44 protein-coding genes are annotated in these 46,941 nt (G+C 50.5%); 6 read left to right on the top strand and 38 right to left on the bottom strand.

Annotated elements, in window-relative coordinates; translation table 11 throughout:
- Window positions 1-10: 10 nt before the first annotated feature.
- The 5 genes from AC6F7T_RS01455 to AC6F7T_RS01435 form a co-directional block, all read right to left on the bottom strand.
- Window positions 11-1,381 (bottom strand): sigma 54-interacting transcriptional regulator, encoded by a 1,371-nt coding sequence (locus tag AC6F7T_RS01455; RefSeq protein ID WP_500716189.1) that lies wholly within the window; start codon window positions 1,379-1,381, stop codon window positions 11-13.
- Window positions 1,382-1,481: 100 nt separating this feature from the next.
- The gene (locus AC6F7T_RS01450; RefSeq protein ID WP_500716188.1) at window positions 1,482-4,019 is read right to left on the bottom strand and encodes an ATP-binding protein; all 2,538 of its coding nucleotides are present in this window, start codon (window positions 4,017-4,019) and stop codon (window positions 1,482-1,484) included.
- Window positions 4,020-4,110: 91 nt separating this feature from the next.
- A complete protein-coding gene (locus AC6F7T_RS01445) occupies window positions 4,111-5,079 on the bottom strand; it encodes a polyprenyl synthetase family protein (RefSeq protein ID WP_500716187.1) in 969 nt (322 codons plus the stop codon).
- Between the two features lie 274 nt (window positions 5,080-5,353).
- On the bottom strand, window positions 5,354-6,325 hold the full coding sequence (locus tag AC6F7T_RS01440; RefSeq protein ID WP_500716186.1) for a helix-turn-helix domain-containing protein: 972 nt from the start codon (window positions 6,323-6,325) through the stop codon (window positions 5,354-5,356).
- 227 nt (window positions 6,326-6,552) lie between these two features.
- Entirely contained in the window at window positions 6,553-8,208 is a 1,656-nt protein-coding gene (locus AC6F7T_RS01435; RefSeq protein ID WP_500716185.1) for a putative manganese-dependent inorganic diphosphatase, read from the bottom strand.
- 297 nt (window positions 8,209-8,505) lie between these two features.
- Between AC6F7T_RS01435 and AC6F7T_RS01430 the strand changes: the two genes are divergently transcribed.
- Window positions 8,506-8,826: a metalloregulator ArsR/SmtB family transcription factor gene (locus AC6F7T_RS01430; protein ID WP_500716184.1), complete on the top strand. Its 321-nt coding sequence runs from the start codon at window positions 8,506-8,508 to the stop codon at window positions 8,824-8,826.
- Window positions 8,827-9,093: 267 nt separating this feature from the next.
- Here AC6F7T_RS01430 and AC6F7T_RS01425 read toward each other — a convergent pair whose 3' ends face one another.
- Complete coding sequence (locus AC6F7T_RS01425; protein ID WP_500716183.1) at window positions 9,094-9,291, bottom strand: 2-hydroxymuconate tautomerase family protein; 198 nt, start codon at window positions 9,289-9,291, stop codon at window positions 9,094-9,096.
- A gap of 202 nt (window positions 9,292-9,493) precedes the next feature.
- Here AC6F7T_RS01425 and AC6F7T_RS01420 point away from each other — a divergent pair, with 202 nt between their 5' ends.
- Window positions 9,494-9,853 carry a hypothetical protein gene (locus tag AC6F7T_RS01420; protein WP_500716182.1) on the top strand — a complete coding sequence of 120 codons (360 nt, stop codon included), beginning with the start codon at window positions 9,494-9,496 and terminating at the stop codon, window positions 9,851-9,853.
- 71 nt (window positions 9,854-9,924) lie between these two features.
- On the opposite strand, the gene AC6F7T_RS01415 is transcribed toward AC6F7T_RS01420, so the two are convergent.
- Window positions 9,925-10,659, bottom strand: coding sequence for a uracil-DNA glycosylase family protein (locus tag AC6F7T_RS01415; RefSeq protein WP_500716181.1), 735 nt, complete (start codon window positions 10,657-10,659; stop codon window positions 9,925-9,927).
- 228 nt (window positions 10,660-10,887) lie between these two features.
- Here AC6F7T_RS01415 and AC6F7T_RS01410 point away from each other — a divergent pair, with 228 nt between their 5' ends.
- A complete protein-coding gene (locus AC6F7T_RS01410; protein ID WP_500716180.1) occupies window positions 10,888-11,799 on the top strand; it encodes a zinc dependent phospholipase C family protein in 912 nt (303 codons plus the stop codon).
- On the opposite strand, the gene coaBC is transcribed toward AC6F7T_RS01410, so the two are convergent.
- The 31 genes from coaBC to rimI all read right to left on the bottom strand — a co-directional run bounded on the left by coaBC (window position 11,796) and on the right by rimI (window position 44,454).
- Window positions 11,796-13,001 carry a bifunctional phosphopantothenoylcysteine decarboxylase/phosphopantothenate--cysteine ligase CoaBC gene (gene coaBC / locus AC6F7T_RS01405; protein WP_500716178.1) on the bottom strand — a complete coding sequence of 402 codons (1,206 nt, stop codon included), beginning with the start codon at window positions 12,999-13,001 and terminating at the stop codon, window positions 11,796-11,798. The two genes, AC6F7T_RS01410 and coaBC, sit on opposite strands and share 4 nt — an antisense overlap.
- Window positions 13,002-13,011: 10 nt before the next feature.
- Window positions 13,012-13,632 carry an MBL fold metallo-hydrolase gene (locus tag AC6F7T_RS01400; RefSeq protein ID WP_500716176.1) on the bottom strand — a complete coding sequence of 207 codons (621 nt, stop codon included), beginning with the start codon at window positions 13,630-13,632 and terminating at the stop codon, window positions 13,012-13,014.
- The gene (locus AC6F7T_RS01395) at window positions 13,632-14,768 is read right to left on the bottom strand and encodes an HD domain-containing protein (RefSeq protein WP_500716175.1); all 1,137 of its coding nucleotides are present in this window, start codon (window positions 14,766-14,768) and stop codon (window positions 13,632-13,634) included. The genes AC6F7T_RS01400 and AC6F7T_RS01395 overlap by 1 nt, the downstream gene beginning before the upstream one ends.
- Window positions 14,765-16,360, bottom strand: a complete 1,596-nt coding sequence (locus AC6F7T_RS01390; RefSeq protein ID WP_500716174.1) for an FAD-dependent protein — start codon at window positions 16,358-16,360, stop codon at window positions 14,765-14,767. Before AC6F7T_RS01390 ends, AC6F7T_RS01395 begins: the two co-directional genes overlap by 4 nt.
- Window positions 16,361-16,602: 242 nt before the next feature.
- Window positions 16,603-17,052: a universal stress protein gene (locus AC6F7T_RS01385; RefSeq protein ID WP_500716172.1), complete on the bottom strand. Its 450-nt coding sequence runs from the start codon at window positions 17,050-17,052 to the stop codon at window positions 16,603-16,605.
- Window positions 17,053-17,342: 290 nt separating this feature from the next.
- Window positions 17,343-18,107, bottom strand: coding sequence for a tetratricopeptide repeat protein (locus AC6F7T_RS01380; RefSeq protein ID WP_500716171.1), 765 nt, complete (start codon window positions 18,105-18,107; stop codon window positions 17,343-17,345).
- 20 nt (window positions 18,108-18,127) lie between these two features.
- Window positions 18,128-18,619 (bottom strand): hypothetical protein, encoded by a 492-nt coding sequence (locus AC6F7T_RS01375; protein ID WP_500716169.1) that lies wholly within the window; start codon window positions 18,617-18,619, stop codon window positions 18,128-18,130.
- Between the two features lie 68 nt (window positions 18,620-18,687).
- Window positions 18,688-19,599 (bottom strand): PfkB family carbohydrate kinase, encoded by a 912-nt coding sequence (locus tag AC6F7T_RS01370; protein ID WP_500716167.1) that lies wholly within the window; start codon window positions 19,597-19,599, stop codon window positions 18,688-18,690.
- A gap of 18 nt (window positions 19,600-19,617) precedes the next feature.
- On the bottom strand, window positions 19,618-20,502 hold the full coding sequence (mtnP, locus tag AC6F7T_RS01365; protein ID WP_500716192.1) for an S-methyl-5'-thioadenosine phosphorylase: 885 nt from the start codon (window positions 20,500-20,502) through the stop codon (window positions 19,618-19,620).
- 19 nt (window positions 20,503-20,521) lie between these two features.
- Window positions 20,522-21,568 carry a dual-specificity RNA methyltransferase RlmN gene (rlmN, locus tag AC6F7T_RS01360; protein ID WP_500716165.1) on the bottom strand — a complete coding sequence of 349 codons (1,047 nt, stop codon included), beginning with the start codon at window positions 21,566-21,568 and terminating at the stop codon, window positions 20,522-20,524.
- A gap of 274 nt (window positions 21,569-21,842) precedes the next feature.
- The gene (gene ndk / locus AC6F7T_RS01355; RefSeq protein WP_500716164.1) at window positions 21,843-22,256 is read right to left on the bottom strand and encodes a nucleoside-diphosphate kinase; all 414 of its coding nucleotides are present in this window, start codon (window positions 22,254-22,256) and stop codon (window positions 21,843-21,845) included.
- Between the two features lie 63 nt (window positions 22,257-22,319).
- Window positions 22,320-22,919, bottom strand: a complete 600-nt coding sequence (locus tag AC6F7T_RS01350) for an XTP/dITP diphosphatase (RefSeq protein ID WP_500716163.1) — start codon at window positions 22,917-22,919, stop codon at window positions 22,320-22,322.
- Window positions 22,916-23,653 carry a ribonuclease PH gene (gene rph, locus AC6F7T_RS01345; protein ID WP_500716162.1) on the bottom strand — a complete coding sequence of 246 codons (738 nt, stop codon included), beginning with the start codon at window positions 23,651-23,653 and terminating at the stop codon, window positions 22,916-22,918. Before rph ends, AC6F7T_RS01350 begins: the two co-directional genes overlap by 4 nt.
- Window positions 23,650-24,708, bottom strand: a complete 1,059-nt coding sequence (locus AC6F7T_RS01340; protein WP_500716161.1) for an N-acetylmuramoyl-L-alanine amidase — start codon at window positions 24,706-24,708, stop codon at window positions 23,650-23,652. The genes rph and AC6F7T_RS01340 overlap by 4 nt, the downstream gene beginning before the upstream one ends.
- Before the next feature lie 48 nt (window positions 24,709-24,756).
- Entirely contained in the window at window positions 24,757-25,839 is a 1,083-nt protein-coding gene (locus tag AC6F7T_RS01335; protein ID WP_500716160.1) for a DHH family phosphoesterase, read from the bottom strand.
- Window positions 25,836-26,321, bottom strand: coding sequence for a TIGR00725 family protein (locus tag AC6F7T_RS01330; RefSeq protein WP_500716158.1), 486 nt, complete (start codon window positions 26,319-26,321; stop codon window positions 25,836-25,838). Before AC6F7T_RS01330 ends, AC6F7T_RS01335 begins: the two co-directional genes overlap by 4 nt.
- Window positions 26,318-28,543: a heavy metal translocating P-type ATPase gene (locus tag AC6F7T_RS01325; RefSeq protein ID WP_500716157.1), complete on the bottom strand. Its 2,226-nt coding sequence runs from the start codon at window positions 28,541-28,543 to the stop codon at window positions 26,318-26,320. Before AC6F7T_RS01325 ends, AC6F7T_RS01330 begins: the two co-directional genes overlap by 4 nt.
- A 117-nt stretch (window positions 28,544-28,660) precedes the next feature.
- Window positions 28,661-29,971, bottom strand: coding sequence for a DUF512 domain-containing protein (locus AC6F7T_RS01320; protein ID WP_500716156.1), 1,311 nt, complete (start codon window positions 29,969-29,971; stop codon window positions 28,661-28,663).
- Window positions 29,972-30,059: 88 nt separating this feature from the next.
- Window positions 30,060-30,293 carry an RNA chaperone Hfq gene (gene hfq, locus AC6F7T_RS01315; RefSeq protein WP_500716155.1) on the bottom strand — a complete coding sequence of 78 codons (234 nt, stop codon included), beginning with the start codon at window positions 30,291-30,293 and terminating at the stop codon, window positions 30,060-30,062.
- A 10-nt stretch (window positions 30,294-30,303) separates the two neighbouring features.
- Window positions 30,304-31,242, bottom strand: coding sequence for a tRNA (adenosine(37)-N6)-dimethylallyltransferase MiaA (gene miaA / locus AC6F7T_RS01310; protein WP_500716154.1), 939 nt, complete (start codon window positions 31,240-31,242; stop codon window positions 30,304-30,306).
- Window positions 31,239-33,086, bottom strand: coding sequence for a DNA mismatch repair endonuclease MutL (gene mutL, locus AC6F7T_RS01305; protein ID WP_500716153.1), 1,848 nt, complete (start codon window positions 33,084-33,086; stop codon window positions 31,239-31,241). The genes miaA and mutL overlap by 4 nt, the downstream gene beginning before the upstream one ends.
- 252 nt (window positions 33,087-33,338) lie before the next feature.
- On the bottom strand, window positions 33,339-34,241 hold the full coding sequence (locus AC6F7T_RS01300) for an AAA family ATPase (RefSeq protein ID WP_500716151.1): 903 nt from the start codon (window positions 34,239-34,241) through the stop codon (window positions 33,339-33,341).
- A gap of 38 nt (window positions 34,242-34,279) precedes the next feature.
- Complete coding sequence (locus AC6F7T_RS01295) at window positions 34,280-36,445, bottom strand: tetratricopeptide repeat protein (protein WP_500716150.1); 2,166 nt, start codon at window positions 36,443-36,445, stop codon at window positions 34,280-34,282.
- A 158-nt stretch (window positions 36,446-36,603) separates the two neighbouring features.
- Window positions 36,604-37,317, bottom strand: a complete 714-nt coding sequence (locus tag AC6F7T_RS01290) for a pseudouridine synthase (RefSeq protein ID WP_500716149.1) — start codon at window positions 37,315-37,317, stop codon at window positions 36,604-36,606.
- Between the two features lie 13 nt (window positions 37,318-37,330).
- Window positions 37,331-37,888 (bottom strand): SMC-Scp complex subunit ScpB, encoded by a 558-nt coding sequence (gene scpB / locus AC6F7T_RS01285; protein WP_500716148.1) that lies wholly within the window; start codon window positions 37,886-37,888, stop codon window positions 37,331-37,333.
- The gene (locus tag AC6F7T_RS01280) at window positions 37,881-38,648 is read right to left on the bottom strand and encodes a segregation/condensation protein A (protein ID WP_500716147.1); all 768 of its coding nucleotides are present in this window, start codon (window positions 38,646-38,648) and stop codon (window positions 37,881-37,883) included. Before AC6F7T_RS01280 ends, scpB begins: the two co-directional genes overlap by 8 nt.
- A gap of 10 nt (window positions 38,649-38,658) precedes the next feature.
- Window positions 38,659-39,345: a site-2 protease family protein gene (locus AC6F7T_RS01275; protein WP_500716146.1), complete on the bottom strand. Its 687-nt coding sequence runs from the start codon at window positions 39,343-39,345 to the stop codon at window positions 38,659-38,661.
- Window positions 39,346-39,416: 71 nt separating this feature from the next.
- Window positions 39,417-42,116 carry a CBS domain-containing protein gene (locus AC6F7T_RS01270; protein WP_500716145.1) on the bottom strand — a complete coding sequence of 900 codons (2,700 nt, stop codon included), beginning with the start codon at window positions 42,114-42,116 and terminating at the stop codon, window positions 39,417-39,419.
- Window positions 42,117-42,130: 14 nt separating this feature from the next.
- Window positions 42,131-43,048, bottom strand: coding sequence for a dihydroorotate dehydrogenase (locus tag AC6F7T_RS01265; RefSeq protein WP_500716191.1), 918 nt, complete (start codon window positions 43,046-43,048; stop codon window positions 42,131-42,133).
- 17 nt (window positions 43,049-43,065) lie between these two features.
- Window positions 43,066-43,941 (bottom strand): iron-sulfur cluster-binding protein, encoded by an 876-nt coding sequence (locus tag AC6F7T_RS01260; protein ID WP_500716144.1) that lies wholly within the window; start codon window positions 43,939-43,941, stop codon window positions 43,066-43,068.
- Window positions 43,942-44,007: 66 nt separating this feature from the next.
- Window positions 44,008-44,454, bottom strand: a complete 447-nt coding sequence (gene rimI, locus AC6F7T_RS01255; RefSeq protein ID WP_500716142.1) for a ribosomal protein S18-alanine N-acetyltransferase — start codon at window positions 44,452-44,454, stop codon at window positions 44,008-44,010.
- A gap of 288 nt (window positions 44,455-44,742) precedes the next feature.
- Between rimI and purM the strand changes: the two genes are divergently transcribed.
- From purM to rpmB, 3 genes are all read left to right on the top strand, one after another.
- The gene (purM, locus tag AC6F7T_RS01250) at window positions 44,743-45,786 is read left to right on the top strand and encodes a phosphoribosylformylglycinamidine cyclo-ligase (protein ID WP_500716140.1); all 1,044 of its coding nucleotides are present in this window, start codon (window positions 44,743-44,745) and stop codon (window positions 45,784-45,786) included.
- A gap of 15 nt (window positions 45,787-45,801) precedes the next feature.
- On the top strand, window positions 45,802-46,455 hold the full coding sequence (purN, locus tag AC6F7T_RS01245) for a phosphoribosylglycinamide formyltransferase (protein ID WP_500716139.1): 654 nt from the start codon (window positions 45,802-45,804) through the stop codon (window positions 46,453-46,455).
- A 391-nt stretch (window positions 46,456-46,846) separates the two neighbouring features.
- A partial coding sequence (rpmB, locus tag AC6F7T_RS01240) for a 50S ribosomal protein L28 (protein ID WP_500716190.1) occupies window positions 46,847-46,941 on the top strand: 95 nt, incomplete at its 3' end.

Here is a 46,941-nt window from a genome sequence, read left to right as displayed (position 1 = left end):
TGCCGTGCCCCTACTGGTCACCACCGAGTTGATACTTTTCCAGCTTGTAGCGCAAGGTGCCGCGCGGTACGTTGAGGATGCGCGCGGTTTTGGCAACATTCCCGCCTGAAATGGTAAACGCTTTTTCCACCAGTTCCTGTTCAAAGCGATCGATAACATCTTCGAGAAAAATTCCTTCCGGGGGAATATCGCAATGTACCGGTAGAGCGCTTTGTGGTGCCTCACCCCAGATTTCGCGGGGCAACTGCGCCGGCTGGATGACCTCGACATCATTCATGATACAGATGCGCTCAACCACGTTGCGTAGTTCACGCACATTGCCGGGCCAATGATAGCGCAGCATCAGTTCAAGGGCTTCACGACTGAAAGAACGCATCTTTTTCTTGAAATTGAGGCTGAAGTGTTGAAGAAAGTGCTCCAGCAAAATCGGGATATCTTCGCGTCGCTCACGTAATGGCGGAATATGAATGGGGAAAACATTTAACCGATAGTAAAGATCCTCACGAAATTCTCTGCGTTCAATAGCATTTTTCAAATCAGCGTTAGTCGCAGCAATAATACGGACATTGATATCAATGTTACGATTGCCACCTAAACGACGGATCTTTCTATCCTCGAGAACTCGCAACAGCTTAACCTGCAAGCCAAGGTCCATCTCACCGATCTCATCGAGAAAAATGGTTCCCCCGTCCGATTCTTCAAATAGTCCGATCTTACGGTTTTTCGCATCGGTAAAAGCACCTCGTTCATGACCAAAAAGTTCTGTTTCCAGCAGGTTAAAAGGGAGTGATCCACAATTGATTTCAATAAAAGGATGAGCGCAGCGGGGTGACAGATTATGAATTGCCTGGGCGACCAGCTCTTTGCCGGTGCCACTGTCACCGGTTAACAGCACCGTTGAGGTTTCATGCTTTGCTACCTCACGAATCTGCCGGAAAATCTGCATCAGTTGCGGACTGTTGCCAACCATATTGATACCATCAGCATCGCGTGACAAGCGCTTGACCTTACGGCGCAGGCTTTGTGTTTCCAGAGCCAGTTTGACAATCAGCTGGATGGCGTCGGCTTTGAATGGTTTTTTTATGTAGTCGTAGGCACCAAACTTGAGAGCTTCAACGGCACTTTCAACCGTACCGTAGCCGGTAATAATAATGACCAGCAATTCCGGATCGATATCGCGCAGCGAGCGTAGCACATCAAGCCCCCTGCTGCTGCCGAGATTCAGGTCGAGCAAAACCAGTCCGATTTCATCTTCAGTAACGATATTGATAGCCTCAGCGGCACTGCCGGTCGAACAGGTTCGATAGCCGTCATCGGATAATATCCGTTCCAGATTTTCACGAATAAACGCCTCATCATCAACTATCAGAATTTTTTCCATGCTGTTCCTCCACATTCATATTGTGGCGCAACAATATCCTTATTCCTGCCCTCTGTGCAAACCAAAATGGTGAATTTTCGCCAGTAAAAAAGAGGGGAAATCAAGTTGTTTCTTCGGCCAAAGGGATGGGGTCGGAGCTTAAGGGGATGATGATCTGAACGCGGGTACCCTGTAGCAGCTTACTATCGATCTGGATATCGCCGCCATGCTCGGTGATAATATTGTGACAAATCGACAGACCCAGTCCAGTGCCATGCCCTTTCGTCGTAAAAAAAGGTTCAAACACCAGGGGCAACTGGTCAGCAGAGATTCCTTCGCCATTATCGGCAATGGTGATCATGATATTGTCGTCATGGAGTTCAGCACGGATCGTCAGCACGCCCCCTCCGGGCATGGCATCCAGGGCATTGTTGACCAGATTGAGGATCACCTGCTTAATCCGGTCGGCATCTAACAACAGATCAGGCAAATTGCCGGCAATATGTTCATCAATTGTGACCTGCTGACGCTGACACTGGTTGCGTAGCAAAAAAATGGAATCACGCAACACCCCATCTATGCGCCCATCATGCAGTTTAGGGGGTTTGGCGGCAGAAAATCGCAGCATCTGTGACACCAGCGATTCGAGGCGCTCAATTTCTTCGAGAGCGCGACGGATCAGCAACTGATCGGCTTGCTGGCCAAGCAGGCGATCATGCAATTCGTCGAGCAGCAAACTGACGCCTGTCAGCGGATTACGCACCTCATGAGCAATGCCGGCTGACATCCGCCCCAGGGATGCCAAACGATCCATGCGCGCCATCTGATGGCGCATGTTCACCCGCTCCGTGAGATCCTCTATGGTCAACAGCCACCCATCTTCCTGGCGAAAGCTCAAAGGAAAAAGTGCCAGTCGATAAGTCAGCTTACGACCATGACGCTCAACCGGTACATAAAGCGGACGGGAGTTTATGCTGCTGCAATCACGGTTATTAAACCAGCCTTCAAGTACATGTTTAAATTCCGGCCAGTCACGCAACAGCTGTTGCCAGTGCGGTTCGCCGGTCGGTCGCGGCATATCGAGAATACGACAGGCCGGACCATTGGCTGATGTTACCCGCTCCTCTGAATCAAAGGTGATGAGGCCGGTTTCAATATTTTCAAACAAGGTGTTTTTAAAATTCCGTTCCGAGATGATTTCTTTACGGGAACGGCGCAAGGCTTGCATCGTGCGCAGAAGTCGTTCTCGCCGCCGACTTAATTCTTCTACCATCTGATTAAAGGAATTCGCCAATTCACCAACTTCATCATTGGATTTGACATCCACTTTTACCCGCAACTCCTTACCACTGGTCATTTTGCGTGTGCCATCGGTCAGTAATTTGATCGGACGGGCAATGTTATTGGAAAGGAGATAGGCAACAAAAGCGACAAACATGACGGTAACCGAAATAACCAGCCAGGACTGCATCAAGTAGTTATTGATTTCATTTTGAATCAGCAGGGCGGTCGAAGTGGCGGGCAAATGAAACAGATCGATTTCAGCACCGATAGTGACACCGCCGAACACACCAGATTGCTGATAAACACCGTTACGATAGAGGATCGGTGCGTAGGCCATGATCTTGTGTGACCCACCTACGTTGATGGTTGACAACACACCTGACTCGCCGCGTCGAACCAACTCGGCAACCTTGGGATAATTTGGATGGACAAAAGCGGCGGTCAGTAAATTGAAAGGAATTCTGCCGGCGTCAATGACGTCCTGAGGTGTATCGACAGTATAAGCGGATACCAGTTCACCAGTGACATCAAAGCCACGAAGATTCCAGAATTTAGGATGGGTAATCATCCACCCTTCATCATCAAACATGAATGCGTAATTTCCACTTTCATAGGACGGGAACACCGCATCCTGATCATCTATCGGGGAGATGTGCTGAGTGAAGGTCATCAGGTGACGATGATCAAGGGATAGAACTACTACCCCCTGCCATTCTCCCTGGCTGTAGACCGGAGTAGCAAAACGGATAACCCCAACGTATTTTTTGCCTTCTATCGCCTCAAGGGGATCAGCTGCACCCTGCAGTTGCTCATCGCGGGAAACATGCCAACCGGTAAGGTGGGTCGTCCAGATTTGACCAGGGAGAAGACGCGCTGCCTGCAGAAAATAATCTTCCCCAGGATATGTGGTTTGGTTACGATCGGTAATAACTCTTAATCGTTCACTGGGAAATCCGTTAACAATTCTGACCCGCTCCTGGCCAGTTGGATCGATAAAGGCCAGCTCACTGTAAAGTGGAATATTTTCACGAATTTCTATTGGATTACTGTTACTGCCACCACGATACCAGATCTCACGTTGGTGATTATTACCAAATTTCTGATAATTCTCCTGATCAGGGGTCAAGAGTGCCAGATCAAGAAGATTCCCTTCGATTTGCTGGAGAAAAACAGTTACCTGGTCGGCAACCATCTGGGTTCTTTTTTCCAGCGCTTTGGTCGCCTGCGTGTCGAGGGTTTCGGTGGTACGCTGACGTAGTAAATCTTCAACCAGGCGCAAGCTGTGGTGTGAATTGAATAAGAGCAATATCAGCGGCACCAGTGCTAATAGCAGCAGGGCACCCAGCACCTTGGAATGAAGTTTTATTTTTAGCATGTTGAGAATATAAACCAAAAATCAGACCGGCAGACAATTACCACGATCAGCTAAGCACGGACGCGATAGGAGGATGGCTGTGCAGCGACAGTTATTTGCAGCGGGAAACAACGTAATCAGCCAATTGAAACAGCGCCTGCCGGGTCTGTGAATCGGGAAATATTTCCAGCAAATCTTTGGCCCGTTCAATTCGTTGCAACGCTTTGTTGCGCGTATAGGCAATCCCCCCCTTTTCTTCGATCAGGCGGCAGACATAATCGAGATCAACAGGTGCCAGTTGTTCCGCCTCAACAATCCGTGAAATTTCCGAACGTTCCGTTGACAAACAACTGTTATAGGCATGGATCAAAGGCAGAGTCATTTTACCTTCAAACAGGTCATGTCCCCTCTCTTTGCCGAATTCTTGTTGATCTGCGACATAATCAAGGGCGTCATCCATGAGCTGAAATGCCGTACCAATTTCCAGCCCGAATTCACGCAAGGCGGCTTCCTTTTCAGGTTCAACCCCCGCAAGAACCGCTCCCACCTGACAGGATGCAGCAATCAGGATCGCCGTTTTGTCGCGTACGACCTGCAGATAGCGGGTCTCATCAACGTCGAGATCACAGGTGTTGATAAGCTGCAGAATTTCCCCTTCCGCCAGTTGCGTTGTGGTATCGGCAAGAAGCTTTAAAATACGCAGGCTGTTGGAGCCAACCATCACAGAAAAGGATTTTGCAAAGAGAAAATCACCAACCAGCACAGAAGCCTGATTGCCCCAGACGGAGTTTGCCGAACGGTTGCCTCGACGCAAGTTAGCGCTGTCGACGACATCATCATGAAGCAAGGTTGCGGTGTGAATAAACTCCACCACCCCGGCAAGATCAATGTGTTTATCTCCCTGATAGCCGCACAAACGGGCACTCAACAGCAGCAGCATCGGCCGCAATCGCTTGCCGCCACTCGACAAAACGTACTGTCCGACCTGGCCGATCAACTCAACATCAGAAGTCAGGTGGTTTTTGATCTGCTCTTCAACCGCCTGCATCTCATCTTTAATCAGGGCTATAACTGTATCCATAGTTTCTTGTCTTTCCGGAACCTAAGCTATGCCAGGCGGCACAAAAAAAAGAGGTCAGTTAAAACCTGATGCCCTCGCAAAAAGCATCAGGTTGGATGGCTAAGCTCAAAGCGCCAACTGCAAGGCGCGCGATTATTGAGCAATGAGACGTACTTACCTGCGTCGCAGCAGTGAGAAGATGGCGACTGTTTTTAGACTGGCGCAGCAGTTGGTGAGTTGTTGCGCCGCCGGCAAAACTTCGGCATTCTAAAAAGGACCCCTGACAAAGTCAAATTCATTTGTCCAGGGCAGGTTCCAGCAGCGGATCTTCTCCAGTTGCCATCGGAACAAAACGAAAACGAACATTATCCCAGCGATAAGAACCTGAATGCCAGATCTGCTCAACCAGATACCATTCATCATCGAGCTCTGATGTGGTTTCTGTCAACTCGGAAAAAATAAGAATCTCCATGTCATCGATCACATAGTTGGCGTTGGTATCGGCCCAGTGAAATGGTCTGATACGAGTATGTTGATCTGCTGTTACCGGCAAGACAGACTGCTTACCATCAGGGTTGGCAATCATTTCACCGCTGATGGTTATTTTCTTTTCTAATGATTCATCGTTCGGTACACCAAGGCGGTAGTAAAGGTGCAGAGGGGTTTGGGGATTGCGGAAAATCCATCTGGCAACGCCGCTCGCCGGATCGACACTGGAAGCCTCAGGTTCAGAAGAAATAAATTCCCAGCCTGGTGGAAACTCCTCTTTAAGAATCATACCCTTTAAGGGGGTATCAGCTGAAAGAACAACTTGAACCAGCAGTTCATGCCCTGGTGCTACATGAAGCGGGAGAAGTCTCTGGGCCTGCAGCTTAGGATCAAAGGGTGGACTTTGCGGCATAAAATATAACCAGGCAAGCAGCAGGATCGCAACAAGGATTAACCCAAGCGGCAAAAATTTGATGATTGTCATCCTGGTAGGTTGATGTTCTTGTTCCGGTTGATCCTGCACCTCTTTTTTGAGGATTTCCTCAAGGTCAACTTCAAGTGCCTCTGCCAGCTTCACGGCATTATCGCGTCTGATGGTGGGATAACGGTTGTTTTCCCAACGTGAAACAGTATCGGTGGTAACCCCGACTACCTTGGATACATACAATTGTGTCAGGCGTTTTTCTTCGCGGATACGTCGTAATGATGTACCGTCAACTGCGACCGATGATGAATCTAATAAATTCATAGCGTATTTAACCGCTTCCTTCTTGCTCAATCAGCGGAGTCTAACAGAATCCCAGTGTTACTATAACCCACTGAAGTCATTTGATTTACTACCTGAATATGATCACAACCAGGACTTAAATTATTTTACTATAATTATTTTTATTTTTTAGTTGAAATTAATTGTTTAACGTTTATAATAACAACCAGGAACAAATAAAAAACTGCTTAGCCCCGCGTTCCCCCTCCTGGCGCGGGGCATTTTTTGCCCAGTAGCACCTACAACCCCTTAAATACCTTCATTAAATGCGGAACAAGCTGTTTTTTCCGCGACATTACCCCCTTGAGGCGGTAAAGATTGTCTGCTTCCTGAGGATAGCCAATAACATAGGGCAATTCACTGGGGCCGCAAGTCAGCAGACAACTTGTCTCCATAACAATATCAGTAATCAGCAATGCAGCCAGTTCATATCCTTTTTCCGCACGAATAGCCGCCAACTCGCTGGCCAGCTCCTGCTGGCGTGCATAGAAGGTATGAAAATTGACCACTTCCACCTGTCCCAGACCAAGCAAATAATTGCCGGCGGCATATTCCTTGAAATCGGTAAAAATCAGTTTGCGCGCCGGAGCACCACTGGCCATCAAACTACCAGCGGCAAACAGTCTGGCACCAAAGTCGGTATGTTCAAGACCGGACAAGTTTTCAAGCCAGGGAACCAGTTGACGATCGACTTCTGTGGTGGTTGGCGATTTCAAAATCAGGGTGTCGGATAACAGACCGGCCAGAAGCAGACCGGCAATTGAAGGATCAGGGGTCAGACCCGCCTGCTGATAAAGGGTTGCTACCAGCGAACAGGTACTGCCAAGGGGCTGATTGATAAAGCGGATTGGTTGATCCGTATGGAAGTTCCCGAGGCGATGGTGATCTATTACTTCAAGAATGTCCACCTTGTCAGCGCCTGGCACAGCTTGTGACAATTCATTATGATCGACAAGGATTAATTTTACCGGTGAACTTTTAATCAGATGACTCTTGGTTGCGACACCAACGATCTTTTTATCACCGGCACAGACGATGGCACCTGACTGTTTGCCGTGCATCAGCTTAACTCGTAATTCATCAAGCAGATCATCGGGCCTGACCGTAATAAAATCGGGATCTGCCAACTCCTTAACTGGTGTCGCCATCCGCGTCAGCCAAACTGAGTTGGCCGTGTCATAATCACTGACCAGGATAGATACCTGATTGTCCCGGGCCAGCTCAATCAGTTCAGCATCAATCGCTCCTCCCCCGCTGACAATTAACAATCGCACGCCGGCCTCAATAGCCCGGCGTTGTATACCAGGACGATCAGCGGTTATCAACACCGCTCGTGATGGATCCATTTCCCTGACCCAGCAATCAAAACTGGATTCACGTCTGGCACCAACGTAGAGGTTAAGATCTTCAACCACATCAGCAGCGACAAGATTGACCTCAACAGCGCTGAGACAACGCTGAATGGAACGTAAAGAGACCTTGATCCTCCGCATTTTGTCTGGATCTGTCGGCACCAGAAAAAATTCTGTGGCACGCTTCAGGAGCAGCAACCCTTGTGCTGTGCCCGCGTCATCGATCACCGGCAACATACGAATATGATGTTGATGATAGAGTTCAATAGCTCGCGACATCGGTTCATCCTGGTGAATAGTAATAGCCTTTTCCGTCACCACGTCCTTGATACGGGGATGAACATCGGACAACAGAATCGGCACATCAATCGCCAGCTCATCCAGAACGAACTGTGTCTGCTGATTGATATTTCCGGCGCGCGCCGCCTGCACGCCTGAAATTCCCTGGCTACGTCGCAATTGAGCGTAAGCCAGGGCACTGCAGATGGAATCAGTATCAGGATTACGGTGACCAACGACATAAATAACTGAATTTGTTTTCATAAAAAATCCACACCATAAAAGGGCTCATTCGCTGCGCAATTCACCGTACAAGTCGCCAACCCCTGCTGATTTGTTGATATATCCCTGTTGTAGACGCACTTCACTATCAAAACCGGTAAAAACATCATTATTACGACTCGTAGCAAATCCATAAAACAAGAACAAAACGATGATCAACACGAAGTTTATTGTTATTTTTTCACCATGTAAAAATGAGATATCATTGAATTTATGACTATTGACCTGAGATGAATTAATCGTCTAATCTATATATATTCAAAACCATAGCGGAGAATAATGATGGCGCAAACACCTTCAAGTACCCCTTTTGAAAGCGAAATTGATTATGACCGAGAATCTGAGATCCTCAAGGTTCTCGGCCATCCAATACGCCTTAAAATTGTTGCCGGACTCATTTCCCAGGCCTGCAACGTTAAAAAAATATGGGAATGCCTGGGTTTGCCGCAGGCTACTGTTTCACAGCATCTGGCATTGCTAAAAAACAAAAATATCATCATCGGTCGGCGCGAAGGTGTCGAGGTTTATTACCAGGTTACCTCACCGGAAGCGATCCGCATCGTGACCGCACTGCTGCAACATTTGCCTACAGCCAAATAATCGAGCTTCATGCCGGCACAAAGAAAAAAACGGTCGTTCTGTAAAGACGACCGTTTTTTTTCTTTGTGCGCAAAAAAATCTATCTGCTGATCAACGTCGCTCCAGAAAAGACAAAAGCTCGTTTCACCATCCGTGCTTTACGCTCTCCAGAGCACATAGCGCGAAGATAAAACCAGGTTTTTCTGCATTCCTTTGTCCCCTCAACGGCTCAGCCAGGGGTTTTATGCCCGAACCAATAGCCTGAGTGAAGTGAATAGCCGGGAAAAACTATTTACCAGAACGGATAGCCGCAACGGTCTTGCCACGAATGCCCCAATTCTCCGGGGGTATCTCTTCGATGACTACATGAGTGGCTTCGGGATTTTTACCTAGCACTTCTTTCAAAACAAGGGTAATCCGATCCATGAGTTCTTCTTTTTTTTCTGCGCTGATTCCTTCAACTGTACGAACAGTAACAACCGGCATGTGCTTCTCCTTTCGTTAAACGGACGCTTAAACGGTGATTATAGCGCCTGCAGTGAAAGAATCAAGGACCAAATCTCTTCAGGAGCCAACAAAACAGTCTCAGGCAGGTGGGTATTTTTGCTCCTGCGCCAGCGCAGACTTTGGTTTTCACCCGTGTCATCAGGTATAATAAAAGTTAAACTTCTACCTGGTGGAGCTACCAATGCGAGTCATCATTCTACTGTTCCTCATCTTTTTGACTGGCTGTGCCAGTCGTGGCACTCTGGTCTGGCAACATTCCGAAGGCTATGGCGACCAGCAATTACAACAGGCACAAAAAGAGTGTCGCCAAATCGCTCAACGCGAGGCTCGCTACCCCTACCCCTACTATTATTACGGCGATTCCCTCTTCCCTTTCTATCGCCCTTTTTATTATCAGGATAGGCATTATTATGCTGAAGATTGGATCTGGCGCGATCACTTTACGCAAATGCGCTACCAGGAAGAGTTAAGCAGACTCTACCGCGTCTGCATGGAGGCTAAAGGGTGGCGGCTGGTCCGCCTCCCCCCTGCGGGAGCCTGATATTAATCTCTGCAACCCCATCCTGCACCCCCCACCGAACACCAGCAATTTTCTATTGCCTGGCGTCTTTATTAGTCTGCTTGCCGGATTTTTGCTGATTCCAGCCGTTTTTTTACCTCTTTCATATCCTCCCAGACCAGTTTTTTTTCTGCTGGTGACCGGAGCAGATATGCCGGATGAAAGGTCGGCATCAGCGCTGACCCGGCATAAGTATACCAATGACCACGCAAGCGACTGATCGGTGTCTCGACCCCTAACAGGGTCTGGCTGGCAAAGCGTCCCAACGCCACAATAACCTTGGGTTTCAGCAGTGCCGGCTGGCGCTTGAGATAGGGCTCACAAGCCGCGACTTCGTTAGTAAGGGGATCACGATTTACCGGGGGACGGCACTTGATCAGATTGCAGATATAGACATCTTCAGGTGACAACCCCATGGCAAACAGAATGCGTTTCAGCAATTGCCCTGCTTCACCAACAAAGGGCAAACCCTGTTGATCCTCTTCGTAACCAGGTGCTTCACCAACAAAAACCAGATCGGCTGACGGGTTACCGCGACCAAAAACCACTGTGTTACGTTGTTCGTGCAAGAGGCAAGCGCGGCACTGCTCAACCTCCGCTTGGAGCTCAGACAAGGACTCCATCATTGGTGTTGGTGGTTCAAAAGCCAAACCCGCAGGGACATTATCTGCACTGTGTGTAGCAACAGCAGGAACAATGGTGTTAAAACCCAGCTCCAGCAGGTCCTGCAAAAGACTACGTGCCTGGCAGACATGGGTGTAGCATTCGTGGTACAATTTACTTGTCATGAGCGTTTGAGTCACCTGTCTTGTTGATGAACTGAGATGGCGTCGCAAAAACTCACCGACTGCTGCGCCAGTCTAAAGAACAGTCGTCATCGTCTCACTGCTTCGAGGCAGGTAAGTACGCCTCATTGTTCAACCATGGCGCGCCTTGCAGGTGGGGCTTTGAGCTGAGCCATCCAACCTGATGCTTTTGGCGAAAGCATCAACTTAAATATGCATAAAGGGTCGTACATGTTCCCTTTTTTTATCCTGATCCTGCTGTTTGTTTTCGTCCCAGAACCTGTTTATGCCTGGGGTGCCGGAGTTCATCTGGGTACTTGTCTGCGCGTACTGGCGGCGCCGGAGATCTTGCCACAGACGCTGCAGGCCTTACTGGCCGCCTACCCCCTCGACTACCTGTACGGCTGCATCGCTGCCGACATTACCCTGGGAAAAAAACACACCCATCATCTGGAACATTGCCACAACTGGCGGATCGGGCGCAAAATCCTCGAACGCGGCAAGAATCACGGTCCTGAAGCAGAAGCATGTGCGTATGGATACCTATCTCATCTGGCTGCCGATACGGTAGCACACAACTATTTTGTCCCCTACAAACTCGCCATGACCTTCAACACCACTTTTCACAATCACGCCTATTGGGAAATCCGCGCCGATATAGGTGTTAAAAAGCAAACCTGGCAGATTGCCCAGCAACTGGCTAAACGCAACAATAGCAACCTCGACAAGGTCCTCAGCGGATCTATCGCCGATACGATTTTCTCTTTTGGAACCAACAAGCAGATCTTTAATTCGATGATGCTGATCAGTCGCTTAAATCGTTGGCAAAAGATGGTTGAGACCATCGCAGCCCATTCCCGCTGGCCCTTTGATCGTGCTGAGCACGATGAATATATGGCCCTCGGGCTGGAGGCCGTGTTTAGCATTCTCAGTGACGAAAAAAGTCCCTACTGGAACGCCGACCCGACCGGCGATCGTGCCCTGACAGCGTCTAACCTGATTCGCAAGAACATGAAGCTGCTATGGCTCGACGGCAAACTGGAACAGGAAGATTCTGATCTGATTCTGCAGGAATTGCGCACCCGCTTCAAGCTCGGCATCACTAATCCCGATGAGATTCTGCCGTTATTTACCGTCGTTTAACGTGCCTGATCTTTCTGCCAGGCGGCAGAAATACGATCCAGCAATTGCTCGGCCACATCGGCTTTGCTCATCAACTCAAGATCTTCCATGCGCCCATCAGGGTAGATAAAACGCACAATATTGGTTTCCACATCAAAACCGGCCCCCGGTGCTGACACATCGTTGGCAACGATCATATCAAGGTTTTTACTGACCAGTTTTTGCCTTGCATGTTCCAGCAGTTTTTCAGTTTCTGCGGCAAAACCGACAAGGAACTGCCTGTCTTTACGTCGACCCAGTTCAGCAAGAATATCCGGAGTTCTTTCCAGTTCGAGACTCATGTCAGCAAATTTTTTCTTCATTTTTTGTTGCCGTCGCAGCACCGGACGATAATCGGCAACCGCCGCTGCCTTGATGACCACATGAGCATCAGCAAAACGATCGATTATCACATCGTACATCTGCTGGGCAGAAACAACCGCAACCACCTCCACCCCGACAGGGGGTTTGAGCTGCCCCGGCCCCGCCACCAGGGTCACCTCGGCCCCACGCCGACGGGCAGCTGCTGCAATGGCGAACCCCATGCGGCCGGAAGAGTGATTGGTCAGGTAACGCACCGGATCGATCTCCTCACGGGTCGGACCGGCGCTGACGATGATTCGACAACCCGCCAGGTTCTTGGTGGTCAGGATATCTTCGGCAGCAACAACAATATCCTGCGGTTCAGGCATTTTTCCCTGCCCGGTCCAGCCACAGGCAAGTTCACCACATATCGGTTCAAGCAAATGATAACCGACATCACGCAGAATTTTTGCGTTACGCTGATACAGCGGATTTTCGTACATATTGGTGTTCATTGCCGGAACCACCAGCACCGGCGCCTTGGTTGCCATGACCGTGGTTGTCAACAGATCATCGGCCAGCCCCTGGGCAATTTTGCCGACAAGGTTGGCTGTTGCCGGTGCAAGGATAAACAGATCGGCGCGATCTGCCAGGGAAATATGGCCAATTTCCTGCTCCTGGTAAAGATTAAACAGTTCAGTATGAACCGGTTGCCCAGAGAGGGTTTGAAAGGTTAACGGCGTTACAAATTCGCAGGCCGAGCGGGTCATGACAACATGAACCCTGGCGCCGGCCTTGGTCAGCAGGCGCAACAGTTCAACCGCTTTGTAGACGGCAATGCCACCGCTGACGCCAAGTATAATGGTTTTGCCCTTTAGCATCTGTAAGCCTTTAGGTCAAAAAGGGATTATAGCGCTTTTCCTGACCGATCGTCGTCGCCGGACCATGGCCGGGATAAACTTTGGTTTTATCGGCCAGACACAAAAGTTTTTCTTTAATATTGTTAATCAGTTGTTGATGGTTGCCGCCCGGAAGATCAGTACGACCAATCGATCCGCTGAACAGGGTATCGCCAACAAACAGACAGTCACCAACATGCAGGCAAACACCACCGGGCGAATGTCCCGGGGTATGAATGACTCTGATCGACAAGTCTCCAAGTATGATCATTTCCCCATCCGTCAATAACCGAGTCGGTTTCGGCGAACTGCTGGTAGACAGGCCAAACAAAGCAGCATGCTCGGCAGCGCGCTCTAATAAGGGGGCATCATCCTGATGGATCAGCAGCTCGCAACCGGTTTTGTCAATCAGTGACCGATTAGCACCGATATGATCAAAGTGGCCATGGGTGTTGATCACCATGGTGAGGGTCAAATCATGCCGGCGCACGATCTCCAGGATGCTTTCAACATTGCCGCCGGGATCAACCACCGCAGCTTTGCCGGTATTTTCACTGCCGACAATATAGCAATTTACCTCGAGAGGACCGGTCGGCAGACTGGTCAATATCATCAATTTTCTCCTTTTTCATTCATCAGCGAAAACAGATCGAGATTCCGGTTTTTCAACTGTTCACCCAGGGTTGCGCCTAACGGGCGATCATGACGACGGTCACGCCGACTGTCGAGCCGCTCTTTTGTTGCTGATGGAGCAGGTGTTGCTCCTGGTTGCGGCAGTTCGGACGGCAGAACCGCCTCTTCGCTTTCGTACCCCATATAGAAATAACGATCAAAAAGCCGATGATAGGATGTCCACCCTTGGGACTGCTGTTCTTTTTCAACATGTAACTGTACAGCGTTGATTTTTGAGTCCAGATCATCAATAAAATTGAGGATAACCGCTTCGAGAAATTTTGGCCGTTTAGGCGAGCCAAAGTCATATTGGCCATGGTGTGATAACAACAAATGTTTGATCATCATTGACAGTTCGGTTGGAAAGCCGGGAATGGCGCGCACCTGGTCTTCAATCATCTGCACACCAATAACAATATGACCGAGCAATTTTCCCTCATCAGTGTAACCGAAGGAACGATCAAAGGATAATTCCATCACCTTGCCGACATCATGAAGCATGGCACCACTGATCAGCAGATCCCGATTAACCTGGGGGTAGCGTTTGGCGACATCAAGGGCAAGGGCCGCCACCGCCAGGGAATGTTCGAGCAGACCACCAATATAGGTATGGTGCATCGACTTTGCCGCTGGTGCCCGTGAATAGAGGCGGTAAAATTCCGGGTCGTCAAAAAAGGCGCGCAACAAATCCCTTATGTAGGGATTTTTCAGCGAACCAAGTAACTGGTCAAGCTCACCTCGCATTTCTTCGGCAGAACGACTGCTGACCGGAAGAAAGTCGCCGATATCGACAGATTCTTCAGCAATTTTTTCAAGTTGTTGTACAACCAGCTGCATTTTTCCCATATAAACACTGGCTTTGGCATCAACGCGAATAAAGTCGTCAGCAGCAAACAGGCTTGACAGTTCATCGATACGATCCCAGACCTTGGCTTCGACTTCGCCGGTTTTGTCCATTAATTTGAGGGTCATATAGGGTTTGCCGTTTTTTGCCATGGCGGTGATCTTGTCACGCACCAGAAAAATGCTGTTGACGCGATCTCGTTCTTTAATTTGATTGACGTATATTTCTTTCACCTGGTCCTCATCTGTGTCTGTGCTGAATGTAAAATATGAACTGCCGTATTCAGGCCATCAAGGGCAGCACTCATGATCCCTCCGGCATAGCCGGCGCCTTCTCCGGCAGGAAACAGGCCGCGATGGCTGAGTGATTCTCCTGTTGCATCACGCAGGATGCGTAAGGGAGCGGAAGTTCGCGTCTCGACGCCGATCAGGGTTGCCTCCTCACTGACAAAACCACGCATCTTGCGATTAAAGTATGGTAGCGCACGACGTAAGCCGTTGGCAACGTAAGGAGGCAAACAGTCATCAAGGTTCGCGTGAACAACGTTGGGACGACAACTTGAATGCAGACGCCCACCGCGGCCATGGAGAAATTCCAGCAGTGGTTGCGCCGGAGCACGCCAACCGGGTTCTCCTGCCTGCCAGGCTGCCCGTTCCCAGCGTCGCTGAAACTCCATCCCGGCCAACACATCATGATCATCGAAATCAGCGGGGGTTACGGTTACCACCAGCGCGCTATTAGATAAAGGGGCATCGCGGCGATAATCACTCATGCCGTTGACCACTACACCGCCGGCTTCAGAGGCAGCGTTGATAACCGTACCGCCAGGGCACATGCAGAAGGAATAGATACCACGACCGCTGTCAGGATCATTCCAGGTTAAACGATAGTCGGCCGCCGGCAGCAAAGGATGATCAGCCAAACCATATTGAATCTGATTAATCAATTCCCGGGGATGTTCAACCCTTACACCGATAGCAAAAGGTTTGGGTTCAAGTTTGACACCGGCAGTTGCCAGCATCTGATAGGTATCGCGGGCACTATGCCCCGGAGCCAAGACCAGCCGGTCACAAGACAGCTGCTCGTCATGGTTGACCACGGCCGCCACAACGCGTCCCTGACTCATGGTAAAATTGGTCAGTGTGCTTAAAAAGCGGACATGGACACCTAAATCCGTCAACTGCCGGCGAAAGTGGATAAGTACTTGCCGTAAACGATCACTACCAATGTGGGGTTTGGCCTGGTAGAGAATATCAGCCGGTGCACCCATAGCAACCAGGCTGGCCAAAATACGGCTGATACCTGGATGATTCAGCCTGGTGGTCAATTTGCCATCAGAAAATGTGCCTGCGCCACCTTCGCCAAATTGCACATTGCTGTTGTCATCCAGAATACCCTCAGCCCAGAAACGTCGCACATCCAGCAAGCGCTGCTCGACCGGTTTGCCACGCTCGAGCAATGTGACCTGACAGCCACTTTCCGCAAGCGTCAAAGCACAAAAAAGTCCGGCCGGCCCCATCCCAGCGACAACAACATGAAGCGGTTGTGCCGCCTTATCAATAATCAGCGGGACATCCTCAATCGACTGTTCGAGCTTTAGACAGGAACCAAATTCAGCTAAAAACCTTTCTTCATTCTTTACTTCAATCTCAACAGTATAAACTCTCAATATGCGTGATTTTTTGCGGGCATCAATACCTTTGCGTAGAATTTTCCAGTGCTGAATCTGATCCGCTTGACAGCCGAGCACAGTAGCGATTTTATTACCGAGATGCGCTTCCTCTTCGTTCAGTTCAAGGGTCAGATCCCGAATCCGCAATGCCATATCAGTCCTAAAACGCAACCAGAAGGTTAAAAGCAGGTGATTATTCAGCACCCACTTTGTACGGCATTGGGTCTATCATGACAAGGGTGTCTGTCGACATGGACGGCGACAGTCGAACGGCCCTGGATGGCGCAAAGTATCCCTTGGCGTGATAGACCCAGTCCCATGTTCAACAGATACAAAAAGAGCAGCCTTGCGGCTGCTCGGTTGAACGATATTTATAGAGCGCTAAGGTCGATCTGTCAATCATTCTGCAAACGCACGGTAAGAACAGGCAGTGGCGATTTGCGTACCACCTTTTCTGCGGTGCTGCCAAAGAGAACATGGTCGAGACCAGTACGTCCGTGGGTTCCCAGAACAATCAGGTCAGCCGCAAGTTCCTGTGCCTGATGGATAATCTTTTCATAGGGCAGTCCCGGCACAATAACCGTTTCATAATTCTCGTAGTTACCCAAATGCTGCCGGCAGAAGCTTTCCATCAGTTTTTTTGCCCCTTGCTCAATCTCTTCTTCGAGCTTTTCAAAAGATATATGCGGGACATAAAAACCGCGCAGATCGACCGGTTCGTTGATGACATGAAGCAGAATCAGCCGTGCTGAATATTTATTGGCCATATTCAATGCCAATTGAAAAGCGTTGTTGGAACTTTCAGAAAAATCGACGGCAACCAGAATGGCAGTAAAGTCTTTCATGCTGACCTCCTCGCTTAAAGATGACGCATTAACTGACAATCAGACACTTGAAATTGTAGCATTGAAACGCTGCCTGTCAAGGCACCTTTAGTAACCTTCGCCCGGAAATACCACCGAAATTACAAGTAGTTTTTTTTGCTGTTTCAGCACCAGAGACGGTGAATGCCGGCTTGGCAGCCATCACTATTTCTCAATCTTGCGCGCAGAATCGTTGCATGAATCCATGTGTCTGCATGCCGGCATTAAAGGCCAGGGAGCGAAGCATCACAAAAAACACTTGTTTCAGGCAGTTATTCTTGAGGAAGAGTTTTGATCAGCTCTGCAGCCATTCTGCCTTCGTCTGAATCGGGAACAAAATTGGTAATAATCTCTAGTTGTTGCCTTGCTCCTGAATAGTTGCCGTCACGCAGGAACAGTACCGCCAAACGATAACGGGCCTGCACCAGTTCCGGTGCCAGCTCGATAGTGCGACGCAAGGCTACTTTTTCCAGAGTTGTTTCTTCGGTCAAACGATATACTTCGGCCTGATAGTAATGGGCCGGGGCAAAGTTCGCCATCATCATGATCGCCTCGCGAAAAGCTTGCAGGGCCGAAGCATAGTCACCTTGTTGCAAAAAAGCGTACCCCTTACCGGTCATGGCAATGTGGGTACTGTCAAAAAGAAGGTTATTAGCAGCACGATCAAAATAGATAATTGCCTTATCCCACTCTTCCATGACCAGGTAAAGATTAGCCAGGTTGTTCTCATAACGTGGATCATTAGTGGAAAGCCTTATCGCCTCCAAGTAATGAGTTTCAGCCTCCCGATAGGCACGACGCTCCTGATAGGCCTGTGCCAGGGATGCGCGAATGGCGGCATTGGCAGCATCGAGCTCAACCGCCTGGAGCAGCTCACGCAGCGCCGCACTGGGATTATTTGCCTGCAAATGGGCCTCTGCCAGTTTGTGGTGCACATCGGCTTGATGACGGTTTTCAGCCATACGATTGGTCGTGCCGGCACATCCGGTAAGAACAAGCACAGCAACCAGTAGAAAACCAGGCAGATTTTTTGTCATAGAGAGGTACTCCAATGGGGTTACATTGAGGCCAGATAACGACCAAGGCTGGCCAGGCTTTTGTCACGTAAAAGCTGTAAATCTTCCTCTTTTTTGCTGAGGATAACACCCTCCTGTTTGATAACCAGTGCCTCGGGGGGTTGAGTAATAGGTATTTTACTCCAATAGTTCTGCTTGTCTGCAGGTGACAGCAGGTGAAAATCTGATTCTGTCAAAACAAAGCCCATCGATTCGACAAATTCGTTGCCTTCTTCGTAAATGGTTGTGGCCTCGGTGCAGGGCACCTCCCCTTTTTCCGGGACAAAAAATATCGAGGTATGCGATTCCAACAAATAAAAAGCAACCATCACCAGCGCTTTACCGCCAGCACCTAACTGCAACAGATACGCACGGCAGGGTTGGGGCGGATAACCGCTGAAGGCCAGCTGAATCGCCGACGGCGATGATTGCAGATAGGTGACCTTGGTGGCAGGAGCAGAAAGAAAATTTAGCTGTTTATGCTGAATAAACATTGGCTACCCCGAGATGATGGTGGCAATCAGTATCATCTGAAAAAACCTGGAACCAAAAAAAACCGTTACTAATCCAGACCAGCAAAATCGGTTAACAGCTTTATTCTCGTGAAACGATCGGAGATGTCCTGGTGGTTGATTTCCTTGAGACGTTCGAGGCTGAACTTTTCTACGGTAAATGACGCCATCACCGTGCCAAAGACAATCGCCTTGCGTAGATTCGCTTCGCTCAGGTTACGTGTGGCCGCCAGATAGCCGAAAAATCCGCCGGCAAAGGTATCACCCGCACCGGTCGGATCAAAAACCTCTTCCAGTGGAAAAGCCGGTGCTGCGAAGATCGATCCTTCACCAAACATCAGCACGCCGTATTCACCGCGCTTGACAACAAGGGTCTTGGGGCCATAACTGCGAACAATGGCGGCCGCCTTGACCAGATTGGGTTCTTGCGCCAGTTGCCGGACTTCCGCTTCATTGATAATCAGGATATCAACCAATGCCAGGGTACGCAGCAAAGCTTCTTTCTTGCCGTCGATCCAGAAGTTCATGGTATCACAGGCAACCACCCCGGGGGCCGCGACCTGGCTTAATGCTTCACGCTGGATATCAGGGTCAATGTTAGCCAGAAAAACATATTCAGCCTGGCGATAGTGTTCGGGCAATTGTGGTTTGAAGTTTTCAAAAACGTTGAGCTGGGTATCAAGGGTATGGGCTTCGTTGAGATCGTAGTCGTAACGTCCGCGCCAGCGGAAGGTTTTTCCCGGAACCCGCATCAAGCCGTCGAGGTTAACCTTTCGTGAACTCAAAAAATCAACATGTTCCTGGGGAAAATCTGCACCGATAACCGCCAGCAGACTAACGTCGGTAAAAAAACTGGCTGAAGCGGAAAAATAAGAGGCAGAACCCCCAAGGATCTCTTCAACCTGACCAAAAGGGGTAGCGATGGAATCAAGGGCAACACTGCCGACGACAAGGATACTCACGTGACCAATTCCTTCATATTAAAACGAAACATTCTGATTGATATATTTACCGATAATCGGTGCCAACGCTTGTCGAGTCTCGTCCGGAATCAGGCTTTTATCGGTCATGATGGCAAATTCCAGCGCTTTGTCACAGTTACAGCTTAGCTGCTGTTGGCGAAGCTGTCCAACCGCCGTTTTGATAATCGCGCGCGCGGTTGCCACATTATGTCGGATAATATTGAGAACCGCTTCAACCGATACATCATCGTGCCCATCGTGCCAGCAATCATAATCGGTTGCCAACGCCACGGTGGCGTAGCACATCTCTGCTTCGCGCGCCAGACGTGCCTCGGGGATATTGGTCATGCCGATAATATCAACCCCCCAACTGCGATAGATATGTGATTCCGCCCGGGTAGAAAAATTAGGTCCCTCAATACAGATATAGGTTCCGCCGGCATGCACGGTTGCGCCAACCGCACGCGCGGATTTTTCGAGGATTGCAGCCAGGTCGGCACAAATCGGGTCGGCAAACTGGATATGGCCGACGACTCCCTGGCCGAAAAAGGTTGATGCACGCTTGCCCTGGGTACGATCGAAAAACTGGTCGGGAATGACAATATGACCGGGGACAATCTCTTCTTTCATGCTGCCGACAGCTGACACCGAGATAATCTGAGTCACCCCAAGTTTTTTCATGCCGAAGATATTGGCACGATAGTTCACTTCTGACGGAAGAAAACGATGGCCACGACCATGGCGAGGCAGAAAAACCATCCCAATCCCGTCCAGGGTGCCCGTAATGAATAGATCTGATGGGGCGCCAAAAGGGGTTTCAAGAGCAACCTCCTTAACCTCCTGAAGCCCTTCAATCTCATAAAGCCCGCTACCACCTATCACCCCGACCACTGGTGTTTTCATCATCAAATCTCCTTGTTCGTCAGCAGCATCGTTCAACACTGGATTTGTCCATTTTCCCCTTCAGTTGACCACAGGCAGCGTCAATATCACGGCCCTTGCCGGCACGCAAGGTTGCGATCATGCCGCGATCCAGAAGATAGCTCTGAAACGCCCTGACGGTATTATCATCAGGTGATTCAAAATCGGCACCCTGATGTTTGTTAAAGGCGATCAGGTTTACTTTACAACGCACCGGATGTAGCAGTTTCACCAGCTTTTTTGCCATCGCCAACGAATCATTTACCCCTCTGATAAGGATGTACTCAAAGGTCACTCGTTGTTTGTTGTGCTGACTGAACTCAACACAGGCAGGGATCAATTCAGCCAGGGAAAAACGCTTATTGATCGGCATCAGACGACTGCGTACCTCATCATCGGCAGCATTAAGGGACACGGCAAGATTCACCTTGATGCGCTCTTTAAGCTCCAGTATCTCAGGTACCAGGCCGCAGGTCGAGAGGGTAACACGCCGCGCGCCATAACCAAGACCCTCATCAAGATACAGGATATTCAGCGCGGCTACGACATTATCGAGGTTATGCAGCGGCTCTCCCATCCCCATCAGTACAATATTGCCGATGGGCCCATCTTCGAGGGCAGCGCACACCTGATTGACGATCTCAGCAACGCTTAAGTTACGCAACAAACCGGAAGTTGCCGTCATACAGAAAGTACAACCCATGGCACAACCTGCCTGGGTTGAAATACACAAGGTCGCTTTTTCGGTTTCCATCGGGATGCGTACCGCTTCGATCGTGGCACCATCTTCAAGCTGAAACAGATATTTGCGCGTACCGTCCCGACTCTGCTGGACAGTGACTGGAGTCAAGGTTGAAATCCGGCAGTGTGCTGACAACTTCTCCCGCAGCGCCTTGCTGATATTGGTCATTTCAGCAAAATCAGTGACCCGCTGCTGGTAAATCCATTTGAGCAATTGCCCGGCACGAAATGCTGGTTGCCCGAGTCTGGCAAGATAGGTCGCCAGATCCGCGTCGGTCATATTTTTCAGATCAATTTTATCGTCCACAAAATCCCTGCCCTATAACTGATCAGAACGCCTGGAGCTCATAAAATTCAAGCCCTTCGGCAGTGTACCGAAGGGCTGCATGATAAACAAGTTTTATACTAAAAACGTAACTATTCACCACTATCCTGGTGCAGGGCCTTTGGGTCCTGTGGCAGGGGTGTTTGTCGCCATGAATGGCGACAACAAGCGGTCATGGATGACCCAACGGGAAACAATCGCGTCCCTTGACATAGGATCCGAAGATCCGGCGCTGAACAGTTACCTAAAAACAACGTTACAGCAATTCAAGGCCGCTAAAGAAATACCCCAGTTCAAAAGCTGCTGTTTCAGGAGCATCGGAACCATGGGTGGCATTTTCACCTATGGAGATACCGAATTGTTTGCGCAATGTGCCTTCCGCTGCTTCGGCCGGGTTGGTTGCTCCCATCAAGTCGCGCCATTTACGGATGGCATTATCTGCTTCAAGCGCCATGACCACACAAGGGCCACTGCTCATGAAGTCGGTCAATTCGCCAAAGAAGGGGCGTGCACTATGGACGGCATAAAAGCCTTCCGCCTCGACCTTGCTCAGGTAAAGTTTTTTCAAACCGACCACCTTGAAGCCTTCGGCGTAAATACGGGCGAGAATCTGCCCGGCATGGCCGGCGGCAAAAGCATCGGGTTTAATGATCGCAAATGTTCTTTCCATTCTTCTTTCCTCCTGGATAGTGGCCCGCATTAACGCAGTGCCGGTTAAGGTTCATATATTCGATCAGTGGTGAATGATGTCTGCAATCAACGGCAGCAATTGCTGCAGGGCTCGTCCTCTATGGCTGATACGGTTTTTAATCTCAACCGGCAGCTCGGCCATGGTTTTGCCGTATTCCGGTACCAGGAACAGGGGATCATAACCAAAGCCATTGATGCCGCGCTCCTGGTCAATAATCAACCCGTCAACCCGTCCTTCTACCGTTGAACAGCGCCCATCAGGCCAGGCCAGGGCGATACAACAGTGAAAATGTGCTTTACGCTGGTTCACAGGAATCCGCTGCAACTCCTTCACCAGCCTCAGATTATTGGCTTTATCGTCACCCTGCTCACCAGCATAGCGGGCGGAAAAGACGCCTGGAGCACCGGCCAACACATCAACACTCAGACCACTGTCATCAGCAAGGGCTGGATAACCGGAAAAACGCGCCAGGGTCAACGCCTTTTTTATGGCGTTATCTTTAAAAGTGACTCCATCTTCTTCAACAATGGGTGGATCGTCAAGCTGATCCAGCCCCACCAGATCAAGGGCAAGAGGGGCCAGTAATTGCCTTAATTCGCGCAACTTACCCTGGTTGGTTGTCGCCACCAGCAGTTTCATCATTGGCTGCCCAGGGCAGCTTGCTGCAATTGCTTTAAATCGTTACAACCAGCTAGGGCGAAATCCCGCATAGCGTCCAATTCCGCAGCACTAAAGGGCACCTCTTCGGCGGTACCCTGCACTTCGACAAAACACCCTGAACCGGTAATGACAAAATTCATGTCAACGTCGGCACTGGAATCTTCATCGTAGTTCAGATCCAGGATCGGTCCCCCTTTAACAATACCGACACTGATCGCAGAAACACTGTCGAGGAGCGGCATTTTTTTGAGCTTTCCCTGTTTGACCAGCCCGGCCAGGGCATCATGGAGTGCAATATAGGCACCAGTGATAGAAGCCGTACGGGTGCCGCCGTCAGCCTGTAGTACGTCACAATCGATTTGCACCGTGATTTCCCCCATAGCCTTCAGATCAGTAATTGCGCGCAAGGAACGACCGATCAGACGTTGGATCTCCTGGGTGCGCCCGGAAAGTTTGCCTTTACTTGCCTCACGCATGGAGCGGGTATGAGTGGCACGTGGCAACATACTGTACTCTGCCGTAACCCAACCGCGTCCTTCACCACGCATAAAAGGCGGGACGCGTTGTTCTACTGTGGCATTGCACAACACTTTGGTTTCACCAAAACTCACCAGCACAGATCCTTCGGCATACCGCGTGAACCCACGCTGAAAACTGATCTGACGTAATTGATCCGGTTGGCGGCCGTCAGGACGAGATTGATTGGAATGTATCATTGGCGGGTTTCCCTTAACAGAGTGATATAATTCTGGATACCGTCAAAAACAGATTGTGCCAGACGGTTTTGATAGTTTTCCTGCCGCAACTGACGCAACTCATCGGGGTTGCTCAGATAGCCGATTTCAAGTTGTACAGTGGGCAGAATGCCACGGCCCAGGGATAATAACGAAGAGGAATAAACCCCTCTTACCTCAAGTTCACTTTTTTTCATCGCGTCTGATAGGTGCTGAGCTAATACCATACTACCCAAAGAAGGGTTGAGCGGTTCATCTTCGTCACGTACCAACAGATCGATCCCCCTGACTTCTGGAGAAAAAGATGTCTGGGCGTGGAGCAGGATCCACAGATCAACATCTTCGCGCAACGCCGATTCCAGCCGTTGATCCAGGCTGATATCATAATCGCCGCTGCGACTGACATACACCGGGACACCCAGGCGCATACGCAGGAGCCGGGCAAGACGGTCAGCAACCTCAAAAGTCAGCAGTTTTTCGTTGTAACCATCGGGGGCAATGACTCCGGTGTCCAACCCGCCGTGGCCCGGATCAATGGCAATTGCGCGGATGACCGGTCCACGACTGCTTTCTGCCCGACGTAATAGACGATCAAACAGAGCTTCCAGTCCATCACGCTGTGTCTCGGTGGCTACAGGTTGTTGCGGCTCAAGGTGACGAAAAAAAACAGGCCGGCCGGCTAACTGGGCTAATTGCGACTGGATAAAGCTTTCAGAAACACGTAATCGGCCATCAATGAAGACCGGCTTATCCTGGATGGGATAAAAGCTATCGCCGATACGCAGATAACCGCTGGCAGGGGTTAAAACGGCCCAACCGCGATTGGTACGGATACGATAAGTGTGGGCGACGGAATCCCAGTGGCCGGTCAGATTAACAATCTTGAGGATATCTTCCAGAGCGACATAGGATACACCCTGCTGCCGATAGACATCCTCAATCACCGCCGCCTGTTGCCCGCGCATGGTGATTTCAACAGCAGCAAAAGCCGTTGTGCTGAAGATCAGAAAACAACATAAAAGCAAAACAAAACGCATGGCAACTCCTTCAAAGCGCAAGGTTATAGCCCAGGTATCCTGCAGCTGTCAATCGTGCGCAGGCACCAGGGGCCGACCTGACTGAGCATTCATATCCAGCGCTTTCAACATGCGTCGGGTCAAGATTTCTTCAAGTTCGTCCTGTGCCTTTTGTTCTATTTTCATCGTGCGGATTTGACCACCGGCAACCATACCATGACCGCCTGCCGTTCCCAGACCTGACACCATTTCCTGAATAACCAGCCCGAGCTTGGCATCAGGATCAAGGGAACGCATTGACAGGATCTGGGTACCCGCAAACCATCCCATCCCCAAGACGTAATTGACTCCCTTATAGCGCAGTAAAAAATCTGACAACTCCGCAACAAGATCAGGATTGTCGATATGATGGAGGTTAAAAACCAGGGCACTGTCATAGATGCGGGCACTATCAATGGCCCGGCGAAAAGCTGAAAAATAGGCCGCCGACACCTGTGGGTGAATAATCTTGAAAAGAATTCGATTGTTAGCCAACGGCAGCAACTTTAAATAAGCATCACGATCAGCTTTGGACCATTCGCGTCCGAGATCCTGGGTTTCGGACTTAATGGCGTAATAAAGACAGGTGGCCAGGCGGGTATTGATGACAACCCCTTGTGAGGTCAGATACTCATAGAGAATCGTTGCCGACGCGCCATAGTTTTCGCGAATATCGACCCAGCAAACATGAGAAAGATCCGATTTTGAACGGTGATGATCGATAATAAAATGAACCGGCAGAGAAGCAGGCCACGAGTTATTGCCGGTATCAGGTTGAGTATCGACCATGCAGACAACCTGAAACTGCTTCAGCTCTAGTTCGCTGATGGGGATCATGGGAATCTCGAGCTGTTGAACCATGTTACGGTTTTCACTGCGACCGATCACGCCCCCGTAGGTGAGTACAGCGGTTTGACCGGTTTTAATAACCAGCAGATGGCGCAGGGCAACAGCCGCGGCGATGGAATCGGGATCGGGGTTGTCATGGGTAACAATAACAACCTTGCCTCGCCCACGCACCCACTCAATCACCTGACCGATCAGGTCAACGTTTTCCAGAGGAAGCGGGCAATCAGTGCCATTCGCTTGACCTGTTTTTACGTTGATTGTCATTTATTGTGATCCCTGCCGAGAAGAGAAAAAACAGAATCAACTGCCTGTTGTGCTGAATCAACAGTCGAAGTCTTATCAATATCCTGCCAACTGTCAAGCAGAACAAGGGGTTTGCCAAGTTTACGGGCGATGGCGATTTCCGCGAGGGTACCATACCCTCCTTCGATGGCAATGAGCGCTGCTGCCGTTTGCACCAGAATAACATTACGTGCATGTCCCATGGCCGTGACGACAGGATGCGTCACGTAAGGGTTGGCATCTGCCGCGCTGGAGCCGGGTAAAATCCCGATAACTTCGCCGCCGGCTTCGTAACAGCCACGCGAAGCGGCTTCCATGACACCTCCCAATCCGCCACAGGCCAGAACCACACCGCGCCGGGCAAGCAGTCGTCCGACCTCATAGGCCTTTTCATATCCGCTTTGAGTCGCATCCGCAGCCCCGATAATAGCAATAATTAATCGTTGTGAGCCGGACCCCATCATAAACCGATCTCCCGCAGGCGCCTGGCCATACCTTTAAGGGTCAGGCTGTTTAATACCACACAGACACTGGAAAGCGCCATGGCCAGACCAGCATATTCCGGCTTCAGGTAAAGCCCGTAATGGGTATAAAAAATCCCGGCAGCCAGAGGGATAAATGAGAGATTGTAGAAAAATGCCCAGAACAGGTTTTGTTTGATTTTTTTCAGTGTTTGCCGACCTAATTCCACCGCCCGGACGAGATCGAACAGGTCAGCGCTCATCAACACCAGATCGCCGGTTTCCCGCGCGACATCAGTTCCACTACCAATGGCAATGCCGATATCGGCCTGGGCCAACGCCGGGGCGTCATTAATACCGTCACCTACCATACCAACCAGCCGCCCCTGCTGTTGATATTCTCTGACCAGTTCCAGTTTCTGATCGGGGGTGACTTCAGCGATCGCCCGGTCTGTGCCGAGCCGGGCTGCAACCTGCTCGACTACTGCGCGACGATCGCCACTGACTATTACCGTTTTGATGCCAAGTTGTTGCAGGTGCGCAACAACCATTGCAGCTGCGGGTCGAATTTGATCGGATAAAGCAATCACACCCTGCAACTGCTTTTCAACTGCAACAAAAATTAATGATTTTTCAAGCAGCCCGGCTTGCTTGAGGCGCTCCTCAACCGGTGCGACAGCAATCTCGGCATCTTCCATCAGCGCGCGGTTACCACAGATAACAAATTGACTGGCAACACGCCCGCGTACTCCTTGACCGCCGACCTCATCGAGGTTTTTCAGCTGTGAAGGAATGGTCAGCCCAGCGTTCTGTGCCTGGGTAACCACAGCCTGGGCAAGGGGGTGGTTACTTCCCTGCTCCAGTGCTGCGGCCAGAACCAGAATTTCTTCCGTTGGCAGCTCACCACAAGAAATGACCTGATCAACGCTGAAACCGCCACTGGTGAGGGTACCGGTTTTATCCAGCAACATGATATCGAGCTTGGAAATCGTCTCCAGTGCTGAAGCTTTTTTATACAGAATGCCGCGCTCAAGTCCGACAGCGCTGCCAACCATGATGGCCGTCGGGGTTGCCAAACCCAGAGCACAGGGGCAAGCAATCACAACAACAGCGATGGCCATCTGGAAACCAGTGAGAAAGGGTGCGCTGACTACCAGATACCAGACAACAAAGGTTAACAGCGACAATACCACAACCACCGGGACAAAGAAGCCGGATACGCGGTCGGCAAACCGTTGAATCGGGGCCTTGTCAGCCTGGGCATCTTCCACCAGACGAACAATTTTAGCCAGCACCGCATCTTCACCAACATGGGTCGCACGAATCTGCAGCAATCCACTACGATTAATCGTTGCGCCAACGACCGTTGCCCCCGGCTCCTTGTGAACGGGAACCGCTTCACCGGTAATCATCGACTCATCAACAGCGGCCGTTCCTGCAACCACCTCGCCATCCACCGGAATGGTATCCCCGGGCCGCACCAAGAGCAGATCACCCGGCCTGACATGCTCTACCGGAATACTTTTTTCTTTACCATTGACCAGCAGAACAGCCGTATCTGCCTGCAGCTGCAGAAGTTTTATCAGAGCATCTCCTGCCCGTCCTTTAGCGCGAGATTCGAGCCATTTACCAAAACGGATAAAAAGAATCAGCATGACACTGGTTTCAAAAAAAACCGCAACCTCGTCACCCAGCAAGCCGAATAACGCCAGCATCGAATAACCATAGGCTGCGCTGATTCCCAGAGACACCAACACATCCATGTTGGCCGTACGATTTTTAAGAGCAGCCCAGGCACTGCGATAAAACCCCAGCCCGGCGGTAAATTGCACAAGGGTCGCCAGCATACCGCCAATGATCAGCTCCAGCCGATACGGGATGGGGGTAAACATCATCAACATGATGGGAATGCCGCCGGCAGCTGCGATCAGCACCATCAGCAAGTCTTTACGTGAGGCATCAACCCTGGATTCTTCCGTTTCAGCCAGGGTTCTGAAGCCCGCCTGCTCAACGGCAGCATAAATTTCATCCGGGCTGACAAGCTGCGCATCGAAGGTGACTTGAGCAAAATTGCCGGCCAGATTCACACTGGCATGATCAACCCCTGGCAAAGATGCCAGTTTTTTCTCAACCGTTGCGACACAGGACGTACAACTCATGCCACCTACAGAGAATCGTAATCGCTGCTGACCGGTTACAGCAGAATCCGGATTTTTTACTGTCATTGTCTGTCCTCCAGGAATCCAGGGCCCTGCAATCAGGCAAATTCAGTGATAGGGCACAGGGCTTGGATGCGTCAACAAACCGGGGGGGGGAAAGGGTAGATGATGGGTTGCCGGATGCTAACAGCGGATAACATCAATTGGCCCCTGAGCCAGCAACTCCAATCCTTCCAACATACCCCAGGCGGATGAATCAACAGCCACAACGCTCACACCCAGGGCAGAGCGTAACGCATCAATATGCATATCATCCAGAAAGCGCTCTTCATCCGCCTTTAACATGACATTGGGCAGCAGTAACGGCCGTCCCCTGATAATACCACGAAGCTGATTGACAAGATCAATGCCGGTGACCAGTCCGGCAACCGTAACATCAGGTCCAAAAAATTCGTTATCGATAGCCACTACCTCGATGTCAATTCCGGTGCGTAAAGCCAGACGGGCAGCAATGTCCTGCATCTGGCTTACAAATGACCGTCCAGTAACAATAACGGCAGCGTCAAGATTAAGGGGTTCTGCTTCCAGCAGGACTTCTTCAGCTTCAACGCGAAATTGCGCCGTCAACCCGACCCCATTTTCCAACTGCGGAAGATCTTCGTAGGCATCAAGTTCGGGTAGTGAGGTCGCGGCCAGTTGATACATCTCATCAGCGGCATAAACCAGTCGCGTTCTTAATTTTTCCATAAATTTCCGCTGATAAGCATCAATCTGTTCAAGACAATGAAGCGCTTCAGACTGATTTGGCACCCGCAGGGCAGGCAAATGCTGACGATAACGGGTCAGGCCGACCGGCACCACAGCTATGGAAGCGACCTGCGGATATAAACCCGCCAAGGTATCGATAGTTTGTTGTAGTACGGTACCATCGTTGATACCCGGGCACAGAACGATCTGACAATGCATCTGGATATCTGCTGCAGCCAGTCGTTCAAGCAATGGAACAATCGCCGGAACCTGACAACCGAGCAGATGATTACGTACCCGGGGGTCGGTCGCATGAACGGAAATATACAAGGGAGAAAGCTTTTCAGTGGTGATACGCTGCAGATCCGCTTCGCTGGTATTGGTCAGGGTAATAAAAGAACCATACAGATAAGAGAAGCGGTAATCCTCGTCCTTGATGTAGAGGCTGCGGCGCAATCCTTTGGGGAGTTGATGGACAAAACAGAACAGGCACTGGTTTCCACACTGGTGCGGCTCCGGGTGAGCCACTTCAAGGCCGATTTCTTCGTCCTCAAATTTCTCGCATTCAACAACCAGAATTTCACCCTGGCGAAACACCTCAATCACCAGATGGTCCGCTTGCAGAGCACGATAATAGTCGACCAGATCGTTCATCGGCAGGGTGTTGATAGTAACAAGCAAATCATCAGGACAAAGACCAGCCTCATCGGCAAAGCTGCCGGGTTCAATTCGTTCTATTGCAATCATGCGGTCATCCCACTAACAGCAAAGGCGGCACCGCCGGCACCGCCCTTGTTAAAAAACTTAAAAAGTTAAGATCAATTTAACCTGGCCATCAATCCCGCTCACCATGCAGACGGAAGGTACCATCGGACGAGGTCAGGGTGCAGACAGCATGCTTGTAAATCAGTATATCCCCATCACTCTCCACCAGAATACAAAAGCTGTCAAAAGACTTGATATAGCCGGTCAGACGCTCACCAGACATCAAAATAATAACGACTTTTACGCGCTCCTTGCGGGCCTGATTAAGATACTGATCCTGAATATTAAATGGTGACCTGGCCATGTCCGCTCCTTTAATGAGTAATCAAATGATCAATGTATTTCATTACTTTATCAGAGTTACAGGTGGAATCAACCCAAATAATATCAGGTTCCTTACGAAACCAGGTTAATTGCTTTTTTGCATATTGTCGGGTACGCAACTGAATCTCGGCACACAGCTGTTCGGCGTCGCAGTCAGCTTCCAGATACCGCAGAACCTCGCGGTAACCCAGGGTTTGGAGGGCCTTAAGGTCCCTGCCGTAACGTGCAGCGAGCAACTTCACTTCGGCAACCAAACCCGCTTTGAGCATATCGCAGGTGCGCATATCAATACGCTGATAAAGTGTCTGGCGTGGATAAACGGGAGCCAGGGTTAATACGCGATAAGGGCTTTCGACAAAATTATGTTGCGCTTTGATGGCTGAAAACATCTGGCCGGTTAACAGACAGACCTCAAGCGCCCGTACGGTACGAATCAGGTTGTTGGGGTGAATAACTGCCGCTGATTGCGGATCAAGCTGTTGCAGCTGGAGATGAAGAGTACCGCTTCCCTGCTCCTCTTCCCGTTGATATAACCTGTGTCGCAACAGCGGATCAGCGGTGGGCAGCTCTGCTGCCAACCCCCCCAGCAAGGCCTTGATGTAAAGACCGGTTCCACCCACAACACAGGGCAGCTTGCCACGTTCAAAGATCTGGTTTATCAGCGGCCGCGCCAGATCGACAAATGCCGCTACCGAAAACTCCTGATCAGGATCAATCAGGTCAATCATATGATGGGGCACCTGCACCTGTTCAGCCTTGCTGGCCTTGGCCGTGCCGATGTCCATAAACCGGTAGACCTGGCGTGAATCAGCGGAGATAATCTCTAGGGGGAGAAGCTGTGCCAGCTCGATAGCCAGGGCGCTTTTGCCGGAACCGGTAGGTCCACAGATCACCAGCACCGGTATTTTATGTGACCTGGCGGCTTTCATCCGTGGCGACGAAACAGGCGTTCAATTTCGTACAGTCTCATGCGCGCCAGCACCGGGCGTCCGTGGGGGCAATGACCTTTGAAATCGATACGATCAAGATCAGCCAACAAGGCCTTGATCTCCTGATGATTCAACGCCTGGTTGGCGCGGATAACGCGGTGGCAAGCCATTAAAATCAGAACATCATCAATCGATTCTGCCAGTTGCCCTTCACGGCCGATCCGTTCCAGCTCGAGGGCCACATCTGTGACAAGTGTTGCCACCGGTGCCGCAGCCAGCAGTGCCGGAAGGGCCTTCACGGCAAAAGCCTTACCGCCAAAAGGTTCAATCTCAAACCCCAGGCGTTCCAACTCTGCCAGATACTCTTCCAGTGCAGCGGCACTTTTGTAGTCAAGTTCAAACACTTCAGGAAACAACAACTGCTGCCGTTGTACGCCGCCTTCCTGATAAGCTTTTTTCAGGCGTTCAAAACCAATCCGTTCGTGGGCAGCATGTTGATCGATCAGAACAAGGTCACTTTGGTCCTGGCACAGGATATAGGTCTGATGATAGTGCCCGAGAATATGCAGGTTTGAAAAAAACCCATCTGCTTTGCCGGTAAGCAAATCATCCTGTTGCATCTGTTCGAGCAGCGCAGTATCCGGATTTTTGAGGGCAACTTCGGTAACAGGAAGATCTGCGGTCATTTTACTAAAAGTAAATGAACGCACCTCTTCCCTGACCAACGGTTCTGCCTCAGCAGGCGCGTTCCCCCCGGTGTGATGTTGAAGTGGCTGTTGTTGGCGCCAGGGGGGAAGTGAAGGCGCTGACGCAGGGTCACAGGTGCGCGGTTGTGTTACCCAGTCAGACGGCTTGAGGATCCGTTGCAGCGTAGCAGCGATAAAATCATGGACTATCCCCTGATCACGAAAACGCACCTCATGCTTGGTCGGATGGACATTGACATCAACGAGGGCTGGCTCGATGGCCAGAAACAACGCCACCACCGGGTAGCGTCCCTTCATCAACAGATGACGGTAGCCATCCATGATCGCGTGTTGAACCACCCGATCACGGATATATCTGCCATTGATAAAGGTATAGATATGGCTGCTAGAAGAGCGATTGAGGTCGGGACGAGAAATCAGCCCTGTGATGCGTAGAGACTCGCTGCCGGCTTCATCAACGGGTAGCATATCGCGCAACAAAGACCGCCCAAGCAAGGCCGCCAAGCGCTCCGCTAACCCCTTTTCATGGCGTAAATCAAGCATCAAGCGATCTTGATGAAGCAAACGAAAACTGACGTCTGGTCGTGCCAGAGCCAACTTGGAAACAACGTCGGCAGCATGACCCAGTTCAGTCTGATCTTTACGTAAGAATTTTTTTCTGGCCGGCAGGTTAAAAAAAAGATTTCTCACTTCGATACTGGTACCAACGGGCAATCCCAACTGGTCAACTTTTTTTATTTTCCCCCCCTCGATCTGGATATGGTGGCCCAAGCCATCAACATTATCGCAGGTCTTCAGATTCATGCGTGACACCGAGGCAATCGAAGCGAGGGCCTCGCCGCGGAAACCGAGGGTTTTTAACGCAAAAAGATCATCATCAGTGCTGATTTTACTGGTGGCATGGCGCTCAAAACACAGCAATGCGTCCTGACGGTTCATACCGCAGCCGTTGTCAGTGATTCTGATCAGGGTTTTGCCACCCCCACCAAGTTCAATCAACACCTCTGTAGCTCCGGCATCCAGAGCATTTTCCAGCAACTCCTTGACCACTGATGAAGGTCGCTCCACCACTTCGCCCGCGGCAATTTTGTTGCACAGTTCTTCGGGCAAAATTTGGATAGTAGGCTTATTGTTCATATGTTTCTCATCCAATCCGTTTAGCTCAAAATGACAACGGCCGGATATACCGGCCGTCAGTGAATTGAATGTTGCAAAAAAACAACCGTAACTATTTAGCACTGTCCTTGCGCAGGGCCTTTGGCTCCTGTGGCAAGGGTGTTTGTCGTCATGGACGGCGACAACAAGCGGTCATGGATGACCCAACGGGAAACAATCGCGTCCCTTGACATAGGATCCGAAGATCCGGCGCTGTACAGTTACAAACAACCCTTATATATTGTTCAGTCCATCGAAAACAATCTCAAGATCATCATTTTCAGGTGTTCGATCAAAGAGCTCCGTCGTTTTAAGCGGAGTCAGCATCTTCAGCCCTAAATCTTCGACAACACTGGTGATAATTCCTTCCGTTACTACTTTGCCATGACGCAGATAGGTCTCGAACAAGGCATTATCGCAGATCGTATTGATCAGTCTGGGCACTCCACCGGAATAACTCTGTATCAATGGCAGTGTTTCGGGCAAAAAAGGTGATTGACCACAGCCGGACACCTCGAGACGAAAGGCCATATAGGCTGCTGTTTCTCGTGGATCGAAGGGAGTCAGCGTATATTTAAATGCCACCCGTTGGGCCAACGGTTCATCCAGTTGCATGACCTCATCGAGAGCCGGCAAACCAAAAAAAATGATATTGAGCAGTTTTTTTCTGGGCAGCTCGAGGTTCAGCAGGCCACGAAATTCTTCCATCAGTTCACGCGTTTGCAACATCTGCGCTTCATCAATCAAGACAACCGCTTTGCGCCCTTCTTCTTCGATCCGGATCAAGCGGTCAAAGAGTTGCTTGAGCATGGTGATTTGCCCGGATGCGGGGTTATCAACCCCCAGCTGTACACAAATACGCGACAACAGCCACTCGGGAGTGATATCTGAGTGGATAATAACCAACAGGGATGATTCGTAACGCTCAACCGGAAGGTTATCGAGCATCCGCCGCGCCAGGGTTGTTTTACCAGTACCGATGCCACCAACAAGAACCGCCAGCCCTTTGTCGGTATCAACTGAATATTTCAATCGCTGCAGTGCACGGCGGTGTTGCTCGCAATCAAAATAAAACTTGTCGTTAGGAGCGTTGGAAAAGGGTTCCCGTTCGAAATTAAAATATTCTGTGTAACCCATGAAACCCCCATGGCATGATTCATTTGAGCAACAACTACCTATAAAAACGAAACCCGCTGCCTGGGTTTGTCAGGTTCGCTCGTTGCAAGGCGTGGAGACTGAGCCTTTGCGTCCGCAGGAGATGGATCGTCAAGGATACCCAGGTTGCGTTTCAACGTGGCAACCTTTTCTGCCACATCTCGATATTTGCTGTCCTGCGCCAGCACATTGCGATAGCTGACCAGGGCATCGTAGTGGCGCTCAGCGCGCTCAAACAACAAGCCCAACTCATAACCAAGATTCAACCGCTGGATTTCCTCCAACCGTGGCGAATCAAGGGCCTGGAGAAACATCCGCTCGGCGCTGAGATAATCGCCCTTGTCGGAAAAGGTCAAGCCTTTGAGCATCTGGCAATCAACGTAGCGGAGCGGATCTTTTTGGGCTTTCTCAAATTCACTGATAGCATCATCGAGCAATCCCATCTCACGGTAAGCTATCCCCAGATTATAATGGGACTCCATGTCGTCAGCGGCAATCTGTTCATCGACATCGGTTTTGAACACCTTTTTCTGATTGGTGTTAAATGACTGCAGCTGATCCAGTTCTGAATCAAAGTCAAAATCGCCGAAGCCTAAGCCGTCGCTCGCTTGTGAATCTGCCGCTGATAAGGTTTCCGTCTTTGGTGACTCAACGCGTCGCTGTTCTTCAATCTCCTGGAGTTTGCGCCGGCATTCCTGAGAATCAGGAGCATAGGCAAGGATGTCATTGCATAATCTTTCGGCATCGACAAATAACCCCTGCTGCAGATAAAATTCTGCCTCCTCAAGATCAGCCTGGAGATTACTAATGTTGCGCACTGGATCGACCGGGATTTCTTTATCCGTATCGAAATGAAAGAGGGTGTCCAGCTCTACATCATCCGTGTCGAACTCATCATCAAGGTTGATATTGTCGGAAATATCGAGTTCAATGAAGGAATCCGAATGCTCCTCTTGTAGCGGAGATTCCGCTTCATCATCTCCAGGTTCAAGCAGCAGATCGATGTTGTCATCCTCAAGGATGCCATAACTGAAATCATTATCTGCGGCATCATTTTCATCATCCTCAATATCCAGATCAACAGATCCAAGCAGAGAGTCAGACAGTATATCACCGGTGTCAATTTCGACATCGTCGTTTCGGTCGGAAATAATATCAAGAAGCTTACCCCCCTCTCCAGTGAGTTCATAAATGGAATCAAGGGTTTCAATGATCGCCGTCGTATGTGGCATTTCAGCATTCAAAAACTCATAATATTCTTTGAGTTTTTCGAGGCGTCCAGCCTTGAAAAAGGCATCTTTCCACTCTTCCAACTCGTTAACGGCCAACTCATAATGCTTGTAGTCAATCTCGCATTGGATCAGCGCTTCACGGATATCAAGATCGCTCGGGTCCATCTGCAGCAATTGTCGGTAGGATTCAACGGCGCGCAGGTAATTACCGGATTGTGCATAGCCTCTGCTGACCAGCCGTAACAGATCAGGATCTCCGGGTTTATCTTTAAGCAGGGTTTCAAGAATGGTTGTCCCGCGGGCATAATCACCTTTTTCAAAAAAGGTGTGAGCCAACCCTGTCTGCAGCTGGCGGTTGCCCGGGAAGTAAGGCAAAAACATGGTGTAGAGCTTGAGACATTTATCGAAATCACCTTTGCCCTTCAAGACATCGATGATCGCTATAATTTCTTCAAACCCTTCATCCTTACGTTCATTATTGACCAACACTTCAGCCAGTTTGACCCTGACATTGAGATTACCCGGGTCCAGGTCGCGCATTTTTTCAAGGATTTTGATCTCATCGGCAATAAGCTGGTTACGTTCATAATAATCAACGAGGCTGCGATACTCCGCCATGGCATTGCCGATCAGGCCCTGTTTCTGGTTAAGTTCTGCCAGACGACTGTAAATGGAGAGCTGACTGGGATCGAGGCGCTGCATCTGCTTATAGATAGCGATCGCCTTAAGATAAAAACCATTACTCGAATAATACTTGGCAATAGCTTCGTACTGCTCATAGGCTTCAGCCGTCTTACTGGTGCGCACAAACAACTCAGCCAGTTTCTGCCGCGAACGGATATCCCCCGGCTCCATCTCAACGATCCTGGCAAAATCCTTGATCGCCTTGGTGTACTGCTTCTTGCTCAGGTTTTTCTGCGCTGATTCCAGCAGTTTGTCTTTATTTGTTGCCAAAAAAACCCCCATTTTATCGTTTGCATTTACAACTGAGGTAAGTTGTCTCAAGGCTCTTTGTTTGAATAATCATTGCGAAAGCACCAATAGATTACCAAACATATCGCCCTTGTTATCATGTATCCAAACAAAAGTAAACACTAATGAACAATCTGTCGTCAATGCGTTCTTTTGAGCCTGGCAATTTCTGCGGGCTGCAGTAGCCGATAGGTTCCCGGGCGCACGCCATCCAGGGTAAGAAATCCAACCTTGATCCTTTTCAGGCGCACAACAATCAACCCGAAATGTTCACACATGCGTCGTATCTGGCGGTTTTTGCCCTCTTTAAGAACCACCTCAAACCAACAATTACTGCCGGCACTACGAACATGTTCTATCCTGGCCGGTTGTGTCATTCCATCATCGAGTTCAATGCCACTGCGCATCTGGTCGGCTATGGTGATGGTCAATTGACCGCGAGCTTTGACCAGGTAGGTTTTTTCAACCTCTTTCCCGGGATGAGTCAGGGCGTGAGACAGATCACCATCGTTGGTCAACAAAATCAGTCCTTCGCTATTATAATCAAGGCGTCCGATCGGAAACAATCGCTCCGGGATATCCTTGACCAGTTCAGTTACCAGGGCACGACCTTGCGGATCGTTAAGGGAACAGACGTAACCTCTGGGTTTATTAAGGAGCAACGAAACTTTCTGTTCTTCTTTTTTCAGGGGAACCCCATTCACACGGATCTGATCATGACGCAAGTCGGCACTCTGGCCAATGTGCGCAACCTTATTATTAACCGTAACCCGCCCCTGACGTATCCACTCTTCTGCCTGACGACGTGAAGCCAGTCCGGCACGGGCAATCAATTTTTGTAAACGTTCCTGCATAGTCATTCCATTCCTAGTGATCAGACGGTTCAAGGGGCAACGCTTCGGCCAACTCCGGATCAAGCCCGGCAAATTCTTTCAGGGTGGGCAGATCATTGAGATCTTTCAGACCAAATAACTCGAGGAAATAGCGACTGGTGGCGTATAACAAAGGGCGACCAGGCACGTCTTTTTTGCCGAGGATCCGCAAGAGGTTACGCTCAAGCAAGGTTTTCATTACCCCACCGGAATCAACACCACGCAGATATTCAATCTCCGCCCGGGTGACCGGTTGGCGATAGGCGATAATCGCCAGGGTCTCGAGAGCTGCTGCCGACAGTCGCTGGACACGTTCTTTCTGCAAACGCCGTAACCAGGGGGCCAGCGTTGGATCGCTGCGAAACTGATACCCGCCGGCTACTTCGACCAAGTGAATACCACGACCTGACCGGTTGTACTCTTGGGTCAGAAGAGCAATCAAATCTTTAACAGCAGTTTTGTCGGTTTCAGTCAGATCGGCAAGTTTATCCAGAGACAAAGGGTCTCCGGCGACAAACAAAAAGGCCTCGATGACAGCTTTTAGTTCAGTCATCGTCGAGAATCCCCCCAGCCAGTTGCAGGCGGTGCAACTGATCCTCTGTAGCTACACGCATTAACCAGATATCACTAAAGGTGGTTACCTGTTCGATTCCGACCATACGCAACCGCGTTAATTCAAGCAAAGCAAGAAAGGTCACTACCAGTTCGCTGCGCTGGTATCCGGTATGGAATAAATCGCGAAAAGAGATGCGTGAATGGTCAATCAACTGCCGACAGATACGGGCAATATAGTCGCTCACCGCCAGGTTTTCACGCACCACTTCGTGAAACACCTCGATTTTGACATGGCTCATCAGCTGATGAAAGGCACTGGCCAACTGGTAGATGCTGATAGACATCTCTGCATCCTGGGGTGACTCAAGCAAGAGCTCTTCAAATACGCCATGGGGCAGAAAAACATCGCGTTCCAACTGCGGCAATTGCTCGAACAGGGCTGCTGCCTGCTTGTAACGTTGATACTCAAGCAATCGTTTGACCAACTCGGCACGAGGATCCTCCCCCTCTTCTTCAGCCAACTCCTCATTTACCGGCAACAACATGCGCGATTTAATATGAATCAACTGCGCCGCCATAACCAGAAATTCTCCAGCAACATCGAGATCCAGCTGTTTCATCTGATCAATAATGGTTAAATATTGTTCGGTGATCTTAACAATACGGATATCGTAGATATCCATTTCCTGACTTTTGATCAGGTGCAACAGCAGGTCGAGGGGTCCGGAAAAATTTTCTAAGTTGATATCAACCGTCATCAAACCCCTGCTAATGACCGAATAAAAAACGCATCGACTGCTCAACAAGCACCATTTGCTTGCCCGCCATCAACAGCACAATAAAACTGATGATCGGCGCCAGAACCACTGACCAGAGGTTGGTAAAGAACACCAGCAGAACAATCAGAACCAGTCCAAAGGGTTCCAGCCGTGACAACATAGCCGCATAAATATCAGGGACAAAACCCATCAGTATCCGTCCGCCATCCAATGGCGGAACCGGCAGCAAATTAAAAACCGCCAGCAAGACATTGATGTACAAGCTGAAGGCGGCCATCATCTTCAGCGGCGTCAGCATCTGCAGAAAAACCCCGGTGTCATCAGGTGAAACCGGATCGAACCAGCCAAGGATTCGCAACAACAAGGCCGAAAACAATGCCAACATGAGATTAGTCAAGGGACCGGCCAGTGCCACCCAGACCATATCCTTACGCGGGCGGCGAAAGTTGGAAGGGTTGACCGGAACCGGCTTGGCCCAGCCGAAGCCAAAAATAAAAACCGCAATACTGCCAATGGGATCAAGATGTTTAAAAGGATTGAGATTCAAACGGCCAAGCAGGCGTGCGGTTGGATCACCAAAACGCTCTGCGACGTAGCCGTGGGAAACCTCGTGCATCATGATGGCCAGTAAAGCCGGAACCAGCATGACGGCTAACTTTGAAAGAACTGCTTCCATGGCGACCTTTGGTGGGTAAAAAGTGGCGTAAATCCTGTTTGATAATCTCGTACTCCTGAGGCTACAGGATACTAGTTGACTTGTGGTTCGGGGTCAACTGAACTGTTTTGGTCAGCCTGATTACGGTCGCCCAGGACATGCTCGTGGACCCAACCAAGTTCGTCAGCGCGGGTGGTAAGTATCCCATCCAGGCGGCCATCAAGAAGATGCCGGAAGATACGCTGAAATTCCGGACCCGGCGACAACCCAAGCTGCACCAGATCGTGTCCGTCAATCAACACCTTTTCGCGGCGCAAATCAGTCATATAGAGGGAAACCCATTGGCGTACCGGTTCCTGTTCACTGCGCGCCATCAGGTACAGCAAGGATTCCATCGTAAACGGGGAAAACCAGTGATAGAGGTCACTATTGGTCGGTTGCTGCTGATGGCGCAGTAAACGTGAAAGTTTATGCGCTAGACCTGCCATCTGTGGCAGTTCATCGACGATAACCAATTTTTCATTCGGCCGCATGGCAAACCAGCGACTTACCTTACGCAGACCCGCAACCGGCAGACGATCAAGCAGGCACATCAAAAAAACAAGCCAGGGCCGACAGGGTGTACCGGTATAGAGCAATTCAAACCAGTTGATGGCCTGATCTGCTGCCTTGAGCATTTTTTTTACACCAACATCAAAAAGGATTCTGGAATCAATAATCTTCAGCAGTCCGAAGTGATTCAGGCGTTCCAGCGCCGGAACAATCTGAGCTTCACTGAGGATGTACTTCAGTTCGTTGAATATCCGCACCCCGCCCACTTTACGCACCATTTTTAACTGTACGGCGCTGTGCATCAGGCGCTCCGTCTGGCGACCAATGTCAAATTTCAGGCGTTGTTCAAATCGTACCGCGCGATAAAGCCGGGTTGGATCTTCAATAAAACTCAAGTTGTGCAGCACCCGAATCGATTTATCGCGCAGATCGCGTTGGCCGCCGTAAAAGTCAAGAACCACCCCAAAGTTATCCGGGTTCAGGGCAACCGTCAGGGTGTTGATGGTAAAATCACGACGATAAAGATCATGACGGATCGACGCATCCTCTACCCGCGGCAGGGTCGCCGGGCTGTCGTAATATTCAATCCGGGCGCTGGCCACGTCGATCTTGAAGCCATCCGGAAAAATGATCACAGCGGTGCCGAACTTTGCATGTTCACGCACGCGGCTTGACACCTTGGCAGCAAAGGCCCGGGCAAAAGCAATGCCGTCACCTTCCACCACCACATCGATATCAAGGTTTTTCTGGCGCAATAACAGATCCCTGACAAAGCCACCGACCAGATAAGCGCGGATCCCTAACTCGTCAGCAACAACCCCAAGCTGCTGCAGCAATTTTCGCACCTGGGCAGGTAGCTGGGTCGTAATGTAACGATCAAGATTTCTACGGCGTGTCTGCAGACCTCGCCGCTCCAGCTGCTGCCGTTCTCCTTCTTCAGTGGCGCTGGTGTTGCCGAGCATATAGCGCAGCAAATCGGTCCGGGTAACCACACCGACCAGGGTTCCCTTTTCAACCACCGGCACACTGCGCTGTTGGTGTTCAACAATGACCCGTTGTAATTCCTGCAGAGAAGATGTTGGGGCAACCTGTTCAAAATCGCTGTTCATCACTTCGGCGACAGGGATCTTATGCAAGCGATGGTGAGCGGCCTTTTCAACCAGCTGACGGGTCAGGATACCGGCAACCTGGCCATCACCATGGAGGATCGGCAGGGCATTAAAGTTGTAACGTGTCATCAGATCGCGGGCATCCTGGATGGAGGCCGTAAGCGGCAGGCTTTTTACCGAACGCGACATCAGATGCTGAGCATCGCAGTGGGACTGAACAAAACGTGGCAGATACTGTTCAATCTCGGTGAGTACCTGCGCCAGCGGTTTATCGCGTACTGTAGCCGAGGCAGCAAAGGCATGTCCGCCGCCACCGAACGCGCGCAACAGCTCACCCACATGCAATTGCGGCAGACGCGAACGGGCAATAATGAAAACCCGATCCTCCATGCGCACCACGGCAATGAGGATATTGAGGTTTTCAATATCTTTGAGTTTGTGAACCAGGGTTGAAATATCGCCGCTGTAGCTGTCGGTTGAGGCGCTGGCAAGGGCAATTTCAACGCCATTGATATTGATCAGTTCAGTCGATTTAAGCAGATCGTTGAGCAATTCCACCTGTTCCGGGGACATCTCGCGCACCAGAAAATCAGCAACCATGTTGAGATTGGCGCCATGCTCAAGCAGATAAGCCGCCGCGCGGAAATCATCAGGCGTAGAACTGGAAAAAAGCAGATGCCCGGTATCCTCAAAAAGACCAAGCATCATCATGGTAGCCTCATCCGCGTTGGGGACAATGCCGCGTTCAATAAACAACTGCGTCAGGATCGTCGTCGTGGCACCGACATCACGAATCACTTCCAGGGCGCCCTTGAGACTGTATTCATCGGCCGGATGATGATCATAGATATGCAATTCAACGTCAGGTCGGCGGGCGACATCAGCCAGGGGACCGATACGCTGGGCGCTGCGCACATCGACCAGAATCAGCCGCTTGACAGCTTTGAGGTCGATATCTTTGGGGCGCTTGATGTCATAGGCATAGAGGGAGCTGTCCAATAAAAAGTGGCGCAGTCCACGCTCCTGGCCACCAGGAAAAACCAGCACCGCATCAGGATACAGACGCTTCGCGGCAATCATCGAGCCAAGACAGTCAAAGTCAGCGTTGATGTGGGTTGCTATGACATCCATATCTTAAATCCTTCTCAGACCTCCAAGGTGCCGATCAGATCGTTGATATCATCAATCCCCTCTTCCAGGCAGAAATTCTCCAGCTCAGTAATAATCGTGGCCATGGCATTCGGATCAACAAAGTTGGCTGTACCGACCTGGACAGCTTTCGCCCCGACAATCAGAAATTCAAGGGCGTCCATGGCACGTGATATGCCGCCGATACCAATCACCGGAATCTTCACCGCCTGAACCACCTGATGAACCAGGCGCACAGCAATGGGTCGAATTGCCGGACCGGATAATCCACCAATGGTGTTGGCCAGGCGCGGTCGCCGGGTTTTAACATCCACCGCCATACCGGTAAGGGTGTTAATCAAGCTGATCGCATCGGCACCGGCCTCTTCTGCCGCGCGGGCAGTTACCTGAATGTCGGTGACATTCGGTGTTAACTTCACAATCAACGGCTTGCTGGTGCGCTTGCGCACCGAGGCAACCGCAGCAAAAGCCGCCTGGGGATCCGTACCGAAGATGATGCCGCCATGTTTAACGTTGGGGCAGGAGATATTCATTTCCAGACCAGCTACGCCGGGCAGTTCATCAAGACGGGCAGCCACCTCGCCATATTCATCCTGGGTATTACCGAAAAAATTAACGATAACCGGGGTATCAAACTGCTCCAGGAAAGGCATTTTCTGATAAATAAATTGCTCAATGCCGACATTCTGCAGACCAATCGCGTTCAGCATGCCGCCAACGGTCTCACATACCCGCGGGGTATTGTTACCGGCCTTGGGATTCAAAGAGAGCCCCTTGGTGACGATAGCACCCAGAGAGTTCAGATCCAGATAGGGAGCATATTCTTCCCCATAGCCAAAAGTGCCCGACGCCGGCATGATCGGATTTCTTAATGTTATACCTGCAATTTCTACTTGCATATTAACGTTTTTAATAACTTTTTCTTTTCTTTTCATCGTTTTTCTCCACATTCACAACCACCGTAGCTTACCGCGCTACTGGCATGATCATGGTTATCCCAGGCAAGATCACTGGCGTTGAATACCGGGCCCACCGTGCAGGTACATAGATAACTGGGTCTTTCCGTCGTATGCCCTTCCCCCTTGACAACACAACCAAGACAGGCGCCAACGCCGCAGGCCATTAACTCCTCCAGGGAAACCTGCAACGCAACCCCTTTACTGCGACAGATTTTTTCCACCGCCCGGATCATCGGCATCGGCCCACAGGCAAACACTCGGGCTTTGGGTTTTTGCTCCAGACGTTGTTCCAACACTTTGGTAACCAGCCCGGCATCGCCAATACTGCCGTCTTCCGTTGAAACGAAGGTCTTTACCCCCAAACGTTCAAACTCGGTCACGGTGATAATGTCATCGCGACTGCGCCCCCCAATCAGCACCTCTGCCCGTGACGGGTCAGCGATACTCTCGGCCAGCATGTACAAGGGCACCAGACCGATACCGCCACCAACCAGAATGTTGTCGCCGGACGTAAGGTTCAAGTCAAACCCGCTACCCAAAGGGCCAAGCAATTCAACGGGGTCACCATAATGCAGACCCTGCATGATCTCTGTACCGCTGCCGACCACCTTGTAGATAATCTCGATAAATTCCTTCGGCGGCATGGTATCGCAATCCGCCGGCATGAATCCGGTGCGAAAGATACCAAAAGGCCGGCGCAACAGGGGTAACAGGCTGCGCTGTACGCGAAACATGACAAACTGACCAGGTTTGGCCAGACGGGAATAGTCCGGCGCCAGTATCCGCATGCGGAAATAACCCGGCGAAATTTCCTGATTAGACAAAACAATGGTCTTGTGATTTTTCATGACATCTCCGTTATCAGTCTCTGCGTCTCTAGTGAACGAAGAGAACGGGTGGTTAAAAAGTTTTACTCAAAAGCTTCTGCCTAATAACAATGCGTCCTCACCATCCTGATAATATTTCTTGCGCCGCCCCTGGACCTCAAAACCACAACCGGTATAGAGCTTGATCGCGGCCTGATTATCTTCCCGCACCTCAAGCCAGGCCGACAGCAGCCCAGCGCCACGACAACGGGCAATAACATATTCCAGCAACATCTGGCCAATACCGCGGCGCCGGTAGGCAGGAGATGTCGCCAGATTCTGGATTTGCAGTTCGCCACAGATCAACCAGGAGCAGAGATAACCGGCGAGTTGCTCCTCTACCAGCGCCAAATCAATGGTTGCTGCCGGGTTATCAAACTCGTCAATAAACTGCCGACGACTCCAGGGAAAGGGGTAGCAGCTTTGCTCGAGGGCCAGCAGAGCGTCAAGATCTGCACGGGTTGCTGTTCTGATAGAAATATTCTGGCCAGTCATCACCTCTCCAGCGTCACATTACCAAACCCTGAAACAAACGCTGGTAGAATATAGAAGGTGAATGCGAGAATACAGAAAAATGTTTACTGACAGGGGAACAATGAGCCGTAAGCCGTGGATAGACACTGCTTACCGCTTCCAGTTTACCGTTTACCGCTCTTCGCATCCAATTTTTCTGTATTCTGAATTCTGTATTCTGTATTCTGTCCTTTGCTTCCCCCCATTGCAATTGACAAGGGTTGCCGGTAATGCTGTAATGCCTGCCGCCTCGAGCAAGGAGTCAGATCAATGAGCCAGAAAAACCCCATCACCTACAAGGATGCCGGCGTTGATATCGATGCCGGCAATGAATTCGTTCAACAGATCAAACCCCTGGTCAAACAGACCTCCCGTCCGGAAGTTCTTGCCGACATTGGTGGCTTTGGCGGACTGTTCTCGTTGAACACAGCAAAGTATCAGCGCCCGGTGCTGGTCGCTGCTACCGACGGTGTCGGCACCAAGCTGATGCTGGCATTCATGCTGAATCAACATGAAACTGTCGGCATCGATCTGGTGGCCATGTGCGTCAACGATATCATTGTTCAGGGGGCTGAGCCCCTGTTTTTCCTCGACTACTTTGCTACCGGAAAACTGACCCCGGCGCAGGGCGTTGAAGTCATCAAAGGTGTCACCGAAGGGTGCAAACAGGCCGGCTGTGCCCTGCTGGGCGGCGAAACAGCGGAAATGCCCGGCATGTATAAAAGTGGTGAATACGACCTTGCCGGCTTTGCCGTCGGCGTTGCCGATTATGACCACATTATTGATGGTTCGACCATTACCAAAGGCGATCAGGTCATCGGCATTGCTTCCAGTGGTCTCCATTCCAACGGCTACTCCCTGGCGCGCAAGATCCTGTTGGAAACAATGAAACTCGACCTCACTGCTGTTCCTGCCGGGCTGGATCGTCCTTTAGGCGAGGTCCTTCTCTCGCCGACGCGTATCTATGTCAAAAGTATCCTTAATCTGCTGCGCGACTTTCAACTGAAGGGAATTGCCCATATCACCGGCGGTGGACTGCTGGAAAACATCCCGCGGGTGCTGCCACACCATTGTAAAGCGGTGATCAATGGTAACAGTTGGGACAAACCGGCAATTTTCGAATTGCTGCGTCAGGGTGGTAATGTGCCCCTCGAGGAGATGTACCGCACCTTCAATTACGGCGTAGGCATGGTTCTTGTGGCCCCGCAAGCAGAAACCGACGACATCCTGAGCCGCCTGGCTGCCCTGGGTGAAACCGCCTGGCTGATTGGTCATATTGCTGCTGCCGATGCCCCCGGCGTCGACATCCAATAATTACGGAATCATCCTGTGAAAAAGCCCTATCGCATTGCCGTGTTAGCCTCGGGTGGTGGTACCAATTTGCAGTCGATCATCGATCAACAGCAAACCGGTGAGCTGCCGATCACTATCGCCCTGGTGATCAGCAACAACCCCGGCGCCGGTGCTCTGGAACGTGCGCAACAGGCCGGCATCAGTACCCTGTGCATCAATCACCGCGACTACCCTACCCGTGAAAATTTTGATCGCGCCCTGGTAAATGCCCTGCAGCAGGCTGAGGTAGACCTGGTCGTACTGGCCGGCTTTATGCGGATTATTACTCCCATCATGCTGACAGCCTTTCCGCAGCGGATTATCAATATTCATCCGGCCTTACTGCCGTCTTTTCCCGGGCTCAATGTACAGCAGCAGGCGATTGATTATGGCGCGCGGTTTTCCGGCTGTACGGTTCATTTTGTTGACGCTGATGTTGATACCGGTCCCATCATCATTCAGGCAGTCGTTCCAATTTTAGCTGAAGATTCAGCCGCAACCCTGGCAGAACGGATTCTCGAGCAGGAACATCGGATCTACCCGCAAGCCATTCAGTGGCTTGCCGAAGGACGGGTCACGCTTGACGGTCGAAAAGTGATAATTACTGACAGCAGGAGTTGTGTAAACACTCTTACCAACCCGACTCACTGACAGCAGCAAGCCTTTTTTCACCACCCGTTCGCTTCGCACACTAGAGCCAAGCGTGAACACAGAGAAAACCTGCTTTTTATGAATTCCTCAGTGTCTTCAGTGTTTCACTGTCACAGAGTTTGAATGACGCTAATATTCAGGTTTTTGTAACTATTCAGCACTGTCCCTGCGCAGGGTCGGGGTTGCAGTGGCAAGGGTGTTTGTCACCATGGACGACGACAAGCGGTCAGGGATGACCCAACGGGAAACAATCGCGTCCCTTGCCATATGATCCGAAGATCCGGGGCTGAACAGATACCAGGTTTTTTTATCATTGCGCGCTTAATATCATTGCATCTACTGAAAATCTGTGTTAGTTAATCGCGTTCGAAACTTTCAGGAGGATATCAAGATGGCTAAAGAATGTGGAATTTGCGGCAAGAAGCCGATTACCGGAAACAACGTCAGTCACGCCCATAACAAAACCCGCACCGTGTGGAACCCGAA

Source organism: Pelovirga sp. (assembly GCF_059864205.1).
Note: the sequence above shows the minus strand (reverse complement) of the source record. Positions and strands in the feature narration are given on the sequence as shown.

Bases quoted from the DNA above. Each gene is read 5' to 3' on its own strand.
- purM (WP_500716140.1), top strand. From the start codon at position 44,743: ATGAGCCAGAAAAACCCCATCACCTACAAGGATGCCGGCGTTGATATC.
- coaBC (WP_500716178.1), bottom strand. From the start codon at position 13,001: ATGCTAAAGGGCAAAACCATTATACTTGGCGTCAGCGGTGGCATTGCC.
- ndk (WP_500716164.1), bottom strand. From the start codon at position 22,256: ATGGAAAGAACATTTGCGATCATTAAACCCGATGCTTTTGCCGCCGGC.
- AC6F7T_RS01300 (WP_500716151.1), bottom strand. From the start codon at position 34,241: ATGGGTTACACAGAATATTTTAATTTCGAACGGGAACCCTTTTCCAAC.
- AC6F7T_RS01385 (WP_500716172.1), bottom strand. From the start codon at position 17,052: ATGAAAGACTTTACTGCCATTCTGGTTGCCGTCGATTTTTCTGAAAGT.
- AC6F7T_RS01275 (WP_500716146.1), bottom strand. From the start codon at position 39,345: ATGGAAGCAGTTCTTTCAAAGTTAGCCGTCATGCTGGTTCCGGCTTTA.
- AC6F7T_RS01270 (WP_500716145.1), bottom strand. From the start codon at position 42,116: ATGGATGTCATAGCAACCCACATCAACGCTGACTTTGACTGTCTTGGC.
- AC6F7T_RS01435 (WP_500716185.1), bottom strand. From the start codon at position 8,208: ATGAAAACAAATTCAGTTATTTATGTCGTTGGTCACCGTAATCCTGAT.
- AC6F7T_RS01335 (WP_500716160.1), bottom strand. From the start codon at position 25,839: ATGACAATCAACGTAAAAACAGGTCAAGCGAATGGCACTGATTGCCCG.
- AC6F7T_RS01260 (WP_500716144.1), bottom strand. From the start codon at position 43,941: ATGAAAAATCACAAGACCATTGTTTTGTCTAATCAGGAAATTTCGCCG.
- scpB (WP_500716148.1), bottom strand. From the start codon at position 37,888: ATGACTGAACTAAAAGCTGTCATCGAGGCCTTTTTGTTTGTCGCCGGA.
- AC6F7T_RS01425 (WP_500716183.1), bottom strand. From the start codon at position 9,291: ATGCCGGTTGTTACTGTTCGTACAGTTGAAGGAATCAGCGCAGAAAAA.
- AC6F7T_RS01415 (WP_500716181.1), bottom strand. From the start codon at position 10,659: ATGACAAGTAAATTGTACCACGAATGCTACACCCATGTCTGCCAGGCA.
- AC6F7T_RS01445 (WP_500716187.1), bottom strand. From the start codon at position 5,079: ATGGATACAGTTATAGCCCTGATTAAAGATGAGATGCAGGCGGTTGAA.
- mtnP (WP_500716192.1), bottom strand. From the start codon at position 20,502: ATGAAAACACCAGTGGTCGGGGTGATAGGTGGTAGCGGGCTTTATGAG.
- AC6F7T_RS01430 (WP_500716184.1), top strand. From the start codon at position 8,506: ATGATGGCGCAAACACCTTCAAGTACCCCTTTTGAAAGCGAAATTGAT.
- rph (WP_500716162.1), bottom strand. From the start codon at position 23,653: ATGATACATTCCAATCAATCTCGTCCTGACGGCCGCCAACCGGATCAA.
- hfq (WP_500716155.1), bottom strand. From the start codon at position 30,293: ATGGCCAGGTCACCATTTAATATTCAGGATCAGTATCTTAATCAGGCC.
- AC6F7T_RS01280 (WP_500716147.1), bottom strand. From the start codon at position 38,648: ATGACGGTTGATATCAACTTAGAAAATTTTTCCGGACCCCTCGACCTG.
- AC6F7T_RS01350 (WP_500716163.1), bottom strand. From the start codon at position 22,919: ATGATGAAACTGCTGGTGGCGACAACCAACCAGGGTAAGTTGCGCGAA.
- AC6F7T_RS01420 (WP_500716182.1), top strand. From the start codon at position 9,494: ATGCGAGTCATCATTCTACTGTTCCTCATCTTTTTGACTGGCTGTGCC.
- AC6F7T_RS01380 (WP_500716171.1), bottom strand. From the start codon at position 18,107: ATGACAAAAAATCTGCCTGGTTTTCTACTGGTTGCTGTGCTTGTTCTT.
- AC6F7T_RS01290 (WP_500716149.1), bottom strand. From the start codon at position 37,317: ATGCAGGAACGTTTACAAAAATTGATTGCCCGTGCCGGACTGGCTTCA.
- miaA (WP_500716154.1), bottom strand. From the start codon at position 31,242: ATGAAAGCCGCCAGGTCACATAAAATACCGGTGCTGGTGATCTGTGGA.
- AC6F7T_RS01410 (WP_500716180.1), top strand. From the start codon at position 10,888: ATGTTCCCTTTTTTTATCCTGATCCTGCTGTTTGTTTTCGTCCCAGAA.
- AC6F7T_RS01325 (WP_500716157.1), bottom strand. From the start codon at position 28,543: ATGACAGTAAAAAATCCGGATTCTGCTGTAACCGGTCAGCAGCGATTA.
- AC6F7T_RS01320 (WP_500716156.1), bottom strand. From the start codon at position 29,971: ATGATTGCAATAGAACGAATTGAACCCGGCAGCTTTGCCGATGAGGCT.
- AC6F7T_RS01375 (WP_500716169.1), bottom strand. From the start codon at position 18,619: ATGTTTATTCAGCATAAACAGCTAAATTTTCTTTCTGCTCCTGCCACC.
- AC6F7T_RS01400 (WP_500716176.1), bottom strand. From the start codon at position 13,632: ATGATATTGACCAGTCTGCCGACCGGTCCTCTCGAGGTAAATTGCTAT.
- AC6F7T_RS01340 (WP_500716161.1), bottom strand. From the start codon at position 24,708: ATGCGTTTTGTTTTGCTTTTATGTTGTTTTCTGATCTTCAGCACAACG.
- AC6F7T_RS01450 (WP_500716188.1), bottom strand. From the start codon at position 4,019: ATGCTAAAAATAAAACTTCATTCCAAGGTGCTGGGTGCCCTGCTGCTA.
- AC6F7T_RS01390 (WP_500716174.1), bottom strand. From the start codon at position 16,360: ATGGCATTGCGGATTCGGGATCTGACCCTTGAACTGAACGAAGAGGAA.
- AC6F7T_RS01455 (WP_500716189.1), bottom strand. From the start codon at position 1,381: ATGGAAAAAATTCTGATAGTTGATGATGAGGCGTTTATTCGTGAAAAT.
- rimI (WP_500716142.1), bottom strand. From the start codon at position 44,454: ATGACTGGCCAGAATATTTCTATCAGAACAGCAACCCGTGCAGATCTT.
- mutL (WP_500716153.1), bottom strand. From the start codon at position 33,086: ATGAACAATAAGCCTACTATCCAAATTTTGCCCGAAGAACTGTGCAAC.
- AC6F7T_RS01330 (WP_500716158.1), bottom strand. From the start codon at position 26,321: ATGATGGGGTCCGGCTCACAACGATTAATTATTGCTATTATCGGGGCT.